The following is a 57,671-nucleotide window of genomic DNA, read 5'->3' as shown; positions in this document are numbered from 1 at the left end:
AGCGCCCAGCGCCCGAGATCGGTCCCCTGCTGGAGCAGCCCGTACGAGATGCCGCGGTTCCAGACCACGATCAGGTTGACGAAGGGGCCGAGCGCGACGGGCTCGCGCATCGGCAGGTCGTAGACGAACAGCAGGCCGAGCTTGGAGACCTGATCGGCCACGAAGGTGACGACCGCGGCGAGATAGCCGAGCCGGGCAGCGGGCGACATCGTCACGTCAGGCCGCGTGCGCCGCGTCCCACTCCCGGAGCGCCGCGGCATCGCGCGGCGTCACGTCGGGGTAGTCGGGATCCTGGCCGACATCCGGCGTGATCTTCCACGACCGGGCGCATTTGCGGCCCTCGGCGCGCTCCGGCACGACGGCAACGCCCCGGACGTCCTCCAGGCGGAACGCGTCTGCCGGGCCATCGCCCTCGACCAGCTTCGCGCCGGACGTGATGCAGATCTCGGCGAGGTCCACGCCGTCGAGTGCGGCCCGGAGGTCCCCATCGGCGATGTAGATGCGCGGCGAAGCCTCCATGCTCGCACCGATTCGCTTCGCGGCGCGCTCGATCTCCAGCGCCCCGGTGACGACGCGGCGGACGCGGCGGATCCCGGCCCATTTCCGGGCAAGATCGGGCGCGAGCCATTCGGCCGGCGGAGAGGGGAACACCTCGAGGTGAACCGACCCGTCCTCGGATGGATAGCGCTCGAGCCAAGCCTCCTCGGCCGTGAAGGCGAGGATCGGCGCGATCCAGACCGTCACGCAGCGGAACACCTCGTCGATGACCGTGAGCGCGGCCTTGCGGGTCGGGCTCGAGATCGGATCGCAGTAGAGCGCGTCCTTGCGGATGTCGAAGTAGAAGGCCGACAGGTCGCCCGTCATGAAGGCGGAGAGCAGCGCGACGACGCGGCTGTACTCGAAATCCGCATAGGCCTTGCGGATCTCGCCATCGAGCTCAGCCAGCCGGTGGAGGATGAGGCGCTCCAGCTCCGGCATCTCGGCGACCGCGACGCGGTCCTCCTCCCGGTAATGCGCGAGCGAGCCCAGCATCCAGCGGATCGTGTTGCGAAGCTTCCGGTAGGTCTCGGCGAAGGTCTTGATGATCTCGGGCCCGATCCGGAGATCGTCCGAATAGTCGGAGGCCGCCACCCAGAGGCGCAGGATGTCGGCGCCCGAGGAGGCGATCACCTCTTGCGGAGCCGTGACGTTGCCGCGGGACTTCGACATCTTCTCCCCGCGCTCGTCGAGGACGAAGCCGTGCGTGAGGACGACGTCGAACGGCGCACGCCCGCGCGTGCCGCAGGATTCGAGCAGCGAGGAATGGAACCAGCCGCGATGCTGGTCCGATCCTTCCAGGTACATAACGCTGTCCCGGCCACCGTCGACCTTGCGGCGCGTGCCGGCGAGGCCGGGGAAATGCTCCGGGTCCTCCAGCGTGAAGGCGTGGGTGGAGCCGGAATCGAACCAGACGTCGAGGATGTCGTCGACCTTCTCGAAGGCGCCCGGATCGTAGCCGGACGGTGCGAGAAAGCGCTCCGCTGCACCTTCCTTGAACCAGGCATCGGCGCCCTCGGCCGCGAAGGCCGCCGCGATCGCCTCGTCGACGCGGTCGTCCCGGAGGATGGCATTGTCGCCCTCGGCGCCCTTGGCGACGAAGATCGCGATTGGCACGCCCCAGGCGCGCTGGCGCGAGACCACCCAGTCCGGCCGATTCTCGATCATGCCGTTGATGCGGTTCTCGCCGATCGCCGGCACCCAGCGGACGTGATGCTTGATCTGGTCGAGCGCGCGCGAGCGGAGCGTCGTGCCGTCGCCGAGATCGCGGTCCATGGCGATGAACCATTGCGGCGTGTTGCGGAAGAGGAGGGGCCCCTTCGAGCGCCAGGAATGCGGGTACTGGTGCTTCAGCCGCCCGCGCGCGACCATCGCGCCGACCTCGCTCAGCTTGCGGATCACGGCGTCGTTCGCCCCGCCGTCCTTCCCCTTGCTGTCATAGACCCGCTCGCCGGCGAAGAACGGCACGTTGGGGAAGTAGGCGGAATCCTCGTTCACCGTGTGCGGCACCTCGGGCGTGCCGCAGGCCGCGAAGGTCTCCCGGTGCTTCAGGAAGGTGCCGTAATCGTCGATGCCGTGTCCGGGCGCCGTGTGGACGAAGCCCGTTCCGGCATCGTCCGTCACGTAGTCGGCCGGGAGCACCGGCACGTCGAAATCCCAGTAGCCGCCGGCACCGACAAGGCCCCGGAACGGGTGCGCGCAGCGCACGATCATGACGGGCAGGACGTCCTTGACGCGCGAATACGCAGCCACACGCGCCGCGCCGAACACCTCGGCCGCGAGCTTGTCCGCGATGACGTAGCGCGCCCCGACCCGCGCCCAGTTGTCGGCGGCCGCCTCCGTGACCTCGTAGAGACCGTAGGAGATCTCCGACCCGAACACGATCGCCCGGTTGGCCGGGATGGTCCAGGGCGTGGTCGTCCAGATCAGGACGGAGGCGCCCTCCAGATCGGCGTCGAGCGTCTGCGTGATCGGGAAGGCCACCCAGATCTGCTGGGAGGTCTTCTCGTGGTACTCGACCTCGGCCTCGGCCAGCGCCGTCTTCTCGACGGAGGACCACATGACGGGCTTGGAGCCGCGATAAAGCTGTCCCGTGCGGGCGAAGCTCATGATCTCGCGCGCGATCTGCGCCTCGGCCGGGAAGGCCATCGTCGTGTAGGGATGGCTCCAGTCGCCCTCGACGCCGAGGCGCTTGAACTCGCCGCGCTGGATATCGATCCATTTCTCGGCGAAGGCGCGGCATTCGCGCCGGAAATCGACGACCGGCACCTCGTCCTTGTTCTTGCCCTTGGCGCGGTACTCCTCCTCGATCTTCCACTCGATCGGGAGGCCGTGGCAGTCCCAGCCGGGCACGTAGTTGGAATCGAAGCCGAGCATCTGCTGCGAGCGCGTGACGAGATCCTTCAGGATCTTGTTGAGCGCGTGCCCGATATGGATGTTGCCGTTCGCGTAGGGTGGGCCGTCATGCAGCACGAAGCGCGGCCGTCCGGCTGCCCTGCTGCGGAGCTGGCCGTAGAGGCCGGCCTCCTCCCAGCGCTTCAGCAGCAGCGGTTCGCGCTGCGGCAGGCCAGCCCGCATCGGGAAGCCCGTCTTGGGCAGGAACAGGGTCTCGGAATAGTCGCGGACGGCCGAAGGCGTCCTCGCACTCTGCTCACTCATCGACATCAAACCATGAGGCGGGCCGCCAGCGCGGCGGCGGAAAGGGGGAGAAAAGGCGACCCGGCCGCCGCGACTTTACGCGTGCGCCGGGCAGATAATTCGCCGAATGTTGACGCCGATGAAGGTCATCGAGCTGGTCGTCCGCCTTTCAGTCGAGGGGCTTCTATCAGCCGAAGGGTTGTTAAGGAAGGACAGCCTCAGCCGATGAAGGACCGGAGCTCCGATTCCCGGGAGGCGGCCAGCATCTCGCGGGCCCGCGCCTCGTCGCGCTTCATCTGCTCGACCAGGGCCTCCGCGCTCTCGAAGCGCTCCTCCGGCCGGATCCGGCCGATGAACTCGATGTCGAGGCTGCGCCCATAGAGGTCGCCCGAGAAGTCGAAGATGAAGGTTTCCAGCAGCGGCGCGCCGTTGTCGAAGGTCGGACGCCGCCCGAAGCTCGCTACGCCGTCGCGAACCTCGCCGGGCGCGACGGCAACCCGGACCGCGTAGATGCCGTGGGCCAAGTGGCAGCCCTCGTCGAGGCGCAGGTTCGCGGTCGGGTAGCCGAGGACCCGCCCGCGCTTGTCGCCATGCCGGACCTCGCCCTCCACGAACCAGCGATAGCCGAGGAGCTCGTTCGCCGTTCCGATGTCGCCGACTTCGAGCGCCGCCCGGATGCGGCTGGACGAAACCGCGCTGCCGTCGTCCTTCACCGTACCGACTGTCGTGACGCCGATGCCTTCCTCGCCCGCGAGTTCCACCAGCACGGCGGGCGTGCCCTCGCGGCCGCGGCCGAAATGGAAGTCGCCGCCGATAACGAGGGCGGACGCCCCGAGCTGCCGGTGGAGGAGGTCGTGCACGAAGTCGCGCGCGCTGGTTCCGGCAAGCGTGGCGTCGAAGCGCCGGATGAAGGCGACGTCCACCCCGAGCTGCGCCAGGATCTTCAGTTTCACCGGCTCGGGCGTAAGCCGGAAATGGCTCGCCTGCGGAGCGAAGAAGGCGCGCGGGTGCGGATCGAAAGTCAGGATCGCGGCGGGACGGCTCTCGCGGTGCGCCGCCTCGACGGCGGTCGCAATGAGAGACTGGTGACCGCGGTGAAGCCCATCGAAGTTGCCGATCGCGATCACCGCCCCGTGCAACTCCGGCGGGATGGCGTCGCCGTCACGGCAGACCACGAGAGCACGCGCACGGCTGGTGTGAGGAACGGTCATCGGCATGTGTCGGGAACCGGCGAGCCATGTCGGATGGCGCTGCGGGGGTCAAGTCGGGAAGCGCCCGCCTGTCGAAGATCAGCTTAACGGGTCTGCAACGCAGGAACCCCTAAATGCTCACAGTAACCGCGGGCAAACAGCGGAAAATGTCGCATGGGGCGCCAGGATGGGCTTGGATTACGGCACTCCGATCCTAGTTGTCGACGACTATCAGACAATGGTGCGGATCATCCGTAACCTGCTGAAGCAGCTCGGGTTCGAGGACGTCGACGAAGCGTCCGACGGCAGGGCGGCCCTCGATCGCCTTCGCCAGAAAACCTACGGGCTGGTCATCTCCGACTGGAACATGGAGCCGATGACCGGCTACGAATTGCTGCGTCAGGTGCGCGCGGACGACCGGCTGAAGGCCACGCCCTTCATCATGGTGACTGCCGAATCGAAGACCGAGAACGTGATCGCGGCCAAGAGGGCCGGCGCCAGCAACTACATCGTCAAGCCGTTCAACGCGCAGACGCTGAAGAACAAGATCGAGGCAGTGTGCGGAGGCTAGCGTCGAGCCTCCGGCGCCGATGCTTCGGTGACGGACGCGAACTCCAGCTCGGGCGTGCCGACCTCCGCGGCGGTGCGGAAAGCGATCCGCCCAGCGCGCGCGTGCTCGAGCCCCGGACGCTCGAACAGCTGTCGCGCGAGATCGCTCATGTCGCCGAGTACGTGACGCGCCTGAGGCGGGATATCGGCGCCGTGAGGGCTGCGGACGTCGCCGGTCGGAGCCTTCCGGAGACTCGCAGCGACCTGACGCGCGTCCGCGAGGCCACCAAGGCGGCAGCGGACAGGATCATGGCCGCTGCCGAAGCGCTGCTCGAGCGCGAGCCGACCACGCCGGGTTACCCGGCCTTCGTGGCCGAGCGCGTGACGGAGATCATGGAAGCCTGTTCCTTCGAGGACCTCGCCGGACAGCGCATCGAGCGGGCCGTCGAGACGCTCGCGACGATCGAGCGCAGGCTCGAGCGATTCGCGAAAGCCGTGAAGGTGAGCGAGGCGGCCGAGTTCTACGACCGCGAGGCGATCATCAAGGAAGCCCGCCGAAACGTCCTCATCATCGCGGGCCCGCAGAATGGCGACGAGGGCGTCGAGCAGAGCACCATCGACAAGCTCTTCGGCTGAGCATCACCAGGTGAGTTCGGGCGCGATCGCCGTCGGTCGGTAATCCTGCGCCTGGAGCCAGGGCAGGGCTTTTTCCCGATCGACACGTCCGGGTTGGTACCCGACATCCGCCGCATGGATGCCGCGCGCGATGAGGAGCGAGTCGACGCCGAAACCCCGCGCGCCAGCAACGTCCGTGCGGATCGCATCGCCGATCGCAAGGATACGCGTCCGGTCGAGTTCCGAGCCGCCGTTGTGCCCGGGCGCGGCCTTGATCGCGGCATCGTAGATCGGCTGGTGCGGCTTGCCGCCCGTATAGGCTTCGCCGCCGAGGGCTTCGTAAGCGGCCGCGAGCGCGCCAGCGCAGAGAATGAGGTGGTGCCCGCGCTCCACCACGATATCGGGGTTGGCGCAGACCATCAGGAGCTTGCGCTCCCGCATTCTGCGCAGCGTCGCCTCGTAATCGGCGACCGTCTCGACCTCGTCGTCGAACAGGCCCGTGCAGACCACGTAATCCGCCTCCTCCAGAGAGGCGAAGCGCGCCGGGAGGCCCTCGAACAGGGACAGGTCCCGCTCCGGACCGATGTGGTGCAGCTTCTCCGTCCCGCGCGAGACGACGATGGCCCTCGTCACGTCTCCGGAGGTGACGATGGCGTCATAGGCCGCCCGCGGCACGCCGAGCCCGTCGAGTTGCTCGGTCACGGCATCGCCCGGGCGAGGCGCATTGGAGACGAGCACCACGCGTCCGCCGCCCTGTCGAAAGCGCGTCAGCGTCACGCCGGCATCCGGGAACGCCTTCAGGCCATCGTGGAGCACGCCCCAGATGTCGCAGAGGATCAGGTCGTAGCGGGGGGCGAGCGTCTCGAAATGCGAGACGAACTCGACCATTCGCGCCTCGGCGCGTCGATGTTCTGCTGGGCTGGACACGGGCTGGCGCTAGGGAAGGGCAGGGCGGGAGTCAACTGCGCGGCGAACGCGCGGGCAGCAGATTCAGCCGGCGCGTCGCAGGAAGTCGCGCAGAGAGCCTTGCGGCGGGCCGGAACCGTCCGGCTTGGGTGCTTCGGGAGGCGTGGCCGGAACGGGCTTCGGGTTCTGTGTACCGCGCCGCGGCTGCTCGAGCACCGCGTCTGCCGGCATCGGCAGCGAGAGGCCGAGGCCCTGCGCGAGAGGAATGCCGATGTCGAGAAGCTCCGGGATGAGCCCGTCGTCCTCGATCTCGTCCGCGATCACCTCGATGTCGGCCCGGCTGAGAGCCCCGGTGAGGGTGACGATATCGGCTGCGAGACCGTCGCGCTCCAGCCCGGCCAGGATGCGGCCGGCATCCAGCCGGACATAGCGGATGCCGAGCCGGGCGAGGGCGGGCGGGTTGAGGTTCTCGTCCGTGACCTTGGTCAGCGCGAAGCCCACTCCGGCCTGGCGGAAGCGCGGAAAGGCGTCCGAGCGCGCGACGATGTCGAGCGCCGCCTGCTCGATCTCGACCACGAGGCGTCCGCCCGCCGGCTGGTTCTCGTCCAGCAGCGCCTCGATCCGGCGCATGAAGGCGTCCTGCGCCAGTGCGGCCGGGGACACCGGGACGCTCACGCGGGCGTCGATCGCGGCCTCGGCCAGCCTATGCACGAGGGTCAGGGCCCGTCCAACGATGCCCGCCTGGAAATCGGCTACCCGGCCCGCGGACAGGAGGACCGGCATGTATTCCCGCGGGAGCAGGGGCTCGGCTTCCGCCGAGCGGAGCAGGGGATAGGCCTCGTAGATCCGGTCGCGACGCTGAGGCAGGTTCACGACCGGCTGCACGTGCAGATCGATTTCGCCGAGCGCGGCGGCAGCGAGGATGGCCGCGCTGCCATCGGTCGGAAGCCTGCGCTTTGCCGTCTCGCGCAGCGATTCCGACAGCGCCGCCTGCGCGGCTTCCTGGGCCGGGATGAAAGATGGGACGACGCTCGGCGCTTCGGGGCTCACCGCCGCCGGTACGGGCGGCGGGAGGGTCGTGCGATAGCTCAGCTGGACGCCATCGCGCTTCAGCGCGGCGAGCTCGCGCTCCTGTGTGGCCAGGGCTTCGGCGAGGCTGCGGACGACCTGGCTGAGCGAGTGCACGTCGCCTGCCACGTCGTTCAGGGTCGATTTGGCCTTGGTGCCCGAGCCGTCGAGCGCCGCGAGGCCTGCCTCGACCCGCATCAAGGCTTGGGCGAGCGCGTCGAACTCCTCCGAGATCTTCTCGTGCTGAAGATGGCTCCGCCTCACCTGCCTGTGGACGAGCAGGACGCAGAGGAGGGCTGCCGCCGCGGCCCCGAGTGCGAGGCTGGCGGCGTCGATCTCCGCAGCGTCGGTCATGTGGAGCGCCAGCCCGGCCGCGCACACGACCGCCAGCGTGCCGGCGAGCGCACCCGTGACCGACCATCCGGCCTGCTCCGCCCTAACCGCCATCCGTCGCCGAACCCCGCCCCCGATCACGATCGAATCGTGCCCTTTGACCTTCATCGGCGACGGCCGGGGGAACGGTAAAGAGTCCGTTTTGCAACGGTGCGGCGAAAAGGGTTTTCGGCCGAGTCCGGTCCGGAATCGGTCCTCGCGCGTTCACTCCTCGGGCCCCCTCCGGGGCGATCGGGAGACAGCGGAATGAGCGACGAGCGGCACGAGATCGAAATGCGCGTGGAGGGCGTGAGGGATCAGGCGAGCATCGGTCCCGTGGCGGATGCGATCCGCGAGCTCGATCCGGACGCGTCCGTACGGCTCGACCCCGCGACCGGCATCATCCACGCGATGACCCATCGCGATACGCTCGAGGTCGTGGCCGCCCTTTCGAAGGCAGGGCTGGAGGCGAAAGCCATGACTCTCTGAATCCGCACGCGAATTGCGCACGCGCCATGCCTGCGGGACATTGTCCCGGGCGGGGAAGCTGTTAGGGTCGCCCCGTCTCCGGAAGAGGTGAAGCGATGTCCCCTGCCCAGGGCCTCAGGGCCGCAAATGACGTGACGAACCCCAACGATCTCGAATCGTGGTGGCTTCCGTTTACGGCCAACCGGTCCTTCAAGGCACGGCCGCGGATCGTCGCCCGCGCCAAGGACATGTACTACTACACCACCGACGGAAAGCAGGTGATGGACGGCTCGGCCGGCCTGTGGTGCGTCAATGCCGGCCACAACCGCGAGCCGATCGTCGAGGCGATCCAGAAGCAGGCGGCCGAGCTCGACTTCGCCCCGGCCTTCCAGTTCGCTCATCCGAAGGGCTTCACGGTGGCGAGCCGCCTCGCCGAGCTCGCCCCGGGCGACCTCGACCAGGTGTTTTTCTGCAATTCCGGCTCTGAGGCGGCCGATACCGCGCTGAAGATCGCGATCGCGTACTGGCACACGCAGGGCCAGGGCCAGCGCAGCCGCCTGATCGGCCGCGAGCGCGGCTATCACGGCGTCGGCTTCGGCGGCATCTCCGTCGGCGGCATCGTGGCGAACCGCAAGGTCTTCGGCTCGATGCTCGCCGGCGTCGACCACCTGCCGCATACCTACAACCGCTCCGAGCAGGCATTTTCGCGCGGCGAGCCCGAGTGGGGCGCGCATCTCGCCGATGACCTCGAGCGGATCGTCGCCCTGCACGACGCCTCTACGATCGCGGCCGTGATCGTGGAGCCGATGGCCGGCTCCACGGGCGTCTTGCCGCCCCCGAAGGGCTACCTGAAGCGCCTGCGCCAGATCTGCGACAAGTTCGGCATCCTGCTGATCTTCGACGAGGTCATCACGGGCTTCGGCCGCACCGGCTTCGCCTTCGCGGCCGAGCGCTACGGCGTCGTGCCGGACATGATCACCTTCGCCAAGGGCGTGACCTCGGGGACCGTTCCGATGGCCGGCGTGATCGTCCGGAAGGGCATCTACGAGGCCTTCATGAAAGGGCCGGAGCACGTCATCGAGCTCTTCCACGGCTACACCTATTCGGGGCATCCGCTCGCCTGCGCGGCGGCGCTCGCGACGCTCGACGTGTACCGGGACGAGAAGCTCTTCGAGCGCGCCCGCGGGCTCGAGGACAAGTGGGCCGACGCGATCTTCTCGCTGAAGGGCCTGCCGAACGTGCTCGACATCCGCACCATCGGCCTCGTCGGCGCGATCGATCTCGCCTCGCGGCCGGATGCGGTGGGCCAGCGCGGTTACGAGGCCATGGAGCGCGGCTTCCATGAGCACGGATTGATGTTCCGCGTGACGGGCGACACGATCGCGCTGTCGCCGCCGCTCATCGTCACCGAGGACCAGATCGGCGAGATCGCCGACAAGGTCGGCAAGGTGATCCGCGCGGTCGCCTGACGCGCGCTCGACGATGGGGCCCGGCATGACCGGGCCCGCTTTCGACAAGCCGGGCAGCGCCCGGCTTGTTTCGTTTCAGCGGCGCTTCGACGAGGCTTGCGGCGCCGGGGGAGGGGCGTCGCCGCCGCCGAGCTGCGCCTTGACGACGAGCGAGGCGAGCGGGCTCGCCACCTCGACCAACTCGCCCTTGATGCCGGTCTTCGGGTCGTAGCTTCCCGCGATCATGACGACGCGGCCGGCATTCTGCGCCAGATCGACCTTGGCGCCGTCCTGGCCGAGAAGGTCGACGGGCTTCGCATCGAGGCCCTCGGCCTTCTGCACGTTGGTGTAGATCACCGCGACCTGCGAGCCGATCACCACACCCAGGAAGCAGGTTTCCGCCTCGGTGCGGCAGGGGAAGATCGGCGGCGGCGCCGCCTGTTGCGGCTGGGCGGTCTGCGGCTTGGCGGCTGGTGCGCGTGCAGGCTGGGCGATCGCGGCCGTGGCGGCCGTGCCGAGGATGGCGGCTGCGAGTGTGATGCGCTTCATGCGAACTCCTGAATCGGAAGTCCCAGCCTGATCCGGCAAAGCGGCCTGAATGTGCCGGGATCGCAGCCGGCGCCTCAAAGTGCCAGCGCCGCGCGGAAATCCGCGCCGATGCGCGCCACGGTAAGAAAAGCTTAGCCATACGGGCCTGCGTGGGGTGTCATTCCGGCGCTTCGTGCGTTCCTTACCGACCATCTCAGGAGGAAGCGGCGAGGGTTCGAGTGCCGGGTTCAGCGAGAGGCGATGAGGATGCGCGGATGGCCGCGCTCGAGCGCTACGACGTGCTCGATACGCCTGCGGAGGAGAGTTTCGACAGGATCACGCGGCTCACGAAGCTGCTGTTCGACGTGCCAATCGCGACCATCGCGTTGCTCGACGGTCACCGGCAATGGTTCAAGTCGCGCCAGGGAGTGCCCGTCGAGGAGGCGCCGCGAGTCGAGGCGATCTGCGACGTCACCATCACGGCCGCCGCCCCGCTCGTGGTGCCGGACACGCTCGCCGACCCGCGTTTCCGGGAATTCCCCCTCGTGGTTGGCGGCCCGAAGATCCGCTTCTATGCCGGTGCGCCGCTGCGCACCCCAGACGGCCAGAACATCGGGACGATCTGCGCGATGGATACGCGCCCGCGCGATTTCTCGCCCCAGCAGGTCGATGCACTCAGGGATCTCGCCCGGATCGTGATCGACGAGCTCGAATTGCGGATCCTCGCGACGACGGATCCCCTTACCGGCGCATTGTCCCGCCGCGGCTTCCGTGACGAGGGCGGGCGCATGCTCGCGCTCGCGCTCCGCCACCGGCAGGATATCAGCTGCTTGATGCTGGACGTCGATCACTTCAAGGCGGTCAACGACCGGCACGGTCATGTCGTCGGCGACCTCGTGCTGGCCTTGGTGGCCGAGACCTGCCGCGGCGCCTTGCGCAAGACGGACCTCCTGGGGCGGCTCGGCGGCGAGGAATTCGGCGTGCTTCTCCCGCATACCGGCGCGGCCTCGGCCATGAAGGTGGCCGAGAAGCTGCGCAGCCGGCTGGCGAAGCAGCGCTTGCCGGCGCCGGCGCTCAGCGACATCGCCGTGACGGCGAGCTTTGGGCTGGCCTCGCTCGACCGCAGCGTCTCCGACCTGGATGGATTGCTGAAACGCGCCGACGGGGCGCTGTATGTGGCGAAGGAGGAGGGCCGGAACCGCTGCGTTGCCTGGCAGGCTGCGGAGGCTGCGCCTGCACCCAACCAGCGCCGCCGCGTGTTCAAGGCGGGACGGGTGACCTTCAATTCGGGACACTCGGTGATCGACTGCACCGTGCGCAGCCTCTCGGACAGCGGCGCGAGCTTCGACGTGATCAGCACGGCCGGGCTGCCGGAAGAATTCAAGCTGCAGATCGAGTCCGACAATCTTTCCCGCCTCTCTCGCGTCGTCGCCAGGCGCGACAAGCACGTGGAGGTGGAGTTCGTGTAGATCGTAGGCTGCGCGGCGCCACATTGCCGGACTGCTCGGCCCGGCCTAGAGAAGCGCAGTCCTCAACCAAGACAGCGCTCAACATGTCCAAGGCCGACAGGCTCAAGGCCCGGCTGCCGCGCGGCTTCGCCGACCGCCCCGCCACCGATCTCGCCGCCACGAACCGGATGCTCGAGAAGATCCGGGAGGTCTACGAACTCTACGGGTTCGAGGCCCTGGAGACGCCATTCGTCGAATACACGGAGGCGCTGGGCAAGTTCCTGCCCGATCTCGACCGGCCGAACGAGGGCGTGTTCTCGTTCCAGGACGACGACGAGCAATGGCTCTCCCTGCGCTACGACCTCACGGCGCCGCTCGCGCGCCACGTCGCGATGCGGCTCGACGAGCAGAACATCACGCTGCCTTTCCGCACCTACCGGGCGGGCTGGGTGTTCCGGAACGAGAAGCCCGGCCCGGGCCGCTTCCGGCAGTTCATGCAATTCGATGCCGACACCGTCGGTTCGGCGTCCGTCGCGGCGGATGCCGAGATCTGCATGATGGCGGCCGACACGCTCGAAGCCGTCGGCATCAAGCGCGGCGACTACGTCATCAAGGTCAACAACCGGAAGGTCTTGGACGGTGTGCTCGAGGCGATCGGCCTCGGCGGGGACGACAGGGCCGGGCAGCGGCTCACGGTCCTGCGTGCGATCGACAAGCTCGATCGGCTCGGCCCCGAGGGAGTGAGGCAACTGCTCGGAGAGGGCCGCAAGGACGAGAGCGGGGATTTCACGAAAGGTGCGGGACTTTCGGCGGACGCGTCCGAGAAGGTGATGCGCTACGTAGAGGTCGGGATGAAGCTGGGCGAGTCCGCGAGGACGACGCGCGAAGCGGCATCCGACGGCCGGAAGCTTGTCGATGCAGCGCTCGGCGAACTCTCCGATCTCGTGGTCGGCGCAGATGTCGGCGCGGAAGGTGTCGCCGAGCTGCGCAGCATCGCCGAACTGGTCCAGTCATCGGGCTATGATGACGGCCGCATCATCATCGATCCTTCGGTCGTTCGCGGGCTCGAATATTACACGGGACCTGTCTACGAGGCGGAACTTACCTTCGAGGTGAAGAACGAAGAAGGTCAGGTAGTGCGCTTCGGCTCGGTGGCCGGGGGAGGGCGCTACGATGGACTCGTCGGGCGTTTCCGTCCCGAGCCGGTTCCGGCGACGGGATTTTCGATCGGAGTCTCGCGCCTTCTCTCCGCGTTGCAGATCGTGAAGTCGCCGATCGTCACTGCCGAAGAACAGCTCGGCCCCGTGGTCGTGCTCGTCATGGATCGCGACCGTATTGGCGATTACCAGCGCATGGTGTCCGAACTGCGCAATGCCAATATCCGGGCCGAATTGTACTTAGGCAGCGCCGGCATTAAGGCGCAGATGAAGTATGCCGATCGCCGCCGTGCGCCCTGCGTCGTCATCCAGGGCTCGAACGAGAAGGCTGCCGGCGAAGTGCAGATCAAGGATCTCATCGAAGGGGCCGCTCGCGCACGCGCCGACGCGGCGGGAGCATCGAACGCCGAATACCGCGCAGCACGCCTCGCTCAGGTCTCCATTCCGGAGGAGAACCTTGTGGAAGAGGTTCGAAAAATCCTCGCGGAGCGGAACCATTAAGTCTCTTGCGTCCTGAATACTTGAAAGCTTGGGAACCTTGGCCTAACGGGCGCTGTTACCAACGGCCAAGCTTGAGAGCAGGAGTCCGCCACATGGCGAAGAGAACCAAGACAAGCGGCGAGACGAAGGCTCCCGCGCGTGGCCGCAAGGCTGCCGCTGCAGCCTCCGCCGCGAATGGAAATGCCGAGAGCAACGAGAGCAACACGACCGAGACGAAGGCTACGGCCGCAAAATCCCGGGGCTCCCGCTCGAGCTCGAAGAAGTCCGCCGAGGCCGCGCCGGCTCCGGCCGAAGCGCCGGCCGCTCCCGCCCGCGCGAAGCGGAGCGCGTCTCCCAGCACGTCACGCCGCTCCAACGCCAGCACGGCGGCACGCAGCAGCGCGCGCAGCCCGAAGCCCGCGGAGGCACCCGTCGCGCGGGTTGCTCGCGTCGCGAAGGCCGCCGTCGAGACCGTGGCGGAGCCCGTTGCGGCGGCGACCAAGCGCCCGTCGCGCGGGGCTGCGGCCAGCCGCAAATCCTCGGTTGCGAAGAGTGCCGCGCGGGCCGTACCCGAGGCGCCCAGCCTCCCGACCGGCGAAGTCAGCCAGTTCGTGAAGTCGATGGGCAGCCAGATCGTCGGCGCGCTCAACACCGATGTCGGCCGTGTGATGGTGGCGGAGCTTCTCGTCTATGTCGCGAAGTCGCTGACCAAGGCGGCCGCGAAATCCGAGACCGGTAAGGACGCCACCGACGCGCTCGTGAATGCCGGTGCGAAGATCGGTGCGGCTGCCGCGAATGCCGGCGCGAAGTTCGTCGAGACCGGCGCGGCTGCCGCTAGCTCCGGGGCCGGCGCGGCGACCGGCGCTGCGGGCGGTGCGAAGGATCTCGCCCGCGAAGTCGCCCAGGTTGCGGTGAGCACCGTCGGCGGCGTTGTTGCCGAAGCGGCCGCGAAGGTCATCAAGGGCCGTAGCCGGAAGAAGTCCGACGATGCGGGCTCGACTGCGTCCAACCCTGCGCCGGTCCAGAGCGGAACGCCCCGCCCGCCGCAGATCTGAAACGGGTGCGCGGCGGAATCCCGCCGCGACCCGCCGCGGCTTGCCGACTGACGCTGGCTTGAGCAGTGGTATGAAAATCTAGCGTAATAATCATACCGCAGCTTCGGCCGCTATTTGCGCCCATAGCCTCCCGCGATACTCGTGCTGCAATCGCGCGGAGGCCGGCATGAAGGTCCGGGTTGCCCTTGTTCCGGCTGTCGCCTTGCTTCTGTCGGCCGCGTGGTCGGCTTCAGCGCAGGATGATGCGGGCGGTGCCCGCGTTCCCGGTCAGTCGGCAACGTCGGACCAGCCCTCCGAAGGGGCGTCATCCGAGTCGATCCAGAGTTCCCTCGGGCCGGCCGGCGATCCCGCGGGAGTTCGCGCGGCGCTCGCGCAGCGCGGCGTCACCTTCAGCTTCACCTATATCGGCGAGGTCCTCGGCAACGTGTCCGGGGGATTGCGGCAGGGGGCGGTCTACCAGGGCCGGCTGGACGGGCAGCTCGACATCTACCTCGACCGTGCCTTCGGCTGGACGGGCGCGAGTTTCCACACGAATTTCTTCCAGATCCACGGGCGCGGGCTGTCGAGCAACTACATCGGCAATCTGCTGACGGTCAGCAGCATCGAGGCGCTGGCCTCCACCCGGCTCGACGAGCTTTGGATCGAGCAGAAGCTCGTGGGGGACAAGCTGTCCGTCCGCGTGGGGCAACTGGCAGCCGACACGGAATTCGTCGTCAGCGAATACGCCGGGCTTTTCGTCAACTCCACGTTCGGCTTTCCGGGGCTTCTCGGCAACGACCTGCCGAATGGCGGCCCGGCCTATCCGCTCGCGACACCCGGCATACGGGTGAAATATTCGGCGGACGAAACCTGGTCCGCGATGGTCGGCGTCTTCAACGGGGCCCCGGCCGGGATGCGCGCCACCGACCCGCAACGCGACGACCCGAGCAATCTCGAGTTCAGGTTGCGCGACCCCGCGCTGATCATGGCGGAACTGAGCTACAAGTACGACCTCGGAACCGCCGACGCGAAGCTGCCGGGCAATGCGAAGCTCGGCGCCTGGGGCCATCTCGGGCGCTTCAACGACCTGCGCTTCGCGCAGCCGACGCCTGAGGCACCGGCCCTGCTCCTGGCCAATCCGGCAAGCTCCGGCATCGGGCGCCGGCTGCCCGGCAATGCCGGCGGCTACCTGATTGTCGACCAACTCCTCTACCGGGCTCCCGACACGGAAGATGGCGGGCTGGGCATGTTCGCGCGCCTTCTCGGCGCACCCGGCGACCGGAACCTGCTCAGCTTCTATGTCGATGGCGGCCTCACCTATAAGGGCCTCATCCCAGGTCGGCCGGACGACACGATCGGCGTCGCGGTCGCCTATGCGCGAATCTCGGATGCGGTCCGGGACTACGATCGCGATCTCGCCTTCTTCAATCCCGACACGTTCCAGCCCGTGCGGACGAGCGAGGCCCTGCTCGAGGTGACCTACCAGGCGCAGATCGTTCCCGGCTGGACCGTGCAGCCGAACTTCCAATATATCCGCCGGCCCGGCGGCGGCATCGTGAATCCCGCGACGGACAGGCTCGTGAAGGACGCCGTGGTTCTCGGGCTCCGGACCTCCATCAAGTACTGAAAGACGGGGCGAGCGACCGCGGGAGCGGAAAAACGTCGCTCTTGGGGCCGATCTCCGCTATCGGGACGGCCTCGATACCATGACGCCTCCTCTCCCCACTCACGACGACCTCGTCGCACTGTTCACGAAGAACGGCGCGGCTCTGGCCGAAACCTCCATCCTGCAGCCGGCCGGGCTGTTCCTGGAACTGTCCGGCGAGAACATCCGCCGCCGGCTCTTCATCACCCAGGACGAGGAGGGGCGCGAGTTCTGCCTTCGGCCTGAGCACACGATCCCCGTCTGCCTGGACCATGTGCGGTCGGGGCGGGCGACTGGCGAGTATTGCTATCTCGGACCCGTCTTCCGGCAGCGCGCCGGCGAGCCGAGCGAATTCGTCCAGGCCGGCATCGAGTCGATCGGGCGCATGGATGCGCCGGCTGCCGATGCCGCGGTGTTCGGGCACGCCATGGAGGCGCTCGGGCTTTTCGGCAATCGCGGCTACGAGATCATGACGGGCGATATGGGCCTGCTGCACGCGGTGCTCGACGCGCTCGCTGTGCCCGCGCCGGTGCGCAGGCGTCTCGTGCGCCATCTCGCAGCCGGACGCGGAATCGAGACGGCGCTGGCCGAAGAGCCCCGGCCGGCGGCGTCCGACTACGACGGGCTTCTCGCCGCGATCGAGGGGCAGGACCCGAGAGCCGCGAAGGCTTTCGTGGAGGACGTCATCTCCATTGCGGGCATTTCCGCGGTGGGCGGCCGCTCGGCCGGCGAGATCGCGGAGCGCTTCCTATCCCGCGCCGCAAACCGTTCCGCCGGGCTGACCGACGCGAGCCGCGACGTGCTCCGACGCTATCTCGGCATCCAATGCGATCTCGCAGCGTCTCCCGGCGCGATCCGCACCCTCGCCTCGGAGGAGGGGCTGGCCATCGAGCCTGCGCTCGCACGCTATGAGGAACGCCTCGCCAAGATGGAGGCGGCCGCGATCGCCGCCCAGGGCGCGCTCTTCGCGGCCGATTTCGTGCGCAACATGGACTACTACACGGGCTTCATCTTCGAGGTGCGCGAGCCGGGCTCGCCGCCCGGGCGCTTCGTGATCGGGGGCGGCCGCTACGATCGGCTGCTGGAGCAACTCGGCTCTCCCGCACCCGTGCCAGCGGTCGGCTGCTCGTTCTGGCTCGACCGCCTCGGCGGAGGCGCGCGGTGAGCGACGGACCTCTCGTCCTGGCCGTGCCCTCGAAGGGCCGCCTCCAGGAAAACGCCTCGGCCTTTTTCGCGCGGGCAGGGCTTCCGCTCACCCGTACGCGCGGGGCACGCGACTATCGCGGCACCCTCGCCGGCATGCCGGATGTCGAAGTGTTGTTCCTCTCCGCGGGGGAGGTGGTCACGCAACTCGCCTCAGGCGCGGCGCATCTCGGCGTCACGGGCGAGGATCTCCTGCGTGAGGCCGTGCCGAACGCGGACGAGGCGGTCGAGATCGTGACCGGCCTCGGCTTCGGGCACGCGAACGTCGTCGTTGCGGTGCCCCAGGCCTGGATCGACGTGCGTACGATGGCCGATCTCGACGAGGTCGCGTCAGACATGCGCTCCCGGCACGGACGCCGGCTGCGGGTTGCGACCAAGTACATGAACCTGACGCGGCGCTTCTTCGGCGAGCACGGGATCGCCGATTACCGCATCGTCGAAAGCCTCGGCGCGACGGAAGCGGCGCCCGCCTCGGGGGTCGCAGACCTCATCGTCGATATCACCACGACCGGGGCGACGCTCGCGGCAAACGGCCTCAAGGTCGTCGAGGACGGCACGATGCTGCGGTCGGAAGCGAACCTGATGGCCTCGGTCGGCGCGCCCTGGAGCGAGCGGGCCCGACGGAGCGCAAGCCGCGTCCTGGCGCGCATTGCCGCCGAGGAGCTTGCGCGAACCACAAGAGAAGTGCGCGCTGCCCTTGCCGGAGACGAGGCGATGGCGGAGAGCCTGGCGGGGCGGTTCGGTGCAACGCTGTTGCGTCGGTCCGGCGCGGGGCAGGAGGTCGTGATCCGGTGTCCCGCCGCGAAGGTCTTTCCGTTCGTGGAGGCGCTGATGCAGGCGGGGGCTTCGGACGTGACGGTGCGGGCTCTCGACTACGTTTTCGAGCAGGCCAATCCGCTTGCGGACAGGCTCTTCGGGCGGCTGGGAAACTGAACAACGGAGAGGCCGCGACAGCGCGCGAAGTTGTCTCGGCCGAGCGCAGGCTTTAATTTTCTCAGAGTGAGGTCTGGATGGGGAGGAGCATGCGTTCGATTGGCTATGCGATGGCTGCGCTTAGCCTCGTGGTCGCCACAGGTGCTTTGGCGCAGACCCCCGGCTTCGGTCGGCGGACGAACCAGGAGCAGCACCAGCAGCAGGGCGCGCGGCCGGCACCGAAGGAAGAGAAACGCTTCCCGCTCGGCCAGTCTTGGATCGCGGTCAGCCTGAACGGCAAGCAGTTCACCGGGACGGAACGTCCGAGCTTCACGCTCGACGACCAGTTCCGGGTGCGCGGATTCGGCGGCTGCAACAGCTTCTCCGCAACGGCCTATCCGCTGCGCGAGCAGGGGATCGCGGTCGGCCCGCTCGCGCTCACCAAGCGCAACTGCGACAAGTCCGTGATGGCGAGCGAGATGCAGTTCCTCACGGCGCTGCGGACCTCCGCCAAGTGGGAAACCGTCGTCGGCTCGCTCGTGATCAAGGGGCCGAACGGCGAGATCAAGTTCGAGCGCTCCCTGTAAGGCGGCTGAGCGCTCCTCCGGTCAGACGAACCTCTTCCATGCCCCGGCGTCAGGCCGGGGCGGTCTCCAGTTTGACGTCGCCAGGGCGGAAGAGTTTGTCCGACCCCGGCTGCATGTCGATTCTGCGATCGTGGTGCTCGAGCAGCGTCGAACGATGGCCGATGGACACGATGGTCGTGCCAGGTAGGCGCACCGCGAGCACGCGATAGACGAGGGCCTCGGTCGCCTCGTCCAAGGCGGCAGTCGCCTCGTCCAGGAACAGCCAATCGGGCTTGGCCAGCAATGCGCGGGCGATCGCGATGCGCTGCTGCTCGCCTTGCGAGAGGGTCTGGCTCCAGGCCCCGTCCTCGTCCAGCCGGTCCGCGAACTGCCCGAGCCGCACCGCCTCGAGCGCCGAAACCATGTCCTCGTCGGAATACGCATCCTCGGACGCTGGGTAGCTGAGCGCGCCGCGGAGCGTGCCGGCCGGGATGTATGGCCGCTGCGGGAGCAGCATGATCTTGGCGTCCTGCGGCTTGGCGATGTCGCCCTCGCCGAGAGGCCAGATTCCCGCAATTGCCCGGAACAGCGTCGATTTCCCCGACCCTGACGGACCCGTGAGCAGCGTGCTCTCGCCAGGGCGGAGGACGAGCCCATCGGCGCTCACGATTCGACGCCCGTCCGGAAGCGCGAGGGTGACGTCCTCCAACGCCATCGTGCCGTCGGCGCTCTGGCCGATCCTGAGCGGCGTGTCCCCTGCGGCTTCGGTGCGGGAGATGGCCGTGTCGAACCCGGTGAGGCGGTCGACCACCGCCTTGTAGTCCGCGATCGTCGTGTAGAACGTGATGAAGAACGACATCGTGGACTCGACGCGCCCGAAGGCGCCGGCCGTCTGCGTCAGCCCGCCGAGCTGGATCTGGCCCGCGAAGTAGTAGGGCGCGACGAGGATGTAAGGGATGACGGCATTCAGCTGGCCGTAGCTGGCCGTGAACGCGATGAGCTTCTTGCGCCGGCTGACGATCGCCAGGAAGTTGTTGATCACATTCGCGAAACGGGAGCCTAGCCGGTCGCGTTCGGCCCGCTCGCCGCCGAGCAGCGCAACCTGCTCGCCATATTCACGCAGGCGGGCGAGCGAGAAGCGGAAATCCGCTTCGTAGCGCTGCTGCTCGAAATTCAACCGGATGAGCGGACGGCCGATGAGGTGCGTCAGCCAGGTTGCGAGCGCGCTGTAGATCAGGGCTCCCCAGACCAGGAAGCCGGGGACGTACCAGTTCGTCCCGGGCACCGTGAAGTCTGCCGAGATGGTCCACAGGATGATCGAGAACGAGATCAGGTTGGAGACGGCCGACAGGATCGAGAGCGTCAGATAGGCGGTGCGCTCGGTGAAGCGGTCGACGTCTTCCTGGATGCGCTGGTCGGGGTTGTCCGCTCCAGTGCCGGCAAGGCCCATCCGGTAATGGGTGTGGTTCTCCAGCCAGCGATGCGTGTAGCGGGCCGTGAGCCAACGGCGCCATCCGATCAACAGGTAGGATTGCAGGACGTACTGGATGATGGCGCTGACGATGAAGATCGTCGCCCAGAAGCAGAACACCGTTAGCAGCAGCGTCCAGAACGCCGCCGCATCCTTAGCCTGGATGGCGTTGAACCAGTCGCGATTGAAGTAGGAGAGCCGGACATTGATGGCGACCTGCCCGAACTCGATCGCGATGACCGTGAAGGCCAGCGAGAGCGCGATCCAGCGCTCCTGGACCTGGAAGGCCGGCAAGGGCCAGAGTCGGACCGTCGTGACGTCGCGCGTCGCGAAATACGGGTAGAGAAGCTTCCAGATCTGCAGGATGGCCTGCCACAAGCCACGCATCCGATATTTCTCCGGGGCATCTGCAGCCCGGTCAGGGCGCGGTGCGTAACTGTTCCCTTAGCCGGAACTCGCGGCGAAACAACTCGCCGCCTCGCGGCGCGCTTGTCGCAGCCGTTTAGCGCATCCGACGCAGGAGGCCGAGAAGTTGCTCGCGCTCGCGCTCGGTCAAGGGCTCCAGCGTCTCGTCCGTGACCTGCAGGGCCTTCGCGGCGCCTCGCTCGTAGAATTCCTCTCCCGCTCGGGTGAGCCGCACCACGATCCGCCGCCGATCATCCGGGTCCGCGCTCGTTTCGGCGAGCCCCCGCCGGATCAACCGGTCGACGACCCCCTTCACGGTCGCGACGTCCATCGAGACGAGGCGACCGAGGAGATTCTGCGAGCATTCGCGCCGCTCGGCAAGCTTCGCCAGCGCCGCCCATTGCGTGGGCGTCATATCCTCGAACGCGCCGGCGAAGATCAGCGCGTGCCGCTGCTGGACCTGCCGGAGGATGAAGCCGACCTGATCGTCGAGCCGGTAGAGCGGCTCCTCGGCAAGGAGGTCGACCCCGTCCGTCACTTCTCCACGAACGCCTTCTCGATGACGTAGTCACCGGGCTCGCCGTGATTGCCTTCCTCGAAGCCCCGCTCCGTGAGCAGCACCTTCAGGTCGGCGAGCATCTGCGGGCTCCCGCAGAGCATCACCCGGTCATGCTCGCGCTCGAGTGGCGCAAGGCCGGTATCCTCGAACAGCTTGCCGGAGGTGATGAGATCCGTGATCCGGCCGCGGTTGCGGAAGGGCTCGCGCGTTACGGTCGGGTAGTAGACGAGCTTCTCGCGCACGAGATCGCCCACGAACTCGTCGCTCGGCAGCGCCTCCGTGATGGTCTCGCCATAAGCGAGTTCGGCGACCTGGCGGCAGCCGTGCAGGAGGACGACCTTCTCGTAGCGCTCGTAGGTCTCCGGGTCCTTGATGATGCTCATGAAGGGCGCGAGCCCCGTGCCTGTACCGAGGAGGTACAGGTTTCGGCCCGGGTGCAGGTTGTCGAGCACGAGCGTGCCGGTCGGCTTCCGGCTGACGATGATCGGATCCCCGACCTTGAGGTGCTGGAGCTTGGACGTCAGTGGGCCGTTCTGGACCTTGATCGAGAAGAACTCGAGGTGCTCCTCGTAATTCGCCGACACGACGCTGTAGGCGCGCAGGAGCGGCTTTTCGTCGACCTTGATCCCGATCATCGTGAACTCGCCGTTCCGGAAACGGAAGGTCGGGTCGCGGGTGGTCTTGAAGCTGAACAGCGTGTCCGTCCAGTGGTGGACGCTGAGCACGCGTTCCTCGTTGAAGTTGCTCATGCGCTGGCAAACCCGGGTTCGAGGCCGCCTCCCGGCGGCTGATCCTCAACCGGAACGCGCCGAGGTTCGACGCGATCCGCTTTGCACGACGGAAATTGTTAGTACACTAACAATCGCCGCCGCTCAATATGTGATGCTGCGGTGCTTATAATCGCATCCGGACGGTGAACAATGGCCCACGACGCCCAGACCACGGTCGATCCGAACGCAAAGACCGTCATCCGCAACATCGGCCTGATGCTCTCGGGCGACATCACCCGTCCGATCCTCGATGCGGATACCATCGTATCGGTGGGCGGGCGCATCACGGCGATCGGCCGCTCCAAGGACGTGGACCAGGAGGGCGCGACGATGATCGTCGACGCCAAGGGCACGCCGATCGCGCCCGGGCTGATCGACAGCCACGTTCATCCGGTCGCAGGCGACTGGACGCCGCGTCAGAGCCAACTGAACTGGATCGACTCGACCCTGAATGGCGGCGTGACCACGATGATCTCGGCCGGCGAGGTGCACACGCCCGGCCGCCCGCGCGACCCGGTGGGCGTGAAGGCCATGGCGATCTACGCCCAGCGCTGCTTCACGGCTTTCCGGCCGGGCGGAATGAAGATCCATGCCGGCGCGCCCGTGATCGAGCCCGGCATGGAGGAAAGCGACTTCAAGGAGCTCGCCGATGCAGGCGTGAAGCTGCTGGGCGAGGTGGGACTCGGCAACGTCAAGGACGGGCCGACCGCGCGGAAGATGGTTGCCTGGGCGCGCAAGTATGGAATCCAGTCGACCATTCATACGGGCGGGCCTTCGATCCCAGGCTCCGGGCTGATCGATTCCAGCGTGGTGCTGGAGGCCGACACGGATGTCGTCGGTCACATCAATGGCGGCCACACGGCGCTCCCGGATCGGGAAATCCGTTGCATCTGCGAGGGTTGCGGGCGTGGGCTCGAGCTCGTTCACAACGGCAACGAGCGGGCGGCGCTCTACACGCTCCGCGTGGCGCGCGAGATGGACCAGCTCGAGCGCGTCATCCTCGGGACGGATGGTCCGGCCGGCTCCGGTGTCCAGCCGCTCGGCATCCTGCGCATGATCTCGATGTTGGCCTCGCTCGGCGATCTGCCGGCGGAGGTCGCGTTCTGCCTGGGCACCGGCAACACGGCCCGCATGCGCTCGCTCGATTGCGGGATCATCGAGGTCGGCCGCGCGGCCGACTTCGTGCTGCTCGACCGGGCGCAGCACTCGGCCGGCAAGGACCTGCTCGAATGCGTGCAACTCGGCGACCTGCCGGGGATCGGGATGGTCGTAATCGACGGCATCCCGCGCATCGGCCGCTCCCGCAACACCCCCCCGGCGGACCGGGTGCCGGAGATCGTCGCGCATTAGCGAAGACGGCTCGGCCGCCCGCCGACATGGCTGACCTGCTCAAAAATCCGAGATCCCGCCATGTCATCTTAAGGGAGCGGTGACCTTCCGGGGACGATAAGCAGGGCACACAGGCCTCCTCTCGGAGCGCTATCGAGAGGACGGTATGGCGATTGACGACGGCGCTCAGGGATACAGCCTGCCGCGCTGGCGTCTCACCGCTTGGCTCGCTCATGCGGGTCGCGATGTGCCCGTGGACATCCGGGTCGCGCTGATCGGCAGTCTGTACGGCACGCTGCCCATCTTCGCGGGCGGCGTCATCAACACGATTTTCGTCGCCATTCTCTGTGCCGTGCGGCAGCCGCACCCGCCTTTCCTCGTCTGGCTCGCGCTGGAACTGGCGATCTGCGGCGCGCGGCTTGCGATCCTGGTTCACGCGAAGCGAGCCGTCCGGGAGGGGCGCCGGACCTATACGGATTGGTACATGGCGCTCGCGCTGCTTTGGGCGGCGAGCGTGGGCTATGGCACGTTCATCTCCATCGTGAGCGGTGATTGGGTCGTGGCGACGCTCGCGTGCCTGTCGGCCGCCGCCATGGTGGGCGGTATCTGCTTCCGCAATTTCGGCGCGCCGCGGCTCGCCTGCGCCATGATCTTCCTGAGCCTCGGGCCGTGCTGCCTCGCCGCGCTCGTTGCCGGCGAGCCGATCCTCCTCGTGACGCTGTTCCAGATCCCGTTCTATCTCGCCAGCATGGGCGTCGCCTCCTGGAAGCTGAACCGTCTGCTCGTCACCACCATGAAGGCGGAGCGGGACAACGACCGTCGCGCCCGGCACGACGATCTCACGGGGCTCGCAAACCGGGCGGGGCTCGCGCGCATCCTTGAGGACCGGGGTATGGGCGACGGGGCGACGCCCCGGCCGCTGGCGCTGCTCTATCTCGACCTGGATGGGTTCAAGAGCGTGAACGACAGCTTCGGGCACCTCGCCGGAGACCGGCTTCTCTGTCTCGTGGCCGATCGGCTCAGCGGCGTGCTCGACACGGCCGACACGGCCGCGCGACTTGGTGGGGACGAGTTCGTGGTCATCGCGGACGGGCAAGACCGCATGGCCGTCCTGAAGCTGGGAGACCGTCTGATCGCCGAGATCGGGGGGCGTCCTTATCGCCTCGACGACGGGCACACGGCCCGCGTCGGCGTGAGCGTCGGTATCGCCTTCGCGCCTGAACATGCCTCCGATTTCGACGGGCTGATCGCGGCCGCAGACGCGGCGCTCTACGAGGCGAAATCTCGCGGCAAGTCGCGCTCGGTGATCGCTACGGGAGAGAGCGTGACGTCCAACCTGCGCCTGCAGGCAGAGCGGGCCGCGAGGATCCGTTCCGCTGCCTGAGCGTCGGAGGAGCCACGCTTCGATCTGAGCGTTGCGGCGCTCTCGAATTGGCGCTGGTCGGACGTGATGAGCGTCATGTCCGAGCCCGTTGCCATCGCAAGATAGATGCAGTCGTCAGCCGAAGACCTCCTGCACGATCCCGTCCCGTATGACGACCTCGCCGTCGAACTCGATCGTCGTGCCCATCATGGGCAGGTCGAAATGGCCGGCCGTGTGCCTGCCGGCGAATTCGTTGGCGCCGGTCGAGAACAGGAAGTTGCCGGCCACGGCGCGGAGTTCGGTGCCGTTCGTGTCCCGGCGGTCGTACATGGCCAGCGCCTCGTAGCGGGCGTTCTCGTTCAGCCCGAAGCCGACATGGCTGACGGCATAGGCCTCGCGGTCGCCCCAGGCCTCCAGGTAGCGGCGCATCATCATCGCGTCCGGACCGGTCCCTTCGATCGCGGTGACGTAATCCGCCTCCAGCGTGAGGCGAATGGGGCTCTCGATATAGCGCTTGAAGGTCAGGTTCATGTCGCCCGGGGCGAGTACCAGCGTGCCGTCGACGCTCCCGCTCTTCGGGAAGGAGACGACGATGCCGCCCGGCCAATGGGCGAGGGTGCCGGGCCGGTCCGTCCAGCCCCAGACCCCCACGGTCGCGGCGCCTTCCATGCGGGCCGTGAGATCGCTACCGGCCGCGGAGGTGACGCGCATGACCTTCGCGGACCGGAGCCGCTTCGCGGCAGCCCGAACGCGCGTCTCCAGCGCATCGTCCGGGCGAAAGCGCTCCAGCGCCTCCGGATGCTCGTTGGAGATCACCTGGATGCGGGCGCCGGATTTCAGGATCTCGGCCGTCTCGGGCGCGTGCATCAATCCCTCGAGGGTCAGGTCGACCACGAACCCGGCGGCCTTGCAGGCCTCGATCACCGGCCGGGAGCCGCCGATCGCCTCGCTCGCGCCGGTGGACCGGACTGGGACCGGGTGCGGGTTGCGGGCGGTGGGCACGACGAGGTGGAAGGGCTTCGCCCCGAGCCGCAGCAAGGCGAGCTCGGCGAGGTGGACGTTGAGCTGGCGGGAACCCGTCTCCGAGAGGATCGCGACCGCGTCGCCTTGCCCCACGCGGCAGCGGAGGAAGAGCTCGCAGAACGCCTCGATCCACTTGTTCTCGATCCGGTCGGACAGCATGGCTCGGCTCTCAAGTTGGGTCGGTTTCTGCTAACAGGCGGCACGAAGCCTGTCTCGCGGGCGAAGGAGGATGTCGGGCCGTGCACTGGTCTGACGAGGGCATCGTGCTGGGCGCCCGCAGCCATGGCGAATCGAGCGTCATCCTGGAGTTGATGACGCGGGAGCACGGCCGCCATGCGGGCCTCGTCCATGGCGGGCGCTCGCGGCGGATGGCGCCGGTGCTCCAGGCGGGAAACACCGTCGCGGCGACCTGGCGGGCGCGTCTCGACGAGCATATCGGGCACTACTCGGTCGAGCCCGAGACGCTGCGCTCCGCCCGGCTGCTCGGTTCACCAATGGCGCTCTACGGCGTCGGCACACTCGCGCTTCACCTGCGGCTCCTGCCGGAACGGGACCCGCATCCGGGCCTCTATGCGGCGGCGCTCTTTCTCCTCGACCACCTCGACGAGGCGAGCCTCGCGCCGGCGCTGTTCATCCGCTTCGAGCTGATGCTGCTCGCGGAACTCGGCTACGGGCTGGACCTCGCGACCTGCGCAGCGACCGGGCAGGCGGACGATCTCGCCTATGTCTCCCCGAAAAGCGGGCGGGCCGTGAGCCGGGCTGCCGGCGCGCCCTACCGTGACCGCCTGCTTCCACTGCCCGGCTTCTTGCGGGGGGAGGCGGAACTCCCGCATCCCGATGAGGCCGAGATCGCGGCCGGGTTCCGCCTGACCGCCTTCTTCCTGGATGCCCATGTGTGGAGCCCTCAGGGACGCACGGCGCCGGACGAGCGGGCGCGATTTGTCGCGCAAGCTTCGCTCGCAACCCAGAACAAACCCGGATCGGGTATGGTCGCCTCCGACCTGCGTACTGATTCGGTCCGAGACAGAGCATGAACAAACCCGTCGACCCGCCGGATAATGACGGCGTCGAGATCGTCAATCTGCGCGACGCGCTCGAGGAGCGCTATCTCGCCTATGCGCTCTCGACCATCATGCACCGTGCGCTTCCCGATGCGCGCGACGGGCTGAAACCGGTCCATCGCCGGATCCTGCACGGCATGAACCTGCTGCGGCTGAACCCGGGCGGGCCGTTCAAGAAATGCGCGAAGATCGTCGGCGACGTGATGGGCTCGTTCCATCCGCATGGCGACCAGGCGATCTACGACGCCCTGGTCCGGCTCGCGCAGGACTTCTCGTCCCGCTACCCGCTCGTCGACGGCCAGGGCAATTTCGGCAACATCGACGGCGATAGCGCGGCCGCCTACCGGTACACCGAAGCGCGCATGACGGATGTCGCGCGCCGGCTGCTGGAAGGCATCGACGAGGACGCGATTGATTTCCGGCCCAACTACGACGGCACCACCGAGGAGCCATCCGTGCTCCCGGCCGCCTTCCCCAACCTGCTCGCGAACGGTGCGCAGGGCATCGCGGTCGGCATGGCGACCTCGATCCCGCCCCACAACGCGGCCGAGCTCTGCGACGCGGCGCTCTACCTGATCAGCCACCCGAAGGCGACCTCGACCGACCTCTGCCAGCTCGTGCAGGGTCCCGACTTCCCGACCGGCGGCATCGTCGTCGATAAGCGAGACGCGATCGAGGAGGCCTACCGCACGGGCCGCGGCTCGTTCCGCGTGCGGGCGCGCTGGACGAAGGAAGATACGGGCCGCGGCACCTGGGCTGCCGTGGTGACCGAAATCCCCTACGGCGTGCCGAAGTCGCGGCTGATCGAGAAGATCGCCGAACTCGTGAACGAGCGGAAGCTGCCTCTGCTGGCGGATGTCCGGGACGAGTCTGCGGAGGACATCCGCGTCGTGCTGGAGCCGCGCTCCCGCACCGTCGACCCGACCGTGCTGATGGAGTCGCTCTTCCGGCTCACCGAGCTCGAAGCGCGCGTGCCGCTCAACGTGAACGTGCTGTCCGGCGGCAAGGTGCCGAAGGTGCTCGGCCTCGTCGAATGCCTGCGCGAGTGGATCGACCACCGCCGGGAGGTCCTGGTCCGGCGCTCGAAGCACAGGCTCGCCGCGATCGACAGGCGCCTGGAGATTCTGCGCGGCCTGCTCATCATCTTCCTGGACCTCGACAAGGTCATCAAGATCATCCGCGAGGACGATGATCCCAAGGCCGAGCTGATGCGCTTCTTCGGCCTGACCGAGGTTCAGGCTAATGCGATCCTCGATACGCGGCTGCGCGCCCTCCGGAAGCTCGAGGAGGAGGGGCTGAAGACCGAGCTGGACCAGCTCACGAACGAGAAGGGTGAGATCGAGGAACTGCTGGCCTCCGACGCCAAGCAGTGGAAGACCGTCGCGTGGGAAATCCGCGCCACCCGCAAGGCCTACGGGCCGGAGACGCCGCTGGGCAGGCGCCGCACCACCTTCGCGGATGCGCCGGACCTCGGTGACATCGACTTCGCCGAGGCCATGGTCGAGCGCGAGCCGGTGACCGTGATCGTGTCCGAGAAGGGCTGGATCCGCGCCATGAAGGGGCACGTCGCCGACCTGTCCGGCGTCCAGTTCAAGGGCGACGACACGCTCAAGACGTCGTTCTTCGCCGAGACCACCTCCAAGATCCTGGTCATGGCGACGAACGGGAAGTTCTACACGCTCGAAGCCTCCAAGCTCCCGGGCGGACGCGGGTTCGGCGACCCGATCCGCCTGATGGCGGATCTCGACGACGGCACGGACGTCGTGACGGCCTTCGCGTTCAAGCCTGGCTCGAAGCTCCTGCTCGTTGCGTCCGACGGGCGCGGTTTCGTCGCGTCCGCCGACGACCTCGTGGCGAATACCCGCAAGGGGCGCAACGTGCTCGGGGTCGATGCCAAGGAGCGCGCGCTGGTGGCGGTCGAGGTCGTGGGCGACCATGTCGCGATCGTGGGCGCGAACCGGAAGCTCCTTGTCTTCCCGGTCTCGCAGCTGCCCGAGATGACCCGCGGCAAGGGCGTCCGCCTCCAGCGCTACAAGGACGGTGGCGTGTCCGACGCCAAGGTGTTCACGCTCGAGAACGGCCTCACCTGGAAGGACACCTCCGGCCGGACCTGGACGGTCCCGGCCGCCGAGTTGCGCGACTGGATCGGCAACCGTGCAGAGGCCGGCCGCCTTCCGCCAAAGGGCTTTCCGAAGACGAACACATTCGGCTGAGCGCCAAAGCGGGCTGAAGGGGCGGGGAGAGCGCCGAGGTCGGTCCCGCAGGCCGGGGCTTGCCCCGGCATCGCCGCTGTCTTCTTCGGTCAAGCACCGCTCGGGCACGGCCGGTCCAATTCGGGCTGTCTCCTCCGGCCTCCCCGGCCTGCGAGGTCGCCCGGAGTACCGGCCATGCCCACGCATACCGCTCGTCGTTTCAGGTTCTTCGCCGCGCTCGCATTGGCGGGCGGGCTAGGCAGCGGAGCAGGCGTCACCAGCGCGGCGGCCATCACCGAGCAGGAGGCTCGGGACATCGCCACCGAGGCCTATGTCTACTTCTATCCGCTCGTCAGCATGGACGTGACGCGCAGGCAGTTCACGAATGTCGAGCCTGGCAAGATTCCGGGCCGCGGTCCGGCCAACATGTTCAACAACGTGCCCGCCTACCCGCCTGCCACCGACAGGGGGGGCGTCCGCATCAACTTCGACACTCTCTATTCCTCGGCCTTCCTCGATCTCACCGCAGAACCCATGGTGGTGTCCGTTCCCGATACCGGCGGCCGCTACTATCTCCTGCCGATGCTGGACATGTGGACGGACGTGTTCGCCTCGCCCGGCTGGCGCACCACGGGGACGCAGGCCGGCGACTTCCTGATCACACCGCGGGGATGGCGTCCCGACCTCCGCGACAGGTTCGTTGAGGAGTTCCGGCTGCCTGCCGGAACGCAGCGTTTCGAGGCTCCCACCCCCCATGTCTGGATCATCGGGCGGACGCGGACCGACGGCCCGGCCGACTACGAGGCGGTTCACAAGATCCAGGCAGGGTTCAAGGTCACCCCGCTGTCCGAGTGGGGGAAGAACCCCCGGGCTCCGGTCGCCAGGATCGACCCCGGCGTCGACATGACGACCCCTCCGAAGGAGCAGGTCGATAGCATGCCGGCCGGCGCCTTCTTCCGCTACGCGGCGGAACTTCTGAAAGTGAACGGGCCGCACCTGACGGAGCAGCCGGTCCTCGATCGCTTGAGGCGGATCGGCATCGAGGCGGGCCGCAGCTTCGACAGCGAGAAGGCGGAGCCTGTGGTCAGGGCCGCCCTCGAGGCCGCTCCGGCCAACGGACAGGAACTGATGGGCTGGAAGGTCAGGACGCTCGCCGGCGTGGTGAACGGCTGGTCGATGAACACCGACACGATGGGCGTCTACGGAAACTACTATCTGAAGCGCGCGATCGTCGCGCAGGTCGGATTGGGAGCCAACCTGCCGGAAGACGCGATCTATCCGCTGAACCTCGCGGATGGGGACGGAAAGCCGCTCGATGGCGCCAACAGGTACATGATCCAATTCGACAAGGGCGCGGCGCCGCCGGCGGAGGCCTTCTGGTCGGTGACGCTCTACGACTCGGAAGGCTTCCAGGTTCCGAACAGCCTCAACAGGTTTGCGCTGAGCAGTTGGATGCCACTGAAACTCAATGCCGACGGGTCGCTCAGCCTTTATGTCCAGAACCAAAGCCCAGGCCAGGACAAGAACGCCAACTGGCTCCCGGCCCCAAAGGGGCCGTTCAACCTCCTCATGAGGCTCTATGCTCCGCGCTCGGAGGCCCTGACCGGGAAGTGGAGCCCGCCGCCCGTCACCAGGGTCGAGGCGACGTCAACCGCGGCGCAATGAACACATGCGTCCGCCGCCTCCCGGCCGGGGAGGGGCGGACCAGGCCGCTCTCCTGCGTGAGGGCCTGCACTCGAAAGTTGAAGTAAGCCGGTCTTAAGCCGCCGCGTTCCAATGGGGAGCCGGGGGCGACCGGCATGCTCATCGAACTCTGGCTCGATCAGCCAGTCTGGCTAATCCTCGCGGCCCTTGCCGCCCTGTTCGCGGCGACGGGGTTCGCGATCTTCGCCGTGACACACGGTCCGCTGGTCCGGGGGAGGGTGGCTGCCCTGTCGGGGGTGGTGCCGCCGTTCTTCGGCGCGATCGCGATCCTGTTTGCACTCCTGACGGGCTTCCTTGCCAACGACGCCTGGGAGCGGAACCGGCAGGCCGCCCGCTCGATCCTCGCTGAACGCGATGCGCTGGTAGCGATCCAGGACCTGAGCTTTGCGGCCGCCTCGGACATGGCGAGCGTCCGGGCCGCCTCCCGGGCCTATCTCGATGCGGTGGTTAACGAGGAATGGCCCCTCATGCTGGATGGCAAGGCGTCCGCAAAGGCGAGTGCCGCCCTGCAGGAACTCCTCCGCGAGTTGGCCGCCCCCCAGGTCACAAGCGATGTCGGACCGATCGCGCATGCGACGCTGCTCGACCAGGCGCTCCGCGTGAGGGCCGCGCGCAGTGATCGCCTGGCCGTCAGCGAGCAGCATACCGACCACCCGAAGTGGTGGACGGTCCTCGTGCTCGCCTGCCTCACGCAGGTTGCCCTGGCCCTCGTGCACCTCGACCGCGCCGGATCGCAGGCCGCGGCCCTTGTCGTGTTCTCGGCTGCCGCGATCGTCGCGCTTGGGCTGGTCGCCGCGAAGGAGCGGCCCTTCGACGGGCCGCTGGCGATCCAGCCGACGGCTCTCCGCGAGGCCCTGCACGCGATGACGACGGCTGACCTATCCAGGAATGTGGAGTCGAAGAGGGCGGACTGAGCGGAGATCCGAGCCAGCACTCATCCCCACGCCCGCTCCGAGCCGAGTGCTTCTGGCAGCCGGCGCGCGCGAACCGTGCTAACCATGTGCCGGGGCGGGGACCGACAATCCCCTGGAATGTGCGCCAGCGCACATCCGGACAGGCCAAGAATGTTGCCCAACGCTCTCGAGTAATGTTGCAGCGCATTGCGGGAATCCGGATCCCGCCTAGTCGGAAGGTTTCCACGTGGGTGACGCCATTCGCGATGTCGGCCTGGACGAGGTCGAGGCTGGACTCCAGGACGGCTCGATCACCCTCGTGGACGTGCGCGAGCCACACGAATTCGCGGCAGGCCACATTCCAGGCTCGGTCTCCATGCCGCTGTCACGTTTCGACGTGCAGAGCTTGCCGAAGGAGGGCAGGGTGGTTTTCTCCTGCGCGGCGGGCGTGCGATCCAGGACTGCCATCGGGTATTGCCACGCGGCGGGACTCGACTGGTCCGAGCATTATCCGGGCGGGTTCAAGGGTTGGATCAGCGCGGGCCTGCCGGTTGCAGCCGGCGACAGCTGAATTCTGAAACAGGCGAGTCCCAGGGATTGCTCAGACGAGCCGCTGGGTCGCGGAGAATTTTTATGAGGGTTTTTCTGGGAGCGGTGGCTGCGGCTGCCTGGCTCGTGGGCGTTGTCGCTGCCCAGGCGCAGATGCCGGGCGGTCCGCCGCCGCCGGTCACGGTCGCGAAGCCCGTGGTGAAGGACGTCGTCGAGTATGACGACTACACCGGCCGGTTCGAGGCGACGGATTTCGTCGAGGTTCGGGCCCGGGTCTCCGGCTATCTGGACAGCGTAGCCTTCAAGGACGGCGCCCTCGTCAAGAAGGGCGATCCGCTCGTCGTGATCGATCGCCGGCCATACAAGGCGGCGCTCGATCAGGCGCAGGCGAGCGTCGCGTCGGCGCAGGCGCGGCTCAATTTCGCCCAGGCTGACCTGGATCGCGCCCAGTCGCTCCAGCGGACGGGCAACATCGCCGAGCAGTTGGTCGACCAGCGCCGGCAGGCCTTCATCACGGCGCGCGCCGACCTGGACAATGCCGAGGCGGCCCTCCGCAACGCGCAGCTGAACTACGACTTCACGGACATCCGCGCTCCGATCTCGGGGCGGATCGGGCGCAAGCTCGTGACGGAGGGGAACCTCGTCAACGCCAACGAGACGCTTCTCACGACCATCGTCTCGCTCGACCCCATCTACTTCTACTTCGACGTCGATGAGCGCTCGTTCCTGGCCTATTCGCGCCTCAAGGAGGAAGCGAAGGGAGAGGGGCGCGCGGTGACCGACGATGCCCGCGTCGGCCTGACGGACGAGCGCGAGGCCAAGCGTCCCGCCCGCATCGACTTCATCGACAACCGCGTGGATGCAGCGAGCGGGACGATCCGGCTCCGCGCTGTGGTGGACAACAAGGACCTCTTCCTCGTGCCCGGCCTCTTCGGGACCATCGCGGTCACCGGCTCGCCGCCCCATCGTGGCGTGCTGATCCCGGACGAGGCGATCTCGGCGGACCAGGATCGCCGGATCGTCTGGGTCGTGGCGGATGACGGGACGGTTTCGGCCAAGGTCATCCGGCCGGGTCCGAAGATCGATGGCTACCGCTTGGTCCGGAGCGGCCTGACGGGTGACGAGACGATCGTCATCAATGGCCTCCAGCGCGTCCGTCCCGGCGCGAAGGTCACGCCGCAGCGGCAGGAACTGCCGCCGGTCCGGCAGCGGTGAGGCGCGCGAGCGCCCAGAGCAGATACCCATGAGATTCGCGCACTTCTTCGTGGACCGGCCGATCTTCGCGTCGGTCCTGTCCATCGTCCTCGTCCTCATCGGGTACGTGGCCTACGCGCGCCTGCCGGTGGCGCAGTATCCAGAAATCGCCCCGCCGACGATCACCGTGCGGGCGACCTATCCGGGCGCCAATGCCGAGACGGTCGCGGCAACCGTCGCCACCCCGATCGAGCAGGAGGTGAACGGCGTCGAGAACATGCTCTACATGTCCTCGTACTCGACCGGCGACGGCAGCATGCAGCTGACGATCACGTTCCAGCCGGGGACGGATCTCGACCAGGCCAACGTGCTCGTCCAGAACCGGGTGGCAACGGCGCAGCCGCGCCTGCCGGCCGAAGTGCGCGCCCTGGGCGTCACGACGAGAAAGGCCTCCTCGGACTTCCTGATGGTCGTCCACATGCTCTCGCCGAACAATGCCTTCGACGAGCTCTACATCTCCAACTACGCGCTGATCCGGGTCCGTGACGAGCTCCTGCGCCTCGACGGCGTGGGCGACGTCATCGTGTTCGGCGCGCGGGAATATGCCCTCCGGGTGTGGCTGAACCCCGACCGGCTCTCCGCCTATGGTCTCACGACGACCGACATCATGGCGGCCCTGCAGGAGCAGAACATCCAGGTCGCCGGCGGCTCTCTCGGCGCCGCGCCCTCCGCTCCGGGCAACGCCTTCCAGCTGACCGTGCAGACGCAGGGCCGCTTCGACAACGTCCGGCAGTTCGAGGACGTGATCGTCAAGTCGACCAACGGCCGGCTCGTGCGCATGCGGGACGTCTCGAAGGTCGAGCTCGCGGCCCGGGACTACAGCTCCAACTCCTATCTGGACGGGAAGCCGGCCATCGGCATCGGCGTGTTCCAGCGCCCCGGCACCAACGCGCTCGATGCGGCGGATTCGATCATCGCCAAGATGAAGGAGCTCAGCAGCACCTTCCCGCCCGGGCTCGAATACCGGATCGCCTACAACCCGACGGAGTTCATCGCCGAGTCCGTGCGGGAGGTCTACAAGACCCTGTTCGAGGCGGTGGCGCTCGTCGTCATCGTCGTGATCGTGTTCCTGCAGAGCTGGCGAACCGCGATCATCCCGATCATCGCGATCCCGGTGTCGCTCATCGGCACCTTTGCGGTGATGAGCGCCTTCGGGTTCTCGCTGAACAACCTCACCCTGTTCGGGCTCGTCCTCGCCATCGGCATCGTGGTCGACGATGCGATCGTCGTGGTGGAGAACGTCGAGCGCAACATCGCCGAGGGGAAGACGCCGCGCGAGGCGGCGCATATCACGATGGACGAGGTCGGCGGCGCCGTGATCGCCATCGCGCTCGTGCTCTCGGCGGTGTTCATCCCCACCGCGTTCATCCCAGGCATCTCGGGCCAGTTCTATCGCCAGTTCGCGCTCACGATCGCGGCCGCGACGATCATCTCGGCCTTCAACTCGCTGACCCTCTCGCCCGCCCTCTGCGCGCTTCTCCTGAAGCCGCACCGGAATGGGCATGAGCGACGCAACATCTTCGCCCGTATCGGCGGCGGGCTCGCGAACGGCTTCAACAGGGCGTTCGACAAGACGTCGAACGGCTACTCGGTCAGCGTGCGGAGCCTCGTCGGCCACAAGCTGATGCTGGCGGTCATGCTGCTCATCTATGGCGGCTTGATCGGCGGGACCGTGTTCCTCGCCCGCACCACGCCGACCGGCTTCATCCCGGCCCAGGACAAGGGCTACCTCATCGCCGTCGTCCAGCTTCCCCCCGGTTCCTCTCTGAACCGCACGGACGAGGTGATGAAGAAGGCCGAGGGGATCATCAAGGACATCCCCGGTATCGCGAACGTCATCTCGATCGCGGGTTTCGACGGCGCGACCTTCACGAACACGCCCAGCGGCGGCGTGATGTTCCTGCCGCTGAAGCCTTTCGAGGAGCGCACCACACCCGAGCTCAGCGCGCAGGCGCTGGCGGGACAGGTGATCCAGAAACTTGCGGTCATCCAGGATGCGATGATCTTCGCGCTCCCGCCGCCCCCCGTTCAGGGTCTCGGCAATGCGGGCGGCTTCAAGATGCAGCTCCAGGACGTCGCAGGAAACGGCCTCGGACCGCTGCTCGCCGCGGCCCGCGAGGTCATCGGACAGGCCAACCAGAACCCGAACCTGACGCGCGTGTTCACGACCTTCGGCAACAACACGCCGCAGATCTACCTGGACATCGACCGCGTGAAGGCCCGCATGCTGGACGTGCCGCTGAACGCCATCTTCTCGACCCTCCAGGTCAATCTCGGCGGCGCCTATGTGAACGACTTCAACGTGTTCGGGCGCGTCTATCAGGTACGAGTGCAGGCGGATGAGCGCTTCCGGCAGGAGCGGGACGACATTCTGCAGCTCAAGGTCCGCTCCAACTCGGGTGCGCTCGTTCCGCTCGGCTCGCTGGTCAGCATCCGCGACACGGCCGGCGCCGACCTCGTCCAGCGCTACAACATGTACACCTCCGTGCCGATCCAGGGCGACACGGCGCGCGGCGTGTCATCCGGCACGGGCCTGACGGCCATGGAGGGCATCGCCTCGCAGCTTCCGCCGGGCACGAGCTACCAGTGGACGGAACTCGCCTTCCAGGAGCGCGCGACAGGCAACACGGCGATCTTCATCTTCGCGCTCGGCGTGCTGTTCGTCTTCCTGGTGCTGGCCGCGCAATACGAGAGCTGGGCGCTGCCGCTCGCCATCATCCTGGTGGTGCCGACAGGCGTGCTCGCAGCGCTCGCCGGCGTGGTCTTCCGCGGCCAGGACAACAACATCCTGACCCAGGTCGGCCTCGTGGTGCTCATCGGCCTCGCGGCGAAGAACGCGATCCTGATCGTGGAATTCGCCAAGCAGATCGAGGACAGGGAGGGCGTCGGCCCCGTTCCCGCGGTGGTCGAGGCCGCGCGGCTCCGCCTGCGGCCGATCCTCATGACGGCCTTCGCCTTCATCCTGGGCGTTGTGCCGCTGGTCATCGCCACGGGCCCCGGCGCCGAGATGCGCCAGGCGCTCGGCACCGCGGTGTTCTTCGGCATGATCGGCGCGACCTTCTTCGGCCTGTTCCTGACCCCAGTCTTCTACGTCGCAATCCGGTCCTTCGTGATGTGGATCCGCGGCGAGCGGAGGGGCAACCGGCAGGTGCGGACTACGGAGGTTCCCAGCCAAGCGCATTGACGCCGGGCGCCTGAGCCCGGCACCCTCCGGCCCAACATTTTAGAGTCGGAGGGAATGCGTCCCATGAAGTTCGGAATCGGTCAGCCGGCGCCGCGGATCGAGGATCCGCGGCTGGTCACGGGTCACGGCCGCTATACCGACGACATCCTCCCGGCGGGCTGCACGCATGCGGTGGTGGTACGGAGCCCGCACGCCCATGCCCGCTTCACGATGGGCGACCTCGCCGACGTGCGGGCGATGCCGGGCGTGGTCCTCGTCCTCGCGCACGAGGATGTGAGCCGTTATGGCGGACTGCCCTGCGGGGCGCCCGCGATGAACAGCGACGGCACCCAGATGAAGCTGCCGCCCTATCCGCTGCTGGCGGATGGCATCGCAAGGCACGTGGGCGATGCGGTGGCTTTCATCATTGCCGAGACCGAGGCGCAGGCGCGCGATGCCGCGGAGGCCATGCCGCTCGAATGGGAGACGCTACCGCCCGCCATCGGGATCCAGGGGGCGGAGCGAGCAGGTGCGCCCCTCGTGTGGGAGGAGGTGTCCGGCAACGTCGCCTTCGATTGTCACGAGGGCGACAAGGCCGCGACGGACGCCGCCTTCGCGAAAGCCGCCCGGACGGTATCGCTCTCGTTGGTGAACAACCGCCTCGTCACGAACTATATGGAGCCGCGCGCCTGCATCGCCGAATACGACGAGGGCACCGGAAACTGGACCATCACGCTCGGCAGCCAGGGCAGCCACAGCATTCGCGACACGCTCGCGCGCGAGATCCTGAAGGTCGAGCGCGACCGGGTTCGGGTCGTCACCCCGGATGTGGGCGGCGGCTTCGGGACCAAGATGTTCATGTTCCGCGAATACCCGCTCGCCGCCATCGCGGCGGAGCGTGCCAAGCGGCCGGTCAAGTGGATCTCGGAGCGGACCGAGCACTTCATGGCCGACGCCCAGGGACGCGACAACCTGAACACGCTCGAGATGGCGCTCGACGAGGACGGCCGCTTCCTCGCCCTGCGCGTGGACCTGAAGGCCGATATCGGCGCCTACCTGTCGGGCTATGCCCCCTTCATCCCGACGGCGGGCTCGCTGATGTCGCCGGGCGTCTATGACATCCCGGTGATCGATATCCGCATCCGCGGCTACTACACGCATACGCTGCCGGTGGACGCCTATCGCGGCGCCGGCCGTCCGGAGGCCGCCTACGCGATCGAGCGCTTCGTCGATTTCATCGCGCGGGAAGTCGGCCAGGATCCGGCCGAGCTGCGCGCTAGGAATTTCATCCGGCCCGAGCAGATGCCGTACCGGACATGCACGGGAAAGGCCTACGACACCGGCGAGTTCGAGGGGCACATGCGGCTCGCGATCGAGCGGGCGGATCTCGCGGGCTTCCCGGCCCGGCGCGACGCCTCGGCTCGGCGCGGCAAGCTGCGGGGAATCGGGCTCGCGAGCTATATCGAGGCCTGCGCCGGCGGGTCGGGCGAGCGCGCCTATGTGAGCCTGGAGCCCGACGGTTCGGCCCTGGTCCGGATCGGCACCCAATCCACTGGGCAGGGCCATGAGACCGCGTACGCGCAGCTCGTCTCGGAGGCCCTCGACCTTCCGCTGGACAGGATCAAGGTGGAGCAGGGGGACACGGCGACCCTTCGCAACGGCGGTGGCACCGGCGGCTCGCGCTCAATTCCGATCGGCGGGGCCGGGGTGCTCGGGGCGAGCCGCAAACTCGCCGACAACCTGAAGAAGCTCGCGGCCGACGCGCTCGAGGCGGGCGTTGCGGATCTCGAGCTGACCGACGGCTCCGTGAGGGTCGTCGGCACGGACCGGTCAATCTCCTTTGCCGAGCTCGCCGCCAAGGCCGGAGCGGGTGCTGCGGAGCTGAAGAGCGACGACAAGTGGACGCCGCCCGAGGCGACCTATCCGAACGGCACGCATGTCTGCGAGGTGGAGATCGACCCCGAGCTCGGCGACGTGGAGGTGGTCGGCTACCACGTGGTCGACGATTTCGGCGTGACCCTGAACCCGCTCCTGCTGGCGGGGCAGGTGCATGGCGGCATCGTCCAGGGGATCGGGCAGGCGCTGCACGAGCGCACCGTCTATGACGACGACGGGCAACTCGTGACCGCATCCTTCATGGATTACCGGCTGCCCCGGGCGCAGGACATCCCCTTCGTGCATTTCGAGACGCGCAATGTGCCCTCGACCACGAATGCGCTCGGTATGAAGGGCGCGGGCGAGGCGGGCGCGATCGGGTCATGCCCGGCGTTGGTCAATGCCGTCGTGGACGCGCTCCACCATGCCTATGGCATCCGGCATATCGACATGCCGGCCACGCCCGACGCGGTGCGAGCCGCGATTGCGACGGCGCCGCTCGTGCGGCGCGCCGCGTGAGGCTCGACCTGGAATAAAGCCAAGCTTGCCGCCGTCTGAGTGCTGCCTGCCCGTGGCACACGGGTGCTTATGAGGATTGCAATGATCCGATCTCTCCTGGCTGCGACGGTTCTCGTCGCGGCGACGGCCACGGTGGTGGCGCAAAGCGACCCGATCGAGACCCGGCGAAACATCATGAAGGGCGTCGGGGCCGCCACCCGGACCGGCACGCAGATGGCGAAGGGAGAGATCCCGTTCGATCTCGCCAAGGCACAGCAGGTTCTCAAGACCTATGCGGCCGCCGCGGATGGCTTCCATAACCATTTCCCGCCGAACTCGAAGACGGGCGGCCAGACGACGGCCGCCCCGGCCGTGTGGGAGAACGAGGCCGATTTCCGAGCCCGCTTCGATGCCTGGGCGAAGGACATCCAGGCCGCTTCCTCACAGGCCAAGGACCTGGACAGCTTTCGTGCGGCGTTCGGCACTGTGACGAAGTCCTGCGGGGCCTGCCACAACACCTATCGCATCAAGACCTGAGGCCGGACCGGCAGTGAGCATCGAGGCGACGCGGGCGCGGTTCGCGGGAAAGGCCGGGCAGCGCCCGGCCGGTCACGTGCGGGCATGGGATCTCCCGACCCGGCTCTTCAAATGGGCGCTCGTCCTGCTCGTCCTGAATGCCTGGCTGACGAACCAGCAGGGCGATGCGGGGATCAGGTGGCATATCTGGAACGGCTACGCGATCCTGATCCTGCTCGTCTTCCGCCTGCTCTGGGGTCTCGTCGGCTCCTCCACGGCCCGGTTCGCCCACTGGGTCACCTGGCCGTGGACGGCTTTGCGCTATGGCTTCGACCTCCTGCAGGGCAGGGGGCGTCCCTACCTGAGCCACAACCCGCTCGGGGGCTGGATGATCATCCTCCTCCTGGCCTTCGTCGGCTCTCAGGCGATCGCCGGGCTCTTCACGGTCGACAACAACGGCATGTATGGCGGGCCCTTCGCCAATCTCGATTTCGGCGACCCGACGCCCGTTCAGCGCGCAATGTCGCGCTACCATCACTTGGCGTTCAACCTCCTGCTCGCCCTCGTGGTCATCCACGTCGGCGTGAACCTGTTCTACCAGTTCGTGAAGAAGGACCCGGTGATCGGCGCCATGATCACGGGGAAGAAGCCGGTCGAGCCCTTTGCCGACCAGGCGGAGATGCGGCCTGGCCGGGCGCTCTGGCTGCGGGCCGTGCTGTGCCTCGCGGCCGCAGCCGCCATCGTGCTCGGCGGCGTGAAGCTGTTCGGCGGGAGTCTGCCTTAGCGCGAGGGCCTACCTCGCGGGCACTCGCCTCACTCCATCACGGCGGCCTTGAGGATGCACACCATGGTTGCCCGTCCGGGCGCATCGCCGACGCAGCGGACCGTATGCGGGCGGTCGCAGCGGTAGCGCAGGGTCTCGCCCAGCTTTGCCGTCTGCACGACGCCCCCGATCTCGACCTCGAACTCCCCCTCCATCACGGACAGGCACTCGACCGAGCCGCGCTGATGGGCGTCGCTTTCCAGAACACCGCCGGGCTCGGAGGTCAGGTCGTACCATTGCAGCCATTCGACCGTCTTGATCCAGCCGATGATGGCGAGACGCATGCGGCCGTCATCGGAGACCAGGATGGGCGTGTCCGGCCGCGAGGTCTTCTCGATGAACGGCTCCTCGTCGACGCTCGCCAGGACACGTTCGATGGAGATGTCGAGCGCCTGGCTCAGGCGCCAGATGGTCGCCAGCGTCGGATTGGTCTCGTTGCGCTCGATCTGGCTGATGATCGACTTGGCCACGCCGGATTGCTCGGCGAGCTCCGAAAGCGACAGGCTGTAGGCCTTGCGCAGCCGCTGGATGGTCTTGCCGAGCTGCCCGGACAGCACCTGGGCGCCGGCCTCCAGCTCGCGCGCCCGCTCACGTCCTTCAACAGCCATCCGGCTCATAACCTCCAGATCCGGACCACCGCCGGCTCCGGCCGACGAAATCCCGGGCGGGCGAAAAGATCAAGGAACGCTTTGCCGCTGAGCGTCGTCCATCTTGCGCCAGCTGCTGTGGAAATGATGCACGGGCCCGGCTCCGGCCCCGATCCGGAGCCTGTCCGCCGCGAAGAGTGCATCCGTCAAATAGTCCTTCGCCTGCACGACGGCCTCGACCAGATCGGACCCGGAGGCGAGCATGGCTGCGATCGCGGCCGACAGCGTGCAACCGGTGCCATGCGTGTTGCGGGTCGCCACGCGAGGGGCCTCGAGCCTCCCGAATCCGCCCGGATAGACGAAGATGTCGATGCTCTGCGGGCCGTCGAGATGGCCGCCCTTCATGAGGACGGACTGAGCCCCGAGCTCGATGAGCCTTGCACCCTGCTGACGCATCCCGACCTCATCGGTCGCTGTCTCCTCGCCGAGGAGCGCTGCGGCTTCCGGGAGGTTCGGCGTGAGGACGAGCGCCATGGGCAGGAGGCGCTCGCGCAGGCGCTCGGCCGCCGCCTTGGAGATGAGGCGGTCCCCGCTCGTTGCCACCATGACGGGGTCGAGGATGACGTTGCGGGCGCCGTGCCGCTCGAGCCCCGCCGCGACCGCGTCGATCACGGCCGGGCTCGACAGCATTCCGATCTTCACGGCCCCGATCGTCAGGTCGGAGAAGACGCTGTCCATCTGGGCCGAGACGAACTCCGCCGGAACGTCGTGGATGCCCTGGACGCCGAGCGTGTTCTGGGCGGTCAGGGCGGTGATCACGCTCGCCCCATAGACACCGAGAGCCGAGAAGGTCTTCAGGTCCGCCTGGATGCCAGCGCCGCCGCCGGAATCGGAGCCCGCGATCGTCAGCGCGATGGGCGTGGTGGCCGCGCCTTCCTGCCGGGAGGTGCTGCGGAAACGGGTCTCTGACCCGTCGATGGGGGAGGCGATGGAACTCACCGCCCGATGTTACACGAAAGTGCCTCAGGTCGCGCGCTGAGAGCTGGCCTCGACCTCCTTCGCGCGCTGCAGGCCGAGCCGATGCTCGCGCCAGATCACGAACAGGCCCGCGCCCGCCACGATCACCCCGCCGAGAACCACCGCCGTGCTCGGGAGCTGCCCGAACAGGAACCAGCCCAGGAGGAAGGCCCAGATCATCGTCGTGTAGTCGAAGGGTGCGATGAGCGAGGCGTCCGCGTAGCGATAGCTCTGGGTCATGAGGATCTGGCCGATGCCGCCCAGGATGCCGATCGCAACGAGCAGCGCGAAGTGGGAGGGCGAGGGCACCTTCCAGCCGAGAAGGATCGTCGTCGCGCCGAGAGCGGTCGTCAGCAGCGTGAAGTAGAGGACGATGGCGCCCGTGCTCTCACGAGCGGTCAGCCGACGGACCTGGATCGTGGCGCCGGCCGCGCAACAGGCCCCGAGGAGCCCGAAGGCGACGCCGAGCGTGGTGGCGTGCACGTTCCCGGAGAGCGAAGCGGTCCCGAGATGCGGCGAGACCATGATCACGACGCCCATGAAGCCGATCGCGACGGCCGAGAGCCGGTAGATCCTGATCCTCTCGCCGAGAAAGATCGCGGCCAGCAGGACCGTGAGGAGCGGCGAGACGTAGCCGATCACCACCGCATCCGAGAGCGGCAGGTAGGCGAGCGCCACGAAGCCCGCGAACATGGCGCAGGAGCCCATCAGGCCGCGGATGACGTGGCTGCGGAGGTCGTTGGTCCGGACGGAGGCGATCAGGTCGCCGCGCAGGCCGAGCCAGACCAGGAGAGGAACGAGCGCGAAGGCCGAGCGGAAGAAGACGATCTGGCCGGTGGGGTAATCCGAGCCGAGCCACTTGACGCCTGCCGACATGAAGGTGAAGGCGAGGGCCGACAGGATCTTCAGGCCAATGCCGATGAAGGGACTCACGGGATCGGCTGCAGCCTCGGCGGAAAGAGAGGGGGAGGGTGTGGCCACGGGCGAGCACCTCATGCGGAGGAGCAGCCGCGCCGCCCGTCCGATGCATCCGGTGTGCCGGTGATTGGTTAATCAGGTGAAAAGCTTCAGCCGCTCGCGGAAGTCCAGCGTCTCGATTGCCGCTAAACTCGGGACAGGCATGCGGTCAGGTCTTGGCAGACCATGCGGAAGGGCCTTCGTGTCTGCGCCGGGCGATGGTGCAGGTGTCGGCGATGGAAGCGGTCGGGGCGCTGACCGAAGGCCCGCCTGAGGCGCATTGCCGCGCGGGCCGAGCGGCCGTCGCACCGTAGGCGGCGCAGCTTCGATTGCCGGCTCTGGTCCGGCTTCGCCGGGAGGAGCGGGTCCGCCCGCGGCGCGAATTCCGACTTGCTCGCCGATTGCCTTCACGGCGTCCGCGAGCAGCCGCGACCGCTCGGCGATCGTTCCCGTGAAAGCGCATGCGGTCGAGATCTGAGCGGCAGCGCTCTCGAGCTCGTCGCAGAGCAGGGAACGGGCGCCGCTCTCGCGCAGGCGCCAGGCCGTCTCGTTCACCCGCTCGGCCGCCTCATGGATATCGGCCGTCGCCGCATCCAGCGTGGCCAGCGAGGTTGCGAAGCCGTCCATGGCAGAGTGGAGGTCCGCGCCCGCGGCGATCTTCGCGGCGAGTTCGGACAGGACGAGTTTAATGCCCTCCTTCGGCGAGCGGGCCGGAGGCGCCTTATCGGCCGGGCCGGGCGTGCCGACGCTCTGCTCGATGCGCGTGATAGCGTCGAGAAGGAGCCGGGTTTCCCCCAGGCGGTTGCGCCGCGTGAACTCGGCCAGGAACCAGCGGCCCCGCTCCGTCTCCATGACGGCCGCCTCGATCGCATCGAAGTCGCGGTCGTCGAGACTTGGGCCCGGGCGCTTCTGCGTCATCCTCTCCGAATCCGGCGCAGGCTCTTCATGCCACCGATCGCACCGGCTGCTCAGCCCCAGAGCGAAGGCGGCGGGGGATAAACGGTGCTCCCCTCATAGCGGAGGCCGTTCTCGCGCTCCCGCGCGAGGAGGAGGGGACCGTCGAGATCGACGAAACGGGCTTTCGGGGCGATCAGCATCGCGGGCGCCATCGCCAGCGAGGTGCCGAGCATGCAGCCGATCATGAGCGAGAAGCCGAGCCTTTGCGCCTCCGCGGCGAGCGCCAGCGCCTCGGTCAGGCCGCCGGCCTTGTCCAGCTTGATGTTGATCGCGTCGTAGCGGCCGACGAGGCCGGGCAGGCTCGTCCGGTCGTGCAGGCTCTCGTCCGCGCAGATCATCACGTCGCGCGGCCGGTCGGCCAGGATCGCGTCGATCGCAGCCGGGACGGGCTGCTCGATCAGGGCGAAGCCGGCCTTCGCGCAGGCGGCGAGGTGGTGTGCGAGGTTCGCCTCCGTCCAGCCCTCGTTCGCATCCGCGATCAGCGTCGCGCCCGGCGCGGCCTCGCGGACGGCGGCGATGCGCTCGAGGTCGCCCCCGGGGCTGCCGAGCTTGATCTTGAGAATGGGGCGGGTTGCTGCGCGCGCCGTCGCCTCCGCCATCGCCTCCGGCGTGTCGAGGCTGATCGTGTAGGCCGTCGTGACGGGGGCGAGCCGGTAGATTCCCGCCGCCACATGGGCCGGCACGCCCGTCAGCTTCGCCTCGAGGTCCCAAAGCGCGCAGTCGATCGCATTCCGGGCCGCGCCGGCCGGCAGCGCCTCCTGCAGTTCCGCCCGCCCGAGGCCCGCTTCGAGCCTGTCGCGCAGGGACTCGATAAGGCCGGCCACGCCCTCGACAGTCTCGCCGTAGCGCGCATAAGGCACGCATTCGCCGCGTCCGGTTGCGCCCCCTTCCGACAAGGTCGCCGTGACGACGACGATCTCCGTGCGGGAGCCGCGCGCGATCGTGAACCTGCCGGCGACGGGGAAACGATCGATTTCGACCTTCAACGCGCGCCGCATGTGACCTCCACGCGCTCGACTTGCGCGATGGGGGCGCGCTATCACCGTCACTCGATCGTGCCAAGGGACGGGACCGCTTTGCGGCAGGAGACCTCAGCCAACGAGCCGCAGGCGGAGTTCGACGGCTCGGGCCATGAACTCCGCGCGAGGCTGACGGGCAGCTGGACTGCGGAGCACGCCGAGCGTGTCGAGAGCGAGACCAACGAGCTCCTCGCGGCGGCAGAGCGCGAGGGGCGCGGCCTCATCGACCTCTCGGCCGTCACGCGGCTGGACACGCTCGGGGCCTGGGTGCTCGACCGTACGCGCCACGACCTCGGCGCCCGCGGCATTGCGCTCGATTTCGTCGGCGCCCGGCCGGAGCATCACATCCTTCTGAACGAGGTCGCCTATCGGGGCTTCCAGCCTCGGACGGAAAAGCGGTCGACGAGCCTCTTCGACGTCTTCGCCGATATCGGCGAAGCGGTGGTCGCTGCGGGAAAGGATTTCGTCCAGGGCATCAGCCTCCTCGGCGAGATCGTCACGGCGCTGATCCGGGTGCTGCTGGTCCCGAGCCGGTTCCGCCTGCCGGCGCTGACCAATCAGCTCGAGCAGATCGCCTTCCGGGGCGTCCCGATCATCGTGCTGATCTCGTTCCTGGTCGGCTGCATCGTGGCGCAGCAGGGCATCTTCCAGCTGCAGCGCTTCGGGGCCCAGACCTTCGTGGTCAATCTCGTCGGGATCCTGATCCTGCGCGAGCTCGGCGTTCTCCTGACCTCCATCATGGTGGCCGGCCGCTCCGGCTCCGCCTTTACGGCCGAGATCGGCTCCATGAAGATGCGGGAGGAGATCGATGCGCTGCGCGTGATGGGGCTCGACCCGATCGAAGTGCTCATCGTCCCGCGCGTCCTCGCGCTGGTGATCGGCCTTCCCCTCCTGACTTTCCTGTCGTCGATCGCGGCGCTGGTCGGCGGCGGACTGGTCGCCTGGATCTATGGCGACATCCCGCCGGACGCGTTCCTGGCGCGCCTCAAGGCCACGATCGGGATGAACACCTTCCTGGTCGGCCTTATCAAAGCCCCGTTCATGGCGCTGGTGATCGGCGTGATCGCATCGATCGAAGGCATCGCCGTCCAGGGCTCGGCCGAGTCGCTCGGCCGGCACGTCACCGCTTCCGTCGTGAAGGCCATCTTCATGGTCATCGTCCTGGACGGCTTTTTCGCCATCTTCTTCGCGGCGATAAACTACTGACGCATGCTCCAGACCCTTTCCGATAGGCCCATGATCGACCGCCATCGCGAGGCGGTGATCCGCGTGCGCGACCTGCAGGTCGGGTTCGGCGAGCGGCTCGTGCTCGATGGCCTCGACCTCGACGTCTACCGGGGCGAGATCCTTGGCTTCGTCGGTCCCTCGGGGCAGGGCAAGTCGGTGCTCACCCGCGCCATCCTCGGCCTCGTACCCAAGCGGGCCGGCACGATCGAGGTCTTCGGCGAGGACCTCGATGCGATGTCGGCCTCGTCGCGCCGCTCCGTCGAGCGGCGCTGGGGCGTCCTGTTCCAGCAGGGCGCGCTCTTCTCGGCCCTGACCGTCCGGCAGAACGTCCAGGTACCGATGCGCGAATACCTGAAGCTCTCCGAGAAGCTCCTCGACGAGCTTGCGATGCTGAAGATCGAGATGGTCGGCCTCAAGCCGGACGCGGCCGACAAGCTGCCGTCCGAGCTGTCGGGCGGCATGATCAAGCGAGCCTCGCTCGCCCGTTCGCTCGCGCTCGACCCCGAGATCCTGTTCCTGGACGAGCCGACCTCCGGTCTCGACCCGATCGGCGCGGGCGAGTTCGACGACCTGATCGCCACGCTCCAGCGGACGCTGGGCCTGACGGTCTTCATGGTGACGCACGACCTCGATAGCCTCTACACCGTCTGCGACCGGATCGCGGCGCTCGGGGAGGGCCGCATCATCGCGGAAGGGCCGATCGAAGAGATGCTCGCCTCGGACCACCCCTGGGTCCGGGCTTATTTCCACGGCAAGCGCGCCCGCGCTGCCGCCGGACAGTGAAAGCAACAGATGGAAACCCGCGCCAATTACGCGATCATCGGCATCTTCACGCTGGCGGTGATCGTTGCCGGCTTCGGCTTCGTCTACTGGTTCTCGGGCGCCGAGAGCGGCAGCCGGCGCTCGGCCTACCGGGTTGAGTTCTCCGGCTCGGTCGCCGGCCTCTCGAAGGGCGCGCCCGTCCTCTTCAACGGCATCCGGGTGGGCGACGTCACGGACGTGTATTTCGAGGCGGACAAGCCGCAGCAGGCCTTTGCCCGGATCGAGATCCAGCCGGACACGCCGGTCAATGCGGACACGAAGGCCAATCTCGATGTCGCGCTCCTTTCGGGAGCGGCGGTCATCGCCCTGACGGGCGGCAGCCCGGATGCCGGGCCGATCCAGAAGCGGCCGGGAGAGGACATCCCGACGATCGTCGCCGAGCGCGGCGGCCTCGGCTCAATCATCGAGACCGCCCGCGGGACGGCGGAGCGGGCGAACGTGCTGATCGAGAACCTGAACTCGATCGTCTCCAGCAACCGGGAGAGCATCAACCGCACGGTCCAGAACGTCGAGACCTTCTCCTCCGCGCTCAGCCAGAACGCGCCGCAGATCCAGGAGGCTCTCAGATCGATCGGCTCGGCCGCGGAGCGGATCGGGCCCCTGGCCGGCAAGCTCGAGACGCTGACGGACGACACGACGGCCCTCATCCGCTCCGTCGACCGGCAGCGGGTGGCGCGGATCGTAGAGAACGTCGACCAGGTCCTCCAGACGGTCGACAACAACCGGCAGCAGATCGCCAACATCATGCAGGACGCCGGAACGCTCGTCCGCGGCCTCGCCGATGCCGTCCCGCAGCTTTCGCAGACGATCACCGATGCCGGCCGGGTGGTCGCGGCGGTGGATCCCGTGAAGCTCAACGGTATCGTGGACGGCGCGAGCCGCTTCGCGACGGCGCTCGGCAATTCCGCGCGCGATACCGAGAACGCGATCCGCAATGCGAATTCGCTGACCGCCAAGCTCGATGCCGCCGCCGGGCGGGTCGACGGGGTGCTGAAAGCGGCGGAGAACTTCCTCGGCTCCGCGGCGGGCCAGGAGGGCAAGAGCACCTTCGCGACCATCCGGGAGGCCGCGGAGAAGTTCGGTGCGGCCTCGGACAACCTCAGCCGGCGGGCGACGGAGATCGCACAGGGCATCACGCGCTTCACGGGTTCCGGCACCCGGCAGGTCGAAGGTGTGGCCGTCGACGCACGCCGGACACTAAATACGATCGGAAGGGCCGCGGGGAACTTGGAACGCAACCCGCAATCGATCATTTTCGGCGATCGACCCACCCTTCCCGAATATCGCGGGCGGTAACGCGTACCAACTCCATATGCCCGACCAGCCATCCATCAGGCCGAGCAGCAGGTCCGGCACCCGGCCGCTGCGCTGCGCCCTCGGCGCATGCGCAGCCACTCTGGCGCTGCTGACGTTGGGAGCCTGCGGCTCCGCGCCGAGCACGGCCTTCGACCTGAGCGCCCCGCGCGGCGCGGTGCGCGGCGCACGCATCGCGGCGCAGCTCGTCGTTGCCGAGCCGTCCGCCGTGCAGGCCTTCGAAGCGCAGGGCATCGTGGCCAAGGGCCAGGACGACACGGTCGCGCTGATCGGCGGCGGGCAATGGGCCGACAGGCTGCCCCGCCTCGTCCAGTCCCGCCTCATCGAGACGCTGGAGGCGGCCTCCACCCGGCTCGCCGTGGGGCGTCCCGGCGACGGCATCTCGGCCGATTACCAGCTCAATTCCGAGATCCGGGACTTCAATTTCGACGGGCGGTCGGGCGAAGCGGTGGTCGAGATCGCCGCCAAGCTCATCGACATCCGGTCAGGCCGCGTCGTGCGGGGCCGCGTATTCTCCGCCCGCACGCCGGTCGGCTCCGCGAATGCCGGCGAGGTCGCGCCTGCGCTCGACAAGTCTGCCGGCATCGTCTTTGCCAACATCGCCCGCTGGATCGGCTCGGGCGTCCAGAGCCCGCCGCAGGATCCGGGGCTGCGCGTCGGGGCGCTCTGAGGCGACCCCGAGCCTGCTCTCAGGGCAGGTTCACCTGCCAGGACACGCCGAACCGGTCGTTCACCCATCCGAACCGGCGGCTGAACCCGTACTCGCCGAGCGGCATCAGCGTCTGGCCACCCTCGCCGAGGGCCCCCAGCACGCGCTCGATCTCCTCGTCCGTCTCGCAGGTCACGAATAGCGAGATCGATGGCGTGAAGGTGAATTGGTGCCGGACGAAGCTGTCGCTGAACAGCACCTCCATGCCGCCGATGATGGCCCGGCCGAGGATCACCGTGCCCTCCTTGCCCGGCCCCTCGGGGCCGTAGCGCCGGATCTCGACCAGGCGACTGTTCGGGATCGTCGCCATGTAGAAGGTGACCGCCTCCTCGGCCGCCCCTTCGAACATGAGAAACGGTGCGACCGCCTGGTTCACGCGTCACCTCCGGGGCTTCCGGCGGCCGCGATGTCCGGCCGCTCTGTTGCTGGCGCCTCTAGGGCGATCTCCTCCGGCTCCGTGGAGGGAGCGGGCGGAGGCGAGACCTGGCGTCCCGCCTCCACCCAGCCGCGCTATTCGAAGCGGCCGCTCGCATGGGCCAGGATGAGGAACACCTTGCCGGTCTCGGAAGACAGGTAGGTCTGCCGCATCCGCTCGCCCGACTCGCCCTCCGGAAGGCTCTCCAGCAGCCGCTGGAACTCGCTCACATAGCGGTCCACGGTCCGGCGGAAGCCCGGCTCGCTCTCGTGCTTGCGCCGGATCTCGTCGAAGGTCTCGCGGTCCTCCTTGGCGTAGAGGTCGCGGGAGAAGACGCCGGTCTCGCCTGAGCGCTGGCGCGTCCAGAGCCGGTAGGCCTGCTCGCCGTCGATCATGCGGGTGATGTCGGCCGACATCGCACCGAGCGAGCCGAGATCGTCCTGCTCGGCCTCCGCCTTCTGGGCTGCTGCCGGCTTGCGGGCAGGCGCCGCCGGCTCCTCGCGCTTGGGCTGCGTCTCGGCCGCCGTGGGACGAGGCTCCTGTGCCGGCTCCGCCTTGGCAGGACGGGGCGCTGCCGCTGCCTCCGGCCGTGCGGGACGCGGCGCTTCCGGCGTCTCGGCCGGGGTCTGGCGCGGTGCCTCCACGGGCTCCGGACGGCGCGCGGCCGGGACCGGCTCGACCGGGCGCTTCTCCGGCATGAAGCCCGCCCGCGACTGGAAGCTCGGGATCACCGGTTCCGGCGCGCGGTGCAGGTCGGCTGCCGGCGCGACGTCGACCGTGCGGTGCGACTTCGCGACCATCGTCGAGAGCTCGTTCAGCGCCTTGATCTGGTCGAGCACGACGCGGCGCATCTCGGCCATCGTCGATTGCGTCTCGCCCGGCAGCGCCATGACGCCCTGCGCGAGATCCTGGCGGGCCCGCTCGAGCTCCGACTGGATCGACTGCGACACGCTCCGCAGCTCGCCGGCCGCGGCCCGGAACTTCGCAAGCGTATCGGCGAGGCGCTCGTTCAGCTCGCCGGAGACCTGGCTGGCCGCCTCGCGCAGCTGCTCGGCCGTCTGGCGGCTATGCGTCTGGCCTTCCGTGCGCACGCGCTCCAGGTGCTCGCCGATGGCGCGGGACGCATCCTCGGCCGTCTTCACGAGCGCCGTTCCGATCTCCTGGCCGCGGGTCTCCGCCAGCCGGAGCACGCGCTCCAGGCCTTCGGAGATGGAGCCGTTCGTCTCGGCGAGATTGGTCGAGCTCTGCTCGATCCTCGCGACGAGGCCGTCCAGCGTCTCCTTGCGGTCGCTCAGGGCCCGGCTCATCAGCTCCTCGGCCCGGCCGAACTCGGCCGTCGCCTCCGACAGGGCGGAGAGGTGGGACCGGGTGACCTGGGTCAGGTTCTGGCCACGCTCGTCGAGCGCCGCGACCAGGGACGCCACGTCGCCGAGCGCGCTGGTCGAGACGTCCTTCAGGCCGTCGACCTGCTCGTTGAGCTGCACGGCCGAGCGCGCCGTCTCGGCGGTGACCTGCGACAGGACTCCGCGCAGCTGCTCGACGCGTCGCCGGAGCCCGTCCTCGATCTCCGCGAGATTGCCGTTCGACTCGCCCGAGACCTGCTGGAGGAGCCGGTTGGCCTCCTGCAGGCGTTCCAGGATGGCGTTGAACTCCGCCCGGAGGCCCTCCTGGGCCGAGGACAGGCTCACAACCGCCTGGGAGGCGCCCTCGTCGACGGCGCTGCGCAGCGTCTCGACCGAGTTCGTGTAGAGCGTCGTCATCTCCACGAGGCGCTGCCGGAGCGCGCCGAGGATCGCGTCGCCGCGGTCGTTGAGCACCCGCACGACCTTGTCGACCGTGCCGGTGATCTCCGTGGTGATCTCGTCCCCGCGCTGGCCCATCGCCTCGACGACCGTCCGGCCGCCTTCGGCAAAGAGCGTGGAGACCTCGCCGATGCGGGTCTGGAGGGCGCCCGCTGCGGCACGTCCGCCCCGGTCGATCGCCTGGGTCAGCTCCGTCCCGCGGTTCTCGAGGAGGTCGCGGATCGTGGCCGCGCCGGTCGCCAGCGCCGCCTCGAACTCCTGGGTGCGCTCGGCCAGAACATTGGCGGCGGCCTGCGAATGGTTCTCGATGGCCGTGGTGAGCTCGCTCCCGCGTGTTCCCACGAGGTCGCGCAGGGCGGCCGTGCGGCCGTCGAGCACGAGGTGGAACTCCTGCGTGCGCTGGTCGATGGCTTCCGCCGCCGCCCGGCCGCGCGTCGCGATCGTGTCGGCCAGCTCGGCACCCCGGCCGTCCATGAGCTCGCGCAGGCTGCCCGTGCTCTCGTCGAGGACGCGGGTGAGCTCGGTGACGCGGGTCTCGACCGTCTCGGCGGCCCTCTGGCTGCCGGTCTCGATCGCGCTCGCGATGCGGGCGCCGCTCGCGTCCAGGAGGCTCGCGGCAGCCTGGCTGCGGATGGTCAGCACGTCGGCGACGGCCCGGCCATGGCGGTCGAGCGTCTCGGCGATGCCCGAGCCGCTCTTGTCCAGCATTTCGGCAAGGCTGGCCGAGCGTGTCTCGAGCAGGGACGCGAGTTCGCCCGCGCGCCCGTCGAAGAGGCTGGAGATCTCGGACATCTGACGGCCGAGATTGACCGCGATCGAGTCGCTCCGGCGCTCGAGGATGGCGCTGAGCGTGGCGCTCCGCTTGTCTAGGAGCTCCGTGAAGGCGTTGCTGCGCTCGTCGAAGAGGTGAGCGACGCCGTCCATCTTCTCGCCGACCTGCGCGACGAGAGCCGTGCTGCGCTCGTCGAGCTCGGTCACGAGCGTCGCCCCGCTGCGCTGCACCAGCTCGCCGAACGCGCCGGAATGCCGTTGGAACGCGAAGCTGATCTCGGCCATCTGGTTGCCCAGCGTTCCGACGACCGCCTGCGCGCGGGTCTCGACGAGGTCCGCGAGTTCGCCGCCGCGGGCGTCGACCATGTCGCGGAAGGCATCCGTGCGGGTCTGGAACAGGTTCGAGAGCCGCTCGGTCGTCTCGTCGAGCGAGACCGTGACAGCCTGCCCGCGCTCCGCGAGCTGCTGGACGAGGCCCATGCCACGCTCGTCGAGCACGCGGGAGAACTCCTCCGTGCCGGTCCGCAGCGCGTCGGTAACCGCGCCGACCCGTGTCTCGAGCGCCGTCGTGATCGTCTCGCCCTCGCGTCCGAGGCGTTCGACCAGGCTCGCGCCGCGCTGATCCAGCAGGCGCGAGAGGCCGTCCGTGCCGGTGCGCAGGGCCTCGGTGACGGTACCGATGCGGCCTTCCAGAACGGCCGTGATTGCCTCGCCCTCGCGACCCAGGCGGTCGAGCAGGCTCGTGCCGCGCTCGTCTAGGACGCGGGTGAAGCCGTCGGTGCCTGCGCGCAGGGCCTCCGTGAGGCCGGCCATCCGGCCGTCGAGGGTCGCCGTGATCGTCTCGCCTTCGCGGCTGAGGCGCTCGACGAGGCCCGTTCCCCGCTCGTCGAGCAGGCGCGTGAAGGCGGAGGAGCCGCCGTCGAAGAGGCGCGCCGTTTCGGTGAGCTGGGCCGCCATTGCGCCGGCGATCGTCTGACCGTGGCGCTCGATGCCGTCGAGCAGGTTGGAGCTGCCCGCGTCGAGAAGCCGGCTGAACTCCGCCATGCGGCCCTCGACGGCGCCCGTAATTGACGCACCCTGCTGGTCGAGGCGGCTGAGAAGCTCGCCGCCGCGCTGCTCCAGCAATTCGCCGAAGCTGCGTGCCCCGCCGTCGAAGAGGCGCGTGATCTCGGCCATCTGGCCGCCGATCGTGGCAGCGATGCCCTGGCCCTGTTTGGCCACGATCTCCGCCAGCCCGGTGCCGCGCTGGTCGAGGATGCGCCCGATGGTGCCGAGGCGCGAATCCAGGAGCCCCGTCGCGACATCGACCTGCTCGGCGAGCCGGCCGACGACGCCTTGGCCCTTGGTCTCGATCACGTCCGCAAGCGCGTTGCCGCGGACCTCGATGAGGTTGGAGAGGGCGGTCGAGCGCTCATCGAGCTTCTCGGCCGCATTCGCGACGCGCGTCTCGAGGGAGACCACGATGGCGTCGCCGCGGGTGGAGAGGATCTCGGCGAGACGGCTGCTGCGCTCGTCGAGGAGCCCGGTGAGCCGCTCGGTGCGGTGCTCCAGGACGTCCTGGAATCCGGTCACGTGCTCGCCGATGCGCATCGCAGCGGCCGTGCCCGAGCGATCGACGGCCGACAGAAGGTCGTTCGAGCGGCGCTCGAGCAGCGTGGACAGGGCGGCCGTGCGCGCGTCCAGCGTGCGGGCGACCTCCTCGACCTGGTTGCCGAGCGTGCCGATGACGGCCTGGCCCTTCTGGTGGATCAGGTCGGCAAGGCCGCTGCCGCGCTCGCCGACGATGGCCGAGAGCGTCGCAGTGCGCTCGTCCAGGACGTCGGACAGCGAGGCGAGCTGCGAGCCGAGCGACGAGGCGACGCTTTCGCCCGTGCGGTCGATCTCCGTGGTGAGCTCCGAGCCGCGGGTCTGAAGCAGCTCCGCGAAGGCCTTCGCCCGGGCATCGAACAGGCGCTCGAGCTCCGTGAGCTGGTTGCCGAGCGTGCCGATGACGCCCTGGCCGCGCGCTTCGAAATCGGCGGCGAGGCGGCTGCCGCGCTCGAGCACGATCCCGCCCAGCGCCGTCGTGCGGTCGTCGATGAGCTTGGTGGCCTCCGCGAGGCGCATTCCGAGCGTCGTGATGACGAGTTGGCCGCTGCGATCGACGACGTCCGCCAGGCGCGTGCTCTTCTCTTCGAGCATCGTGGACAGCGTGCCGGTGCGGGTGTCGAGCACGCCCGTGATCTCGTCCAGGCGGACGCTGAGCGTGCCGGACACGGCGCGTCCGGAGGCATCCAGGCGGCCGACGAGATCGGCGCCCCGCTCGCGCAGCAGGTCCGACAATCCGGCCGTGCCGGATTCGAGCGTCGAGCGCGCTTCCCCGATCGAGTCCTCGAGCCGCGTGAGCACGGTCTGCCCCGTCGTCTCCAGGCCTTCCACGAGCCGCGCTCCGCGCGTGTCGAGGGCCTCCGTGAGGACGCTGCCGGACGCGTCGATGCGGCCGACGATGTCTGCGCTGCGCTCGCGCAGCAGGTCGGAAAGTCCGGTCGTGCCGGTTTCCAGCACGGAGCGCGCCTCTCCGATCGAGCCCTCCAGGCGCGCGAGCACCGTCTGCCCGGTAGTCTCGAGGCCTTCCAGGAGCTGTGCCCGGCGCGTGTCGAGCGCCTCCGTGAGGGTGCTGCCGCGGCGATCGACCAGCTGGCTGAACTCGGCGATCTGGTTCCCGAGCGTGCCGACCAGCGACTGGCCGGTGCGGGCGACCTCGTTCGCGAGGTCGGAGCGGCGCTCGTCCAGCATGGCGCTGAGCCGGGCCGTCTGCTCATCCACGGCGCGCGAGAACGCCTCGACCTTGCCGTCGAAGGTTCCGACGAGGGAGCCGGTGCCGCTGTCGAGCAGGCCGGAGAGTTCCGCCACACGCGCCCCGAGAGCGCCGACGATGTTCTGCCCGCGCTTCTCCAACAGCTCTGCGATAGAGGCTGCGCCACGGTCGAAGAGGACCGCGAACTCGGTCATGCGGCCGCCGAGCGTGCCGAAGATCGCGCGGCCCTTATCCTCGATTTCGCCCGTGAAGGCCGCAGCGCGCTGGTCGACGAGTTCGACCACCGCCTTGCCGCGCTCCTCCGCGATGCGGGCGAATTCCTGCGACGTGGAGGCGATCGTCGCACCGATGTCGCGGCTCTTCTCGTCGACGATGCGGACGAGCGTGTCCGCGTGGCTGCTGAGCGCCTCCTCGATGGACTTGGTGCGGCCCTCCAGCGTTCCGACGAGCCCGTCCACGCCGTCCCCGAGGCGCCGGTCGATGGCGCGGGTATGGTCGTCGAGCTGCGTTGCGAGGGTGCTGAGCCGGTCGACGACGCGGGCCTGGAGCGTCTCGACGCCGCGCTCGAGCGTGCCGCTGAGCTGCGTCGTGCGGTCGCCGAGGACGCGGTCGAGTTCCGCCGTGCGGGCGGAGAGCAGGTCCGCCGCCTCGGTGGTGCGCTGGAGCGCCCCGCGCCCGATCTCGTCGACCTGGGCCGTGAGGGCGGTCTCGAGCTCGCGCCCGCGCTCGGAGAGGGTCCGAGCCAGGCTGCTGGTCGCGTTGTCCAGCGTCTCGGTGATCCCCGTGAAGGCCCGGCGGATCTCGCTCGTACGCTCGGTGGCGCGCTCGTCGAGAAGGTTGAGGCCCTGGTCCAGCGCCTCGCGCGTCTCGCGCGCCCGGTCGGCCATGGTGGCCGCGACCCCGGCCGCCTCGACGGCGACGAGCGCATGCAGCTCCTCGAGCCGTCCCGTGACGGTCTGGGCGAAGCCGCCGACCTCGTGCGAGAGCCGGTCGACGAGGTTGCCGCCGCGGTTGACGATCGTCTCCTCCAGCGCCTGCAGGCGGGCGCCGAGGGCCGCGTCGATCTCGCGGCCGCCGCTCTCGGCCGTGTCGGCGAGCGACTTGCCGGTCTTGGAGAGCACCTCGATGATCCGGGCGCTCTGGGAGGCGAGGGCGAGCACGACGTCCTTGCCGGTGCCGGCGAGGGCGGTGTTCGCATCCGTGGTCTGGCGCGCCAGCGCCTCGGCGATCTCGCGGCCGCGCTCCTCGAAGGAGCTGCCGGCTGCCCCGAGGCGCGCGGAGAGCTCGCCCGACACGCGGTCGATGACGCTCTCGAGCGTGCCCGCGGCCTCCTTGGCCTGCGTCTCGAAGGCGTGTCCGAGGCGGGTCTCGAAGCCCGCCAGGTTGTCCTGCAGGGCCGTGCCCTTGATGCGGACGGTCTCGTCGATCTGGCGGCCTGCCACCTCCAGGCGGTCCGCCAGCGCGTCGGCGCGCTCGGCGAGGTTCGCCGTGCCTGCCTGCACGACCCCCTCGAGGCGGTCACGCAGCTCGTCGCCTGCCTTGGCGAAGGCATCGGCGAGCTCGGCGCCGGCCGCGTTGAGCCGGGTCTGCGCCTCCTCCGTGCGGGAGACGATCTCGCCGACGACCCGCGAGCCGGATTCCCGGACCTCGGTCCCGATCTGCTCGGAACGCGCCCGCAGCTCGTCCACGATGGCGGCTCCGGCCGTGCCGATCTGGTCGCGGACGTCCACGCTCTGCGTGACGATCATGTCGCTGACCGAGCGGCCGGCATCGCCGATGGCGCGGCTGGCTTCCTCGCTCCGCAGGCGAAGCTCCTGGACCAGCTCCGATCCGACGCCCGCAAGGCCGTCGCGAGCGGCTTCGCCCTGGCGGGAGATCTCCTCGACCAGGCCGGTGCCGGACGTGGCAACGCCGTCGCGCAGCTCCGTCGCCCGGGCGGAGATCGCCTCGACAATGCCGAGGCCCGTGCGCTCGATCTCCGTGCGGGCTTCCCCGCTGCGCAGGACGATCTCGCCGACGAGGCCCGTGCCGGTCGTCGCGATCTCCTCGCGAACCCGCCCGCCACGCTCCGTGATGGCTTCGACGATCTCCGCGGTCGCGCTCTCGATGCCCTCGCGCGCCTTGCGGCCCTCGCCGGAAATGCGCTCGACGATCTCCCAGCCCGAGCCGTCGAGATGCTCGCGGAACTCGGTCGTCTTCGCCGTGAGCTCGTCGAGCACGCTGCGCGTTGCCGACGCGATCCCGTCGCGGGCTTCCGCGCCGCGCAGGATGATCTCGGACACGAGGCCCGTGCCGGTGGCGGAGAACTCGTCGCGGAGCTCGGTGCCGCGGCCCGTGATGCTCTCGATGAGGCTCGAACCGGCCGTCTCGATCGACTCGCGCACCGCATTGCCGCGCGCCGCGATCTCCTCGGCGATCCGGATGCCGGCCTTGTCCAGGTTTTCCCGGAGCTCGCCCGTATGGGTCGCGATGGAGCCGACGATGTTCTCTCCGGCGACGGAAAGCTTCTCGTTCAGCTCGGCGCCGCGCGCCACGAAGCTGTTTGCCAGCGCCTCGACCGTCTGTTCGAGGGAGGCGCGGACGTCGCTGCCCTGGGCGGCGAGGGAGCCGATGACCTCGGAGCCCGTCTGGGCAAGGGTGCGCGTGACGTGGGTCGCGCCGTCCTGCAGGCTGCGGGTGAGGATGTCGCCCGTGCGCTCCAGCGCGGCGGTCACGTCTTGGGCCTTGCGCTCCAGCGAGGCGGTGACGTCGTCACCGACGGAGGCGACACCGGTCTTCACGTCGTCCGTGGTCGCAGCGAGGCGCTCCACGAGGTCGGCACCACGCAGGCCGAGTTCGGCGACGAGCCGCTCGCCCGCCTGCGCCAGGGCGCGCGTGAGGTCCTCGCTGCGCTTGTCGAGCGAGCCGGCGATGCGGTCGCCGACCGTTTCCAGGGCCTGGACCATCCGCTCCGACGCGCCTGCGAGTTCGCTCGACACGTGCTCATGGGAGCCGGAGATCGCGGCCCGGATGCGGTCCGCGTTGCCGACCACCGCCTCGCGCTGGCTGACGAGTTCGTCGACGAGC

At 68.5% G+C, this 57,671-nt stretch carries 44 protein-coding genes (2 of these 44 running past the window's edge); 27 read left to right on the top strand and 17 right to left on the bottom strand.

What is annotated here, in order from left to right; translation table 11 throughout:
- The 3 genes from lspA to ACO2SS_RS09835 all read right to left on the bottom strand — a co-directional run.
- On the bottom strand, nucleotides 1-209 hold the beginning of the coding sequence (lspA, locus tag ACO2SS_RS09845) for a signal peptidase II (protein ID WP_423277458.1). The gene continues 280 nt to the left of window position 1, outside the view; the window shows 209 of its 489 coding nt (coding positions 1-209); the start codon lies at nucleotides 207-209; its stop codon lies off the left edge, out of view.
- A gap of 7 nt (nucleotides 210-216) precedes the next feature.
- Nucleotides 217-3,195 carry an isoleucine--tRNA ligase gene (ileS, locus tag ACO2SS_RS09840; protein WP_423277457.1) on the bottom strand — a complete coding sequence of 993 codons (2,979 nt, stop codon included), beginning with the start codon at nucleotides 3,193-3,195 and terminating at the stop codon, nucleotides 217-219.
- A gap of 197 nt (nucleotides 3,196-3,392) precedes the next feature.
- Nucleotides 3,393-4,385, bottom strand: a complete 993-nt coding sequence (locus ACO2SS_RS09835) for a bifunctional riboflavin kinase/FAD synthetase (protein WP_423277456.1) — start codon at nucleotides 4,383-4,385, stop codon at nucleotides 3,393-3,395.
- A gap of 166 nt (nucleotides 4,386-4,551) precedes the next feature.
- Here ACO2SS_RS09835 and ACO2SS_RS09830 point away from each other — a divergent pair, with 166 nt between their 5' ends.
- Both ACO2SS_RS09830 and ACO2SS_RS09825 read left to right on the top strand, forming a co-directional pair.
- Nucleotides 4,552-4,935: a response regulator gene (locus ACO2SS_RS09830; RefSeq protein WP_423277455.1), complete on the top strand. Its 384-nt coding sequence runs from the start codon at nucleotides 4,552-4,554 to the stop codon at nucleotides 4,933-4,935.
- Nucleotides 4,923-5,549, top strand: a complete 627-nt coding sequence (locus ACO2SS_RS09825; RefSeq protein WP_423277454.1) for a chemotaxis protein — start codon at nucleotides 4,923-4,925, stop codon at nucleotides 5,547-5,549. Before ACO2SS_RS09830 ends, ACO2SS_RS09825 begins: the two co-directional genes overlap by 13 nt.
- A 3-nt stretch (nucleotides 5,550-5,552) precedes the next feature.
- Here the strand turns inward: ACO2SS_RS09825 and ACO2SS_RS09820 are convergent, their stop codons facing one another.
- The gene (locus ACO2SS_RS09820; protein ID WP_423277453.1) at nucleotides 5,553-6,416 is read right to left on the bottom strand and encodes a TIGR01459 family HAD-type hydrolase; all 864 of its coding nucleotides are present in this window, start codon (nucleotides 6,414-6,416) and stop codon (nucleotides 5,553-5,555) included.
- Between the two features lie 102 nt (nucleotides 6,417-6,518).
- Complete coding sequence (locus tag ACO2SS_RS09815; protein ID WP_423277452.1) at nucleotides 6,519-8,003, bottom strand: EAL domain-containing protein; 1,485 nt, start codon at nucleotides 8,001-8,003, stop codon at nucleotides 6,519-6,521.
- Between the two features lie 138 nt (nucleotides 8,004-8,141).
- On the opposite strand from ACO2SS_RS09815, the gene ACO2SS_RS09810 reads away from it, so the two are divergent.
- The gene (locus ACO2SS_RS09810) at nucleotides 8,142-8,363 is read left to right on the top strand and encodes a heavy metal transporter (protein ID WP_423277451.1); all 222 of its coding nucleotides are present in this window, start codon (nucleotides 8,142-8,144) and stop codon (nucleotides 8,361-8,363) included.
- Between the two features lie 95 nt (nucleotides 8,364-8,458).
- Nucleotides 8,459-9,811, top strand: a complete 1,353-nt coding sequence (locus ACO2SS_RS09805; RefSeq protein ID WP_423277450.1) for an aspartate aminotransferase family protein — start codon at nucleotides 8,459-8,461, stop codon at nucleotides 9,809-9,811.
- Between the two features lie 75 nt (nucleotides 9,812-9,886).
- Here ACO2SS_RS09805 and ACO2SS_RS09800 read toward each other — a convergent pair whose 3' ends face one another.
- Nucleotides 9,887-10,339 (bottom strand): hypothetical protein, encoded by a 453-nt coding sequence (locus tag ACO2SS_RS09800; RefSeq protein WP_423277449.1) that lies wholly within the window; start codon nucleotides 10,337-10,339, stop codon nucleotides 9,887-9,889.
- Between the two features lie 254 nt (nucleotides 10,340-10,593).
- Between ACO2SS_RS09800 and ACO2SS_RS09795 the strand changes: the two genes are divergently transcribed.
- The 7 genes from ACO2SS_RS09795 to ACO2SS_RS09765 all read left to right on the top strand — a co-directional run bounded on the left by ACO2SS_RS09795 (nucleotide 10,594) and on the right by ACO2SS_RS09765 (nucleotide 18,784).
- Nucleotides 10,594-11,787 carry a GGDEF domain-containing protein gene (locus ACO2SS_RS09795; protein WP_423277448.1) on the top strand — a complete coding sequence of 398 codons (1,194 nt, stop codon included), beginning with the start codon at nucleotides 10,594-10,596 and terminating at the stop codon, nucleotides 11,785-11,787.
- An 83-nt stretch (nucleotides 11,788-11,870) separates the two neighbouring features.
- Nucleotides 11,871-13,424 carry a histidine--tRNA ligase gene (gene hisS / locus ACO2SS_RS09790; RefSeq protein ID WP_423277447.1) on the top strand — a complete coding sequence of 518 codons (1,554 nt, stop codon included), beginning with the start codon at nucleotides 11,871-11,873 and terminating at the stop codon, nucleotides 13,422-13,424.
- A gap of 92 nt (nucleotides 13,425-13,516) precedes the next feature.
- A complete protein-coding gene (locus ACO2SS_RS09785; protein WP_423277446.1) occupies nucleotides 13,517-14,458 on the top strand; it encodes a hypothetical protein in 942 nt (313 codons plus the stop codon).
- Nucleotides 14,459-14,624: 166 nt separating this feature from the next.
- A complete protein-coding gene (locus ACO2SS_RS09780; RefSeq protein WP_423277445.1) occupies nucleotides 14,625-16,064 on the top strand; it encodes a carbohydrate porin in 1,440 nt (479 codons plus the stop codon).
- A 79-nt stretch (nucleotides 16,065-16,143) separates the two neighbouring features.
- A complete protein-coding gene (locus ACO2SS_RS09775; protein ID WP_423277444.1) occupies nucleotides 16,144-17,247 on the top strand; it encodes an ATP phosphoribosyltransferase regulatory subunit in 1,104 nt (367 codons plus the stop codon).
- The gene (gene hisG / locus ACO2SS_RS09770; protein WP_423277443.1) at nucleotides 17,244-18,218 is read left to right on the top strand and encodes an ATP phosphoribosyltransferase; all 975 of its coding nucleotides are present in this window, start codon (nucleotides 17,244-17,246) and stop codon (nucleotides 18,216-18,218) included. Before ACO2SS_RS09775 ends, hisG begins: the two co-directional genes overlap by 4 nt.
- 110 nt (nucleotides 18,219-18,328) lie before the next feature.
- The gene (locus ACO2SS_RS09765) at nucleotides 18,329-18,784 is read left to right on the top strand and encodes an META domain-containing protein (RefSeq protein ID WP_423277442.1); all 456 of its coding nucleotides are present in this window, start codon (nucleotides 18,329-18,331) and stop codon (nucleotides 18,782-18,784) included.
- A gap of 49 nt (nucleotides 18,785-18,833) precedes the next feature.
- Here the strand turns inward: ACO2SS_RS09765 and ACO2SS_RS09760 are convergent, their stop codons facing one another.
- From ACO2SS_RS09760 to ACO2SS_RS09750, 3 genes are all read right to left on the bottom strand, one after another.
- Nucleotides 18,834-20,621 (bottom strand): ABC transporter ATP-binding protein/permease, encoded by a 1,788-nt coding sequence (locus ACO2SS_RS09760; protein ID WP_423277441.1) that lies wholly within the window; start codon nucleotides 20,619-20,621, stop codon nucleotides 18,834-18,836.
- Between the two features lie 115 nt (nucleotides 20,622-20,736).
- On the bottom strand, nucleotides 20,737-21,177 hold the full coding sequence (locus ACO2SS_RS09755; RefSeq protein WP_423277440.1) for a MarR family winged helix-turn-helix transcriptional regulator: 441 nt from the start codon (nucleotides 21,175-21,177) through the stop codon (nucleotides 20,737-20,739).
- Nucleotides 21,174-21,947, bottom strand: coding sequence for a ferredoxin--NADP reductase (locus tag ACO2SS_RS09750; protein WP_423277439.1), 774 nt, complete (start codon nucleotides 21,945-21,947; stop codon nucleotides 21,174-21,176). The genes ACO2SS_RS09755 and ACO2SS_RS09750 overlap by 4 nt, the downstream gene beginning before the upstream one ends.
- A 171-nt stretch (nucleotides 21,948-22,118) precedes the next feature.
- On the opposite strand from ACO2SS_RS09750, the gene ACO2SS_RS09745 reads away from it, so the two are divergent.
- Together ACO2SS_RS09745 and ACO2SS_RS09740 are read left to right on the top strand one after the other, a co-directional pair.
- Nucleotides 22,119-23,318, top strand: a complete 1,200-nt coding sequence (locus ACO2SS_RS09745) for an Enamidase (protein WP_423277438.1) — start codon at nucleotides 22,119-22,121, stop codon at nucleotides 23,316-23,318.
- 145 nt (nucleotides 23,319-23,463) lie between these two features.
- Nucleotides 23,464-24,681, top strand: coding sequence for a diguanylate cyclase (locus ACO2SS_RS09740; RefSeq protein WP_423277437.1), 1,218 nt, complete (start codon nucleotides 23,464-23,466; stop codon nucleotides 24,679-24,681).
- 114 nt (nucleotides 24,682-24,795) lie between these two features.
- On the opposite strand, the gene ACO2SS_RS09735 is transcribed toward ACO2SS_RS09740, so the two are convergent.
- Nucleotides 24,796-25,842, bottom strand: coding sequence for a peptidase M29 (locus ACO2SS_RS09735; RefSeq protein WP_423277436.1), 1,047 nt, complete (start codon nucleotides 25,840-25,842; stop codon nucleotides 24,796-24,798).
- Nucleotides 25,843-25,922: 80 nt separating this feature from the next.
- Here ACO2SS_RS09735 and recO point away from each other — a divergent pair, with 80 nt between their 5' ends.
- The 10 genes from recO to ACO2SS_RS09685 all read left to right on the top strand — a co-directional run bounded on the left by recO (nucleotide 25,923) and on the right by ACO2SS_RS09685 (nucleotide 40,172).
- A complete protein-coding gene (gene recO / locus ACO2SS_RS09730; protein ID WP_423277435.1) occupies nucleotides 25,923-26,717 on the top strand; it encodes a DNA repair protein RecO in 795 nt (264 codons plus the stop codon).
- Nucleotides 26,714-28,957, top strand: a complete 2,244-nt coding sequence (gene parC, locus ACO2SS_RS09725; protein ID WP_423277434.1) for a DNA topoisomerase IV subunit A — start codon at nucleotides 26,714-26,716, stop codon at nucleotides 28,955-28,957. The genes recO and parC overlap by 4 nt, the downstream gene beginning before the upstream one ends.
- A gap of 174 nt (nucleotides 28,958-29,131) precedes the next feature.
- Complete coding sequence (locus ACO2SS_RS09720) at nucleotides 29,132-30,601, top strand: DUF1254 domain-containing protein (protein ID WP_423277433.1); 1,470 nt, start codon at nucleotides 29,132-29,134, stop codon at nucleotides 30,599-30,601.
- 134 nt (nucleotides 30,602-30,735) lie between these two features.
- Nucleotides 30,736-31,554 (top strand): hypothetical protein, encoded by an 819-nt coding sequence (locus ACO2SS_RS09715; RefSeq protein ID WP_423277432.1) that lies wholly within the window; start codon nucleotides 30,736-30,738, stop codon nucleotides 31,552-31,554.
- A 226-nt stretch (nucleotides 31,555-31,780) separates the two neighbouring features.
- On the top strand, nucleotides 31,781-32,104 hold the full coding sequence (locus ACO2SS_RS09710) for a rhodanese-like domain-containing protein (RefSeq protein WP_423277431.1): 324 nt from the start codon (nucleotides 31,781-31,783) through the stop codon (nucleotides 32,102-32,104).
- A gap of 62 nt (nucleotides 32,105-32,166) precedes the next feature.
- Complete coding sequence (locus tag ACO2SS_RS09705; protein WP_423277430.1) at nucleotides 32,167-33,297, top strand: efflux RND transporter periplasmic adaptor subunit; 1,131 nt, start codon at nucleotides 32,167-32,169, stop codon at nucleotides 33,295-33,297.
- Between the two features lie 28 nt (nucleotides 33,298-33,325).
- Complete coding sequence (locus tag ACO2SS_RS09700) at nucleotides 33,326-36,520, top strand: efflux RND transporter permease subunit (protein WP_423277429.1); 3,195 nt, start codon at nucleotides 33,326-33,328, stop codon at nucleotides 36,518-36,520.
- A gap of 63 nt (nucleotides 36,521-36,583) precedes the next feature.
- Nucleotides 36,584-38,893, top strand: a complete 2,310-nt coding sequence (locus ACO2SS_RS09695) for a xanthine dehydrogenase family protein molybdopterin-binding subunit (protein ID WP_423277428.1) — start codon at nucleotides 36,584-36,586, stop codon at nucleotides 38,891-38,893.
- A gap of 81 nt (nucleotides 38,894-38,974) precedes the next feature.
- Nucleotides 38,975-39,409, top strand: coding sequence for a c-type cytochrome (locus tag ACO2SS_RS09690; RefSeq protein WP_423277427.1), 435 nt, complete (start codon nucleotides 38,975-38,977; stop codon nucleotides 39,407-39,409).
- A gap of 13 nt (nucleotides 39,410-39,422) precedes the next feature.
- Entirely contained in the window at nucleotides 39,423-40,172 is a 750-nt protein-coding gene (locus ACO2SS_RS09685; protein ID WP_423277426.1) for a cytochrome b/b6 domain-containing protein, read from the top strand.
- A gap of 29 nt (nucleotides 40,173-40,201) precedes the next feature.
- Here the strand turns inward: ACO2SS_RS09685 and ACO2SS_RS09680 are convergent, their stop codons facing one another.
- From ACO2SS_RS09680 to dgcA, 5 genes are all read right to left on the bottom strand, one after another.
- A complete protein-coding gene (locus tag ACO2SS_RS09680) occupies nucleotides 40,202-40,819 on the bottom strand; it encodes a helix-turn-helix domain-containing protein (protein ID WP_423277425.1) in 618 nt (205 codons plus the stop codon).
- Between the two features lie 69 nt (nucleotides 40,820-40,888).
- Nucleotides 40,889-41,776, bottom strand: coding sequence for a bifunctional hydroxymethylpyrimidine kinase/phosphomethylpyrimidine kinase (thiD, locus tag ACO2SS_RS09675; protein ID WP_423277492.1), 888 nt, complete (start codon nucleotides 41,774-41,776; stop codon nucleotides 40,889-40,891).
- Between the two features lie 45 nt (nucleotides 41,777-41,821).
- Nucleotides 41,822-42,748: a DMT family transporter gene (locus ACO2SS_RS09670; RefSeq protein WP_423277424.1), complete on the bottom strand. Its 927-nt coding sequence runs from the start codon at nucleotides 42,746-42,748 to the stop codon at nucleotides 41,822-41,824.
- A 120-nt stretch (nucleotides 42,749-42,868) separates the two neighbouring features.
- A complete protein-coding gene (locus tag ACO2SS_RS09665) occupies nucleotides 42,869-43,690 on the bottom strand; it encodes a hypothetical protein (protein WP_423277423.1) in 822 nt (273 codons plus the stop codon).
- A 50-nt stretch (nucleotides 43,691-43,740) separates the two neighbouring features.
- Complete coding sequence (gene dgcA / locus ACO2SS_RS09660) at nucleotides 43,741-44,727, bottom strand: N-acetyl-D-Glu racemase DgcA (protein ID WP_423277422.1); 987 nt, start codon at nucleotides 44,725-44,727, stop codon at nucleotides 43,741-43,743.
- Between the two features lie 27 nt (nucleotides 44,728-44,754).
- On the opposite strand from dgcA, the gene ACO2SS_RS09655 reads away from it, so the two are divergent.
- From ACO2SS_RS09655 to ACO2SS_RS09640, 4 genes are read left to right on the top strand one after another with little or no spacing between them, the layout of a single operon-like run.
- A complete protein-coding gene (locus ACO2SS_RS09655; RefSeq protein ID WP_423277421.1) occupies nucleotides 44,755-45,954 on the top strand; it encodes an ABC transporter permease in 1,200 nt (399 codons plus the stop codon).
- A gap of 30 nt (nucleotides 45,955-45,984) precedes the next feature.
- The gene (locus tag ACO2SS_RS09650; RefSeq protein ID WP_423277420.1) at nucleotides 45,985-46,758 is read left to right on the top strand and encodes an ABC transporter ATP-binding protein; all 774 of its coding nucleotides are present in this window, start codon (nucleotides 45,985-45,987) and stop codon (nucleotides 46,756-46,758) included.
- Nucleotides 46,759-46,767: 9 nt separating this feature from the next.
- The gene (locus tag ACO2SS_RS09645; protein WP_423277419.1) at nucleotides 46,768-48,093 is read left to right on the top strand and encodes an MlaD family protein; all 1,326 of its coding nucleotides are present in this window, start codon (nucleotides 46,768-46,770) and stop codon (nucleotides 48,091-48,093) included.
- Nucleotides 48,094-48,109: 16 nt separating this feature from the next.
- Nucleotides 48,110-48,781 (top strand): ABC-type transport auxiliary lipoprotein family protein, encoded by a 672-nt coding sequence (locus tag ACO2SS_RS09640; protein WP_423277418.1) that lies wholly within the window; start codon nucleotides 48,110-48,112, stop codon nucleotides 48,779-48,781.
- A 19-nt stretch (nucleotides 48,782-48,800) separates the two neighbouring features.
- On the opposite strand, the gene ACO2SS_RS09635 is transcribed toward ACO2SS_RS09640, so the two are convergent.
- Nucleotides 48,801-49,196, bottom strand: a complete 396-nt coding sequence (locus ACO2SS_RS09635; RefSeq protein WP_423277417.1) for a VOC family protein — start codon at nucleotides 49,194-49,196, stop codon at nucleotides 48,801-48,803.
- Nucleotides 49,197-49,330: 134 nt separating this feature from the next.
- Nucleotides 49,331-57,671: the 3' portion of a hypothetical protein gene (locus ACO2SS_RS09630; RefSeq protein WP_423277416.1), read on the bottom strand. Its footprint extends 707 nt past the window's final position; only the last 8,341 of its 9,048 coding nucleotides appear in the window; its start codon lies off the right edge, out of view; it ends in the stop codon at nucleotides 49,331-49,333.

The sequence above is a fragment of the Enterovirga sp. CN4-39 genome (assembly GCF_049446235.1).
Lineage (GTDB): Bacteria > Pseudomonadota > Alphaproteobacteria > Rhizobiales > Beijerinckiaceae > Enterovirga.
The sequence above is the reverse complement of the archived record's forward strand: the minus strand, read 5'-3'. Positions and strand labels throughout refer to the sequence as shown.

Bases quoted from the DNA above. Each gene is read 5' to 3' on its own strand.
- ileS (WP_423277457.1), bottom strand. From the start codon at position 3,195: ATGAGTGAGCAGAGTGCGAGGACGCCTTCGGCCGTCCGCGACTATTCC.
- ACO2SS_RS09835 (WP_423277456.1), bottom strand. From the start codon at position 4,385: ATGACCGTTCCTCACACCAGCCGTGCGCGTGCTCTCGTGGTCTGCCGT.
- ACO2SS_RS09830 (WP_423277455.1), top strand. From the start codon at position 4,552: ATGGGCTTGGATTACGGCACTCCGATCCTAGTTGTCGACGACTATCAG.
- ACO2SS_RS09820 (WP_423277453.1), bottom strand. From the start codon at position 6,416: ATGGTCGAGTTCGTCTCGCATTTCGAGACGCTCGCCCCCCGCTACGAC.
- ACO2SS_RS09815 (WP_423277452.1), bottom strand. From the start codon at position 8,003: ATGAAGGTCAAAGGGCACGATTCGATCGTGATCGGGGGCGGGGTTCGG.
- ACO2SS_RS09810 (WP_423277451.1), top strand. From the start codon at position 8,142: ATGAGCGACGAGCGGCACGAGATCGAAATGCGCGTGGAGGGCGTGAGG.
- ACO2SS_RS09805 (WP_423277450.1), top strand. From the start codon at position 8,459: ATGTCCCCTGCCCAGGGCCTCAGGGCCGCAAATGACGTGACGAACCCC.
- ACO2SS_RS09800 (WP_423277449.1), bottom strand. From the start codon at position 10,339: ATGAAGCGCATCACACTCGCAGCCGCCATCCTCGGCACGGCCGCCACG.
- ACO2SS_RS09795 (WP_423277448.1), top strand. From the start codon at position 10,594: ATGGCCGCGCTCGAGCGCTACGACGTGCTCGATACGCCTGCGGAGGAG.
- hisS (WP_423277447.1), top strand. From the start codon at position 11,871: ATGTCCAAGGCCGACAGGCTCAAGGCCCGGCTGCCGCGCGGCTTCGCC.
- ACO2SS_RS09785 (WP_423277446.1), top strand. From the start codon at position 13,517: ATGGCGAAGAGAACCAAGACAAGCGGCGAGACGAAGGCTCCCGCGCGT.
- ACO2SS_RS09780 (WP_423277445.1), top strand. From the start codon at position 14,625: ATGAAGGTCCGGGTTGCCCTTGTTCCGGCTGTCGCCTTGCTTCTGTCG.
- ACO2SS_RS09775 (WP_423277444.1), top strand. From the start codon at position 16,144: ATGACGCCTCCTCTCCCCACTCACGACGACCTCGTCGCACTGTTCACG.
- ACO2SS_RS09765 (WP_423277442.1), top strand. From the start codon at position 18,329: ATGGCTGCGCTTAGCCTCGTGGTCGCCACAGGTGCTTTGGCGCAGACC.
- ACO2SS_RS09760 (WP_423277441.1), bottom strand. From the start codon at position 20,621: ATGCGTGGCTTGTGGCAGGCCATCCTGCAGATCTGGAAGCTTCTCTAC.
- ACO2SS_RS09750 (WP_423277439.1), bottom strand. From the start codon at position 21,947: ATGAGCAACTTCAACGAGGAACGCGTGCTCAGCGTCCACCACTGGACG.
- ACO2SS_RS09745 (WP_423277438.1), top strand. From the start codon at position 22,119: ATGGCCCACGACGCCCAGACCACGGTCGATCCGAACGCAAAGACCGTC.
- ACO2SS_RS09740 (WP_423277437.1), top strand. From the start codon at position 23,464: ATGGCGATTGACGACGGCGCTCAGGGATACAGCCTGCCGCGCTGGCGT.
- ACO2SS_RS09735 (WP_423277436.1), bottom strand. From the start codon at position 25,842: ATGCTGTCCGACCGGATCGAGAACAAGTGGATCGAGGCGTTCTGCGAG.
- parC (WP_423277434.1), top strand. From the start codon at position 26,714: ATGAACAAACCCGTCGACCCGCCGGATAATGACGGCGTCGAGATCGTC.
- ACO2SS_RS09720 (WP_423277433.1), top strand. From the start codon at position 29,132: ATGCCCACGCATACCGCTCGTCGTTTCAGGTTCTTCGCCGCGCTCGCA.
- ACO2SS_RS09715 (WP_423277432.1), top strand. From the start codon at position 30,736: ATGCTCATCGAACTCTGGCTCGATCAGCCAGTCTGGCTAATCCTCGCG.
- ACO2SS_RS09705 (WP_423277430.1), top strand. From the start codon at position 32,167: ATGAGGGTTTTTCTGGGAGCGGTGGCTGCGGCTGCCTGGCTCGTGGGC.
- ACO2SS_RS09700 (WP_423277429.1), top strand. From the start codon at position 33,326: ATGAGATTCGCGCACTTCTTCGTGGACCGGCCGATCTTCGCGTCGGTC.
- ACO2SS_RS09695 (WP_423277428.1), top strand. From the start codon at position 36,584: ATGAAGTTCGGAATCGGTCAGCCGGCGCCGCGGATCGAGGATCCGCGG.
- ACO2SS_RS09690 (WP_423277427.1), top strand. From the start codon at position 38,975: ATGATCCGATCTCTCCTGGCTGCGACGGTTCTCGTCGCGGCGACGGCC.
- ACO2SS_RS09680 (WP_423277425.1), bottom strand. From the start codon at position 40,819: ATGGCTGTTGAAGGACGTGAGCGGGCGCGCGAGCTGGAGGCCGGCGCC.
- ACO2SS_RS09665 (WP_423277423.1), bottom strand. From the start codon at position 43,690: ATGACGCAGAAGCGCCCGGGCCCAAGTCTCGACGACCGCGACTTCGAT.
- dgcA (WP_423277422.1), bottom strand. From the start codon at position 44,727: ATGCGGCGCGCGTTGAAGGTCGAAATCGATCGTTTCCCCGTCGCCGGC.
- ACO2SS_RS09655 (WP_423277421.1), top strand. From the start codon at position 44,755: ATGGGGGCGCGCTATCACCGTCACTCGATCGTGCCAAGGGACGGGACC.
- ACO2SS_RS09650 (WP_423277420.1), top strand. From the start codon at position 45,985: ATGATCGACCGCCATCGCGAGGCGGTGATCCGCGTGCGCGACCTGCAG.
- ACO2SS_RS09645 (WP_423277419.1), top strand. From the start codon at position 46,768: ATGGAAACCCGCGCCAATTACGCGATCATCGGCATCTTCACGCTGGCG.
- ACO2SS_RS09640 (WP_423277418.1), top strand. From the start codon at position 48,110: ATGCCCGACCAGCCATCCATCAGGCCGAGCAGCAGGTCCGGCACCCGG.